The sequence below is a fragment of the Nocardioides panacihumi genome (assembly GCF_039530925.1).
GTDB classification, from domain to species: Bacteria; Actinomycetota; Actinomycetes; order Propionibacteriales; family Nocardioidaceae; genus Nocardioides; species Nocardioides panacihumi.
The window spans coordinates 1,769,354-1,823,506 of the sequence record NZ_BAAAPB010000001.1 but is presented as its reverse complement, the minus strand read 5'-3'; the positions used below and the strand labels follow the sequence as shown (position 1 = coordinate 1,823,506).

60 protein-coding genes and 2 tRNA genes (2 of these 62 only partly in view) are annotated in these 54,153 nt (G+C 71.6%); 30 read left to right on the top strand and 32 right to left on the bottom strand.

The window, feature by feature from the left end; all coding sequences use genetic code 11:
- Positions 1-528 carry the 5' portion of a TatD family hydrolase gene (locus ABD205_RS08615; protein WP_344044335.1) on the bottom strand. Its footprint begins 300 nt before the window's first position, so only the first 528 of its 828 coding nucleotides appear in the window; the start codon lies at positions 526-528; its stop codon lies off the left edge, out of view.
- Between the two features lie 22 nt (positions 529-550).
- Positions 551-1,381 carry a 16S rRNA (cytidine(1402)-2'-O)-methyltransferase gene (gene rsmI, locus ABD205_RS08610; protein ID WP_344044334.1) on the bottom strand — a complete coding sequence of 277 codons (831 nt, stop codon included), beginning with the start codon at positions 1,379-1,381 and terminating at the stop codon, positions 551-553.
- A 36-nt stretch (positions 1,382-1,417) separates the two neighbouring features.
- On the opposite strand from rsmI, the gene ABD205_RS08605 reads away from it, so the two are divergent.
- On the top strand, positions 1,418-3,127 hold the full coding sequence (locus ABD205_RS08605; RefSeq protein WP_344044333.1) for a dolichyl-phosphate-mannose--protein mannosyltransferase: 1,710 nt from the start codon (positions 1,418-1,420) through the stop codon (positions 3,125-3,127).
- 56 nt (positions 3,128-3,183) lie between these two features.
- On the opposite strand, the gene nicT is transcribed toward ABD205_RS08605, so the two are convergent.
- Positions 3,184-4,314: a Nickel transporter NicT gene (nicT, locus tag ABD205_RS08600; RefSeq protein ID WP_344044332.1), complete on the bottom strand. Its 1,131-nt coding sequence runs from the start codon at positions 4,312-4,314 to the stop codon at positions 3,184-3,186.
- A gap of 130 nt (positions 4,315-4,444) precedes the next feature.
- On the opposite strand from nicT, the gene ABD205_RS08595 reads away from it, so the two are divergent.
- The 3 genes from ABD205_RS08595 to ABD205_RS08585 are packed head-to-tail and all read left to right on the top strand — an operon-like array spanning position 4,445 to position 8,256.
- Complete coding sequence (locus ABD205_RS08595; RefSeq protein ID WP_425572783.1) at positions 4,445-5,374, top strand: cation diffusion facilitator family transporter; 930 nt, start codon at positions 4,445-4,447, stop codon at positions 5,372-5,374.
- Between the two features lie 57 nt (positions 5,375-5,431).
- On the top strand, positions 5,432-6,877 hold the full coding sequence (gene gndA, locus ABD205_RS08590) for an NADP-dependent phosphogluconate dehydrogenase (protein ID WP_344044330.1): 1,446 nt from the start codon (positions 5,432-5,434) through the stop codon (positions 6,875-6,877).
- Positions 6,878-6,906: 29 nt separating this feature from the next.
- Positions 6,907-8,256, top strand: coding sequence for a cryptochrome/photolyase family protein (locus ABD205_RS08585; protein ID WP_344044329.1), 1,350 nt, complete (start codon positions 6,907-6,909; stop codon positions 8,254-8,256).
- Positions 8,257-8,436: 180 nt separating this feature from the next.
- Here ABD205_RS08585 and ABD205_RS08580 read toward each other — a convergent pair whose 3' ends face one another.
- The 4 genes from ABD205_RS08580 to ABD205_RS08565 all read right to left on the bottom strand — a co-directional run bounded on the left by ABD205_RS08580 (position 8,437) and on the right by ABD205_RS08565 (position 13,905).
- Entirely contained in the window at positions 8,437-9,261 is an 825-nt protein-coding gene (locus ABD205_RS08580) for a DUF1295 domain-containing protein (RefSeq protein WP_344044328.1), read from the bottom strand.
- Entirely contained in the window at positions 9,261-10,598 is a 1,338-nt protein-coding gene (locus ABD205_RS08575; RefSeq protein WP_344044327.1) for a class I SAM-dependent methyltransferase, read from the bottom strand. Before ABD205_RS08575 ends, ABD205_RS08580 begins: the two co-directional genes overlap by 1 nt.
- An 83-nt stretch (positions 10,599-10,681) precedes the next feature.
- A complete protein-coding gene (locus tag ABD205_RS08570; RefSeq protein WP_344044326.1) occupies positions 10,682-11,938 on the bottom strand; it encodes a class I SAM-dependent methyltransferase in 1,257 nt (418 codons plus the stop codon).
- Entirely contained in the window at positions 11,935-13,905 is a 1,971-nt protein-coding gene (locus ABD205_RS08565; RefSeq protein ID WP_344044324.1) for an FAD-dependent oxidoreductase, read from the bottom strand. Before ABD205_RS08565 ends, ABD205_RS08570 begins: the two co-directional genes overlap by 4 nt.
- Positions 13,906-14,033: 128 nt before the next feature.
- Between ABD205_RS08565 and ABD205_RS08560 the strand changes: the two genes are divergently transcribed.
- From ABD205_RS08560 to ABD205_RS08545, 4 genes are all read left to right on the top strand, one after another.
- Positions 14,034-15,578, top strand: a complete 1,545-nt coding sequence (locus ABD205_RS08560; protein WP_344044323.1) for a molybdopterin-dependent oxidoreductase — start codon at positions 14,034-14,036, stop codon at positions 15,576-15,578.
- A 129-nt stretch (positions 15,579-15,707) separates the two neighbouring features.
- Positions 15,708-16,358: a fasciclin domain-containing protein gene (locus ABD205_RS08555; protein WP_344044322.1), complete on the top strand. Its 651-nt coding sequence runs from the start codon at positions 15,708-15,710 to the stop codon at positions 16,356-16,358.
- Between the two features lie 22 nt (positions 16,359-16,380).
- Positions 16,381-16,992, top strand: a complete 612-nt coding sequence (gene sigK / locus ABD205_RS08550; protein WP_344044321.1) for an ECF RNA polymerase sigma factor SigK — start codon at positions 16,381-16,383, stop codon at positions 16,990-16,992.
- Positions 16,982-17,689: an anti-sigma factor gene (locus ABD205_RS08545; protein ID WP_344044320.1), complete on the top strand. Its 708-nt coding sequence runs from the start codon at positions 16,982-16,984 to the stop codon at positions 17,687-17,689. The genes sigK and ABD205_RS08545 overlap by 11 nt, the downstream gene beginning before the upstream one ends.
- A 7-nt stretch (positions 17,690-17,696) precedes the next feature.
- On the opposite strand, the gene ABD205_RS08540 is transcribed toward ABD205_RS08545, so the two are convergent.
- Positions 17,697-18,299: a hypothetical protein gene (locus tag ABD205_RS08540; protein WP_344044319.1), complete on the bottom strand. Its 603-nt coding sequence runs from the start codon at positions 18,297-18,299 to the stop codon at positions 17,697-17,699.
- Positions 18,300-18,562: 263 nt separating this feature from the next.
- Between ABD205_RS08540 and ABD205_RS08535 the strand changes: the two genes are divergently transcribed.
- Both ABD205_RS08535 and ABD205_RS08530 read left to right on the top strand, forming a co-directional pair.
- A complete protein-coding gene (locus tag ABD205_RS08535; RefSeq protein ID WP_344044318.1) occupies positions 18,563-19,378 on the top strand; it encodes a maleylpyruvate isomerase family mycothiol-dependent enzyme in 816 nt (271 codons plus the stop codon).
- A 10-nt stretch (positions 19,379-19,388) separates the two neighbouring features.
- Positions 19,389-19,886 carry a VOC family protein gene (locus ABD205_RS08530; RefSeq protein ID WP_425572782.1) on the top strand — a complete coding sequence of 166 codons (498 nt, stop codon included), beginning with the start codon at positions 19,389-19,391 and terminating at the stop codon, positions 19,884-19,886.
- Positions 19,887-19,928: 42 nt separating this feature from the next.
- Here the strand turns inward: ABD205_RS08530 and ABD205_RS08525 are convergent, their stop codons facing one another.
- Positions 19,929-20,210, bottom strand: a complete 282-nt coding sequence (locus ABD205_RS08525; RefSeq protein ID WP_344044316.1) for a hypothetical protein — start codon at positions 20,208-20,210, stop codon at positions 19,929-19,931.
- 201 nt (positions 20,211-20,411) lie between these two features.
- Here ABD205_RS08525 and ABD205_RS08520 point away from each other — a divergent pair, with 201 nt between their 5' ends.
- On the top strand, positions 20,412-21,221 hold the full coding sequence (locus tag ABD205_RS08520; RefSeq protein ID WP_344044315.1) for a hypothetical protein: 810 nt from the start codon (positions 20,412-20,414) through the stop codon (positions 21,219-21,221).
- 16 nt (positions 21,222-21,237) lie between these two features.
- Here the strand turns inward: ABD205_RS08520 and ABD205_RS08515 are convergent, their stop codons facing one another.
- The 9 genes from ABD205_RS08515 to ABD205_RS08475 all read right to left on the bottom strand — a co-directional run bounded on the left by ABD205_RS08515 (position 21,238) and on the right by ABD205_RS08475 (position 27,673).
- Positions 21,238-21,663 carry a hypothetical protein gene (locus ABD205_RS08515; protein ID WP_344044314.1) on the bottom strand — a complete coding sequence of 142 codons (426 nt, stop codon included), beginning with the start codon at positions 21,661-21,663 and terminating at the stop codon, positions 21,238-21,240.
- Complete coding sequence (locus ABD205_RS08510; protein WP_344044313.1) at positions 21,660-22,094, bottom strand: hypothetical protein; 435 nt, start codon at positions 22,092-22,094, stop codon at positions 21,660-21,662. Before ABD205_RS08510 ends, ABD205_RS08515 begins: the two co-directional genes overlap by 4 nt.
- Before the next feature lie 304 nt (positions 22,095-22,398).
- Positions 22,399-22,471 (bottom strand) — tRNA-Ala (locus tag ABD205_RS08505).
- 43 nt (positions 22,472-22,514) lie between these two features.
- Positions 22,515-23,390, bottom strand: coding sequence for a divisome protein SepX/GlpR (gene sepX, locus ABD205_RS08500; RefSeq protein ID WP_344044312.1), 876 nt, complete (start codon positions 23,388-23,390; stop codon positions 22,515-22,517).
- 136 nt (positions 23,391-23,526) lie between these two features.
- Positions 23,527-24,126, bottom strand: coding sequence for a GNAT family N-acetyltransferase (locus ABD205_RS08495; RefSeq protein WP_344044311.1), 600 nt, complete (start codon positions 24,124-24,126; stop codon positions 23,527-23,529).
- Positions 24,116-24,595 carry a MogA/MoaB family molybdenum cofactor biosynthesis protein gene (locus ABD205_RS08490; RefSeq protein WP_344044310.1) on the bottom strand — a complete coding sequence of 160 codons (480 nt, stop codon included), beginning with the start codon at positions 24,593-24,595 and terminating at the stop codon, positions 24,116-24,118. Before ABD205_RS08490 ends, ABD205_RS08495 begins: the two co-directional genes overlap by 11 nt.
- Entirely contained in the window at positions 24,592-25,059 is a 468-nt protein-coding gene (moaC, locus tag ABD205_RS08485) for a cyclic pyranopterin monophosphate synthase MoaC (RefSeq protein WP_344044309.1), read from the bottom strand. Before moaC ends, ABD205_RS08490 begins: the two co-directional genes overlap by 4 nt.
- 3 nt (positions 25,060-25,062) lie before the next feature.
- Positions 25,063-26,298 (bottom strand): molybdotransferase-like divisome protein Glp, encoded by a 1,236-nt coding sequence (glp, locus tag ABD205_RS08480; RefSeq protein ID WP_344044307.1) that lies wholly within the window; start codon positions 26,296-26,298, stop codon positions 25,063-25,065.
- Entirely contained in the window at positions 26,288-27,673 is a 1,386-nt protein-coding gene (locus tag ABD205_RS08475) for a UTP--glucose-1-phosphate uridylyltransferase (protein ID WP_344044306.1), read from the bottom strand. Before ABD205_RS08475 ends, glp begins: the two co-directional genes overlap by 11 nt.
- Positions 27,674-27,750: 77 nt before the next feature.
- Between ABD205_RS08475 and ABD205_RS08470 the strand changes: the two genes are divergently transcribed.
- The 4 genes from ABD205_RS08470 to ABD205_RS08455 all read left to right on the top strand — a co-directional run bounded on the left by ABD205_RS08470 (position 27,751) and on the right by ABD205_RS08455 (position 29,843).
- Positions 27,751-28,326: a 5-formyltetrahydrofolate cyclo-ligase gene (locus ABD205_RS08470; protein ID WP_344044304.1), complete on the top strand. Its 576-nt coding sequence runs from the start codon at positions 27,751-27,753 to the stop codon at positions 28,324-28,326.
- A 63-nt stretch (positions 28,327-28,389) separates the two neighbouring features.
- Positions 28,390-28,692, top strand: coding sequence for an FmdB family zinc ribbon protein (locus ABD205_RS08465; RefSeq protein WP_344044303.1), 303 nt, complete (start codon positions 28,390-28,392; stop codon positions 28,690-28,692).
- A gap of 68 nt (positions 28,693-28,760) precedes the next feature.
- The gene (locus tag ABD205_RS08460; RefSeq protein WP_344044302.1) at positions 28,761-29,423 is read left to right on the top strand and encodes an SAF domain-containing protein; all 663 of its coding nucleotides are present in this window, start codon (positions 28,761-28,763) and stop codon (positions 29,421-29,423) included.
- 57 nt (positions 29,424-29,480) lie between these two features.
- The gene (locus ABD205_RS08455; protein WP_344044301.1) at positions 29,481-29,843 is read left to right on the top strand and encodes an MscL family protein; all 363 of its coding nucleotides are present in this window, start codon (positions 29,481-29,483) and stop codon (positions 29,841-29,843) included.
- Between the two features lie 110 nt (positions 29,844-29,953).
- Here ABD205_RS08455 and ABD205_RS08450 read toward each other — a convergent pair whose 3' ends face one another.
- From ABD205_RS08450 to ABD205_RS08440, 3 genes are all read right to left on the bottom strand, one after another.
- Positions 29,954-30,118 carry a hypothetical protein gene (locus tag ABD205_RS08450; protein ID WP_344044300.1) on the bottom strand — a complete coding sequence of 55 codons (165 nt, stop codon included), beginning with the start codon at positions 30,116-30,118 and terminating at the stop codon, positions 29,954-29,956.
- Positions 30,115-31,494, bottom strand: coding sequence for an LCP family protein (locus tag ABD205_RS08445; RefSeq protein ID WP_344044299.1), 1,380 nt, complete (start codon positions 31,492-31,494; stop codon positions 30,115-30,117). The genes ABD205_RS08450 and ABD205_RS08445 overlap by 4 nt, the downstream gene beginning before the upstream one ends.
- A gap of 129 nt (positions 31,495-31,623) precedes the next feature.
- The gene (locus ABD205_RS08440; RefSeq protein WP_344044298.1) at positions 31,624-33,087 is read right to left on the bottom strand and encodes an MFS transporter; all 1,464 of its coding nucleotides are present in this window, start codon (positions 33,085-33,087) and stop codon (positions 31,624-31,626) included.
- A gap of 90 nt (positions 33,088-33,177) precedes the next feature.
- Between ABD205_RS08440 and ABD205_RS08435 the strand changes: the two genes are divergently transcribed.
- Entirely contained in the window at positions 33,178-33,801 is a 624-nt protein-coding gene (locus tag ABD205_RS08435; protein ID WP_344044297.1) for a winged helix-turn-helix transcriptional regulator, read from the top strand.
- A gap of 63 nt (positions 33,802-33,864) precedes the next feature.
- Positions 33,865-33,940: transfer RNA gene (locus tag ABD205_RS08430), tRNA-Arg, on the top strand.
- A gap of 209 nt (positions 33,941-34,149) precedes the next feature.
- Here the strand turns inward: ABD205_RS08430 and ABD205_RS08425 are convergent.
- The 3 genes from ABD205_RS08425 to ABD205_RS08415 form a co-directional block, all read right to left on the bottom strand.
- Positions 34,150-34,953 carry a CheR family methyltransferase gene (locus tag ABD205_RS08425; RefSeq protein WP_344044296.1) on the bottom strand — a complete coding sequence of 268 codons (804 nt, stop codon included), beginning with the start codon at positions 34,951-34,953 and terminating at the stop codon, positions 34,150-34,152.
- A 16-nt stretch (positions 34,954-34,969) separates the two neighbouring features.
- Positions 34,970-36,625, bottom strand: a complete 1,656-nt coding sequence (locus ABD205_RS08420; protein ID WP_344044295.1) for a methyl-accepting chemotaxis protein — start codon at positions 36,623-36,625, stop codon at positions 34,970-34,972.
- Between the two features lie 114 nt (positions 36,626-36,739).
- Positions 36,740-37,915, bottom strand: a complete 1,176-nt coding sequence (locus tag ABD205_RS08415; protein WP_344044294.1) for a saccharopine dehydrogenase family protein — start codon at positions 37,913-37,915, stop codon at positions 36,740-36,742.
- A gap of 133 nt (positions 37,916-38,048) precedes the next feature.
- Here ABD205_RS08415 and ABD205_RS08410 point away from each other — a divergent pair, with 133 nt between their 5' ends.
- Together ABD205_RS08410 and ABD205_RS08405 are read left to right on the top strand one after the other, a co-directional pair.
- Complete coding sequence (locus ABD205_RS08410; protein ID WP_344044293.1) at positions 38,049-38,435, top strand: hypothetical protein; 387 nt, start codon at positions 38,049-38,051, stop codon at positions 38,433-38,435.
- A 96-nt stretch (positions 38,436-38,531) separates the two neighbouring features.
- Complete coding sequence (locus ABD205_RS08405) at positions 38,532-39,236, top strand: response regulator (RefSeq protein WP_344044292.1); 705 nt, start codon at positions 38,532-38,534, stop codon at positions 39,234-39,236.
- 105 nt (positions 39,237-39,341) lie between these two features.
- Here the strand turns inward: ABD205_RS08405 and ABD205_RS08400 are convergent, their stop codons facing one another.
- From ABD205_RS08400 to flgN, 7 genes are all read right to left on the bottom strand, one after another.
- Positions 39,342-39,785, bottom strand: coding sequence for a chemotaxis protein CheW (locus tag ABD205_RS08400; protein WP_344044291.1), 444 nt, complete (start codon positions 39,783-39,785; stop codon positions 39,342-39,344).
- Complete coding sequence (locus ABD205_RS08395) at positions 39,782-42,100, bottom strand: chemotaxis protein CheW (protein WP_344044290.1); 2,319 nt, start codon at positions 42,098-42,100, stop codon at positions 39,782-39,784. Before ABD205_RS08395 ends, ABD205_RS08400 begins: the two co-directional genes overlap by 4 nt.
- Positions 42,101-42,250: 150 nt before the next feature.
- Positions 42,251-42,496 (bottom strand): carbon storage regulator CsrA, encoded by a 246-nt coding sequence (csrA, locus tag ABD205_RS08390; RefSeq protein WP_344044289.1) that lies wholly within the window; start codon positions 42,494-42,496, stop codon positions 42,251-42,253.
- A 21-nt stretch (positions 42,497-42,517) separates the two neighbouring features.
- Positions 42,518-42,928 (bottom strand): flagellar assembly protein FliW, encoded by a 411-nt coding sequence (gene fliW / locus ABD205_RS08385; protein ID WP_344044288.1) that lies wholly within the window; start codon positions 42,926-42,928, stop codon positions 42,518-42,520.
- Positions 42,929-42,936: 8 nt separating this feature from the next.
- On the bottom strand, positions 42,937-43,827 hold the full coding sequence (gene flgL, locus ABD205_RS08380; RefSeq protein WP_344044287.1) for a flagellar hook-associated protein FlgL: 891 nt from the start codon (positions 43,825-43,827) through the stop codon (positions 42,937-42,939).
- On the bottom strand, positions 43,827-45,176 hold the full coding sequence (flgK, locus tag ABD205_RS08375; RefSeq protein WP_344044286.1) for a flagellar hook-associated protein FlgK: 1,350 nt from the start codon (positions 45,174-45,176) through the stop codon (positions 43,827-43,829). The genes flgL and flgK overlap by 1 nt, the downstream gene beginning before the upstream one ends.
- Before the next feature lie 2 nt (positions 45,177-45,178).
- Entirely contained in the window at positions 45,179-45,655 is a 477-nt protein-coding gene (gene flgN / locus ABD205_RS08370; protein WP_344044285.1) for a flagellar export chaperone FlgN, read from the bottom strand.
- Between the two features lie 257 nt (positions 45,656-45,912).
- On the opposite strand from flgN, the gene ABD205_RS08365 reads away from it, so the two are divergent.
- The 6 genes from ABD205_RS08365 (at position 45,913) to ABD205_RS08340 (ending at position 50,798) form a co-directional block, all read left to right on the top strand.
- Positions 45,913-46,761 (top strand): sigma-70 family RNA polymerase sigma factor, encoded by an 849-nt coding sequence (locus tag ABD205_RS08365; RefSeq protein WP_344044284.1) that lies wholly within the window; start codon positions 45,913-45,915, stop codon positions 46,759-46,761.
- A 202-nt stretch (positions 46,762-46,963) separates the two neighbouring features.
- Positions 46,964-48,103, top strand: coding sequence for a flagellin N-terminal helical domain-containing protein (locus ABD205_RS08360; protein WP_344044283.1), 1,140 nt, complete (start codon positions 46,964-46,966; stop codon positions 48,101-48,103).
- Positions 48,104-48,207: 104 nt separating this feature from the next.
- On the top strand, positions 48,208-49,572 hold the full coding sequence (gene fliD, locus ABD205_RS08355; protein WP_344044282.1) for a flagellar filament capping protein FliD: 1,365 nt from the start codon (positions 48,208-48,210) through the stop codon (positions 49,570-49,572).
- Between the two features lie 13 nt (positions 49,573-49,585).
- Entirely contained in the window at positions 49,586-49,978 is a 393-nt protein-coding gene (gene fliS / locus ABD205_RS08350) for a flagellar export chaperone FliS (RefSeq protein WP_344044281.1), read from the top strand.
- Positions 49,978-50,289: a hypothetical protein gene (locus tag ABD205_RS08345; RefSeq protein WP_344044280.1), complete on the top strand. Its 312-nt coding sequence runs from the start codon at positions 49,978-49,980 to the stop codon at positions 50,287-50,289. Before fliS ends, ABD205_RS08345 begins: the two co-directional genes overlap by 1 nt.
- 161 nt (positions 50,290-50,450) lie before the next feature.
- Positions 50,451-50,798 carry a hypothetical protein gene (locus ABD205_RS08340; protein ID WP_344044279.1) on the top strand — a complete coding sequence of 116 codons (348 nt, stop codon included), beginning with the start codon at positions 50,451-50,453 and terminating at the stop codon, positions 50,796-50,798.
- 19 nt (positions 50,799-50,817) lie between these two features.
- Here the strand turns inward: ABD205_RS08340 and ABD205_RS08335 are convergent, their stop codons facing one another.
- Positions 50,818-51,855: a protein-glutamate methylesterase/protein-glutamine glutaminase gene (locus tag ABD205_RS08335; protein WP_344044278.1), complete on the bottom strand. Its 1,038-nt coding sequence runs from the start codon at positions 51,853-51,855 to the stop codon at positions 50,818-50,820.
- 117 nt (positions 51,856-51,972) lie between these two features.
- Here ABD205_RS08335 and ABD205_RS08330 point away from each other — a divergent pair, with 117 nt between their 5' ends.
- From ABD205_RS08330 to ABD205_RS08310, 5 genes are all read left to right on the top strand, one after another.
- Positions 51,973-52,836, top strand: a complete 864-nt coding sequence (locus ABD205_RS08330) for a CheR family methyltransferase (protein WP_344044277.1) — start codon at positions 51,973-51,975, stop codon at positions 52,834-52,836.
- Positions 52,837-52,838: 2 nt separating this feature from the next.
- Positions 52,839-53,222 carry a response regulator gene (locus tag ABD205_RS08325; RefSeq protein WP_344044276.1) on the top strand — a complete coding sequence of 128 codons (384 nt, stop codon included), beginning with the start codon at positions 52,839-52,841 and terminating at the stop codon, positions 53,220-53,222.
- A complete protein-coding gene (locus tag ABD205_RS08320) occupies positions 53,219-53,683 on the top strand; it encodes a chemotaxis protein CheX (protein WP_344044274.1) in 465 nt (154 codons plus the stop codon). The genes ABD205_RS08325 and ABD205_RS08320 overlap by 4 nt, the downstream gene beginning before the upstream one ends.
- 78 nt (positions 53,684-53,761) lie before the next feature.
- Positions 53,762-54,124, top strand: coding sequence for a response regulator (locus ABD205_RS08315; protein ID WP_344044273.1), 363 nt, complete (start codon positions 53,762-53,764; stop codon positions 54,122-54,124).
- On the top strand, positions 54,124-54,153 hold the start of the coding sequence (locus ABD205_RS08310; RefSeq protein WP_344044272.1) for a hypothetical protein. It continues 453 nt past the right edge of the window; 30 of the gene's 483 nt are visible here — the first part of the coding sequence; the start codon lies at positions 54,124-54,126; its stop codon lies off the right edge, out of view. Before ABD205_RS08315 ends, ABD205_RS08310 begins: the two co-directional genes overlap by 1 nt.

Here is a 54,153-nt window from a genome sequence, read left to right as displayed (position 1 = left end):
GCCCGAGAAGCAGTGCATCACCCACCGATCGGGCACGCCCTCGGCGTCGAGCAGCTCGAGCACCGCGTCGTGCGCGTCGCGGTCGTGGATCTGCAGCGTCCTGTCGTGCCGCTTCGCGATGTCGACGTGGCGGCGGAACGAGTACTCCTGCGCTGCGATCCCCTCCGCCCCGGTCCGGAAGAAGTCCAGCCCGGTCTCGCCGACGGCCCGCACCCGGTCGTGGGCCGTGGCGAGCCGCTCGATCTCGTCGAGCGCCGCGTCGAGGTCATCGTGGAGGGGTGCGTCGTTGGGGTGCAGCGCGACTGCGGCGATCATCTCCGGGTGCCGGGCCGACGCCTCGACCGCCCAGCGTGCCGACAGCAGGTCGCAGCCGACCTGCACGACGCGCGTGACGCCGACCGACGCGGCCCGCGCGAGCGCGTCCTCGACGGGCAGCGACTCACCGTCGCGGCCGATGTCGAGGTGGCAGTGGTTGTCCACGACCGGATGCGGCAGCACCAGGTCGGGCACGGGCGGGAAGCTGCTCATGCCCGGTCGCTCGTGTCCGGCGTCACGACCGGTGCACCAGGTCGTAGACCTCGCGCTTGGGCACTCCGGCCCGGCGGGCGGCCTCCACGACGGCGTCCTTGCGCGACATGCCCTCCTCCTCGAGCGCCGCGACGGCGGCCAGCAGGTCCTCGGGGGCCGAGGACGCGGTGGTCGGCAGTGCCCCCGAGACGACGATCGTGACCTCTCCACGCACCCCCTCGGACGCCCAGGCGACGAGGGAGGCGAGCGGCCCTCGGCGTACCTCCTCGTGGGTCTTGGTGAGCTCGCGGCACACCGCCGCGGCCCGGTCGTCGCCGAACGCGGTCGCCATCGCCTCGAGCGCGGCCTGGGTGCGGTGCGGCGCCTCGAAGAACACCATCGTGCGCTCCTCGCCGGCCAGCCCGGCCAGCCGACGCGCGCGCTCACCCGCCTTGCGCGGCAGGAAGCCCTCGAAGCAGAAGCGGTCGACCGGCAGCCCCGAGACGGCGAGCGCGGTCAGCACGGCCGACGGGCCCGGCACCGCGGTGACGAGTACGTCGGCCTCGACCGCCGCCGCCACCAGCCGGTAGCCCGGGTCGGACACCGACGGCATCCCCGCGTCGGTGACCAGCAGCACGCGCTCCCCGGCCAGCAACGACTCCAGCAGCACCGGCGTCCGGGCCGACTCGTTGCCCTCGAAGTAGGAGACGACCCGGCCGGTGATGGTGACGCCCAGGTCACCGACCAGCCGTTTGAGCCGACGGGTGTCCTCGGCGGCGATGACGTCAGCGGAGGCGAGCTCGGACGCGAGCCGGGGCGGCGCGTCCTCCACCCGCCCGATCGGGGTCGCCGCAAGGACAAGCGTTCCGGTCACGGGTCGATCATGTCAGGCCCCGTAGGGTGACCCATCGTGACGGTGATCGACGACCCGGCCGAGCGCGAGGGCCAGACGGTCTCGCTGTCGCGCACAGCCTCCGGCGCGCCGGTGCCGACGGCGCGGGAGCGGGCGCGCTCGCTGCTGCACGGCCGCGACCCGGTGGTCGGCTGGTGCGCGACGGTGATCGTGACCGTCTTCGCTCTCGTCATGCGGCTGTGGCACCTCGGGACACCCCGGGAGTTCCAGTTCGACGAGACCTACTACGCCAAGGACGCGTGGTCGCTGCTCCACTTCGGCTACGCACGCAACTACGCCGAGGGCGCCAACGACAAGATCCTCGCCGGCCACACCATGGGGTCGTTCCAGAACAGCCCTGAGATGGTGGTCCACCCCGAGGTCGGGAAGTGGCTGATCGCGCTCGGCGAGAAGGCGTTCGGCATGGACCCGTTCGGCTGGCGGGTCTCGTCGGCCGTCGCGGGCGCGCTCATGATCCTCGTGATGATCCGGCTGGTCCGGCGGATGACCGGATCCACGCTGATCGGTGTCGTCGCGGGGCTGCTCCTCAGCTTCGACGGGCTGCAGTTCGTGCTGTCGCGGCTGGCGCTGCTCGACATCTTCCTCGCGCTGTTCACCCTCTGTGCGGTCTCGTGCGCGGTCGCGGACCGCGACTGGTTCCGCGAGCGGGTGGCCCGGACCATCGGGTCGCCGGCGACCGGCTGGGGTCCGCGCGTCCTGTGGCGGCCGTGGCTGCTGGCGAGCGGGTTGTTCTGGGGGCTCGCGATCGGCACGAAGTGGACGGCCCTGTATCCGCTGGCCGCCTTCGGTGTGCTGGTGTTCGTCTGGAGCGCGGGGGCGCGCCGCTCGTTCGGCGTACGGACGCCGCTGCTGCGGAGCGCGGTCATGGACGGCGTACCGGCCTTCGTGCACCTCGTCGTCGTCGCGGCACTCGTCTACACGGTGTCGTGGACGGGGTGGCTGATGCACGCGCACACCTACGAGCAGTCGCTGTCGTCGACGCAGTACACCCAGTACTCCGGCCAGGGGCACTGCGAGAAGCAGACCTACGTGAGCGACAACCCTGACTCGGGCAAGCACTGGCCGACGGCGAAGGAGCCCGACGCCCGCGGGCTCGGCGAGGTCACCCAGTCGCTCCGATCGCTGTGGTACTACCACGAGGACGTGTGGACCTTCCACACCCACTTCCTCAACTGCGCGACGCATCCCTACGCCTCCTCGCCCGCGGGCTGGCTGCTGCTCAACCGGCCGGTCGGGGTCGCGGCGACCAACGACATCAAGCCCGGCGACCAGGGCTGCACGGCACCGCAGGGCTCCACCTGCATCAGGCAGGTGCTGCTGCTCGGCACTCCCCTGCTGTGGTGGGGCGGCCTGGTCGCGCTGCTGTACGCCGTCGCGATGTGGCTCGGCGCGCGCGACTGGCGCTTCGGCGTGGCAGTGGTCGGCGTGGCCTCGACCTGGCTGCCCTGGTTCTCGTACGCCGACCGGCCGATCTTCAGCTACTACGCGATCGTCAGCCTGCCGTTCCTCGTGCTGGCCCTCGCGCTCGCCATCGGCAAGCTGATCGGCCAGCCCGACTCACGGCGACGCACCGCCGGTGTCGTGATCTCCGGCGCCTACCTGGTGCTCGTGATCCTCAACTTCGCGTGGTTCTGGCCCATCTACACCGACGCGCTGCTGACCCACGCCCAGTGGCTGGACCGGATCTGGTTCCAGCGCTGGATCTAGCGTCATACGACCAGGTCGCCAGAGCGACCACCCCGTATGACGTCCGCGACGAGGGCTCAGCCGGCCAGGTCGGCCGACCAGCGCTCCTCGATGCGGAAGCCCTTCCAGACCGCGATCGCGACGACCCAGGTCACGACGAAGAGCCCGACGATCCCGTAGCCGACGTAGTCGAGCGGGATGTCGGCGATCGCGGCGAGCGGGCCGCTGGTGATGTCCAGCCGGTTGGCGAGGACGCCGACGAGCTCGATGGTGCCGATGACCAGGGCGACGGCGACCGAGATCGACGTGATGGTGAGGTTGTAGAACACCTTGCGGACCGGCTTGGCGAACGCCCAGCCGTAGGCGAGGTTCATGAAGACGCCGTCGACGGTGTCCATCAGGCACATCGCGGCGGCGAAGAGCACCGGCAGCACGAGGATCGTGTAGAAGGGCAGGTCGAAGACGGCCGCGCCGCCGGCCAGCACGAGCAGGCCGACCTCGGTCGCGGTGTCGAAGCCGAGGCCGAAGAGCACGCCGATCGGGTAGATGTGCCACGGCTTGCGGACCGACTTCGTCAGGCCGCCGAGGATGCGGTTCATGAAGCCGCGCGAGTCGAGCTGGCGCTCGAGCTCCGCCTCGTCGTACTCACCCTGGCGCATGCGGCGGAACACCTTGAGGATGCCCATCAGCGCGACGAGGTTGAGCAGGCCGAGCACCCACAGGAAGATGCCCGAGACCGACGGGCCGATCAGGCTGGTGAGCGTGTGCAGCGTCGAGTCGTCGTCCTCGACCGACCCGACCAGGGCCTTCACGCCGAGCATGAGCAGGAACGACAGGCCGAAGACGATGCTGGAGTGGCCCAGCGAGAACCAGAAGCCGACGGAGAGCGGCTTGCGCTGCGGCTCCCCCGTCTCGGCCTCGGCGATCTGGACGTCGGTCAGGAGCTTGCGGGTCGTGTTGTCGACGGCCGCGATGTGGTCGGCGTCGAAGGCGTGGCGCAGACCGAAGGTGTAGGCGAGGAGGCCGACGCCGACGGTGAAGACCGGGTGGTCGCCGCCGAGCGCGAAGTGCTGCGGCGCGACCAGGCCGAGCAGGATGCCGAAGCCGAGCACGTGGAGCACGACGACCACGCCGCCCATCCACCACAGCGACCGCCTGTCTGCGGCGGTCAGCGTGGTGCGGATGCGGGTGGCGGCGGCGATGCTCACGACTGGATGGCTCCTCTCGAAGGCGTTATTGCGAACATATCGCAATAACAATCTCTGGGCATCAGTGGGTCCTCCCCGTCGAGACGCCGCCCCGCTCCCGCGCGCCGGGGTCGCCCCACGGTCTGGGAGGATGGCGAGCGTGGCCCACTCGCACGACCGCCACGGCCACGGGCCGACGTACGCCGCCGACCGGCGCTACCTCACTGCCGCGCTGGTCCTGCTGCTCGCGTTCCTCCTCGCCGAGGTCGTCGTCGCCGTGCTCTCCGGGTCCCTGGCACTCCTCTCCGACGCCGGGCACATGCTCGCCGACGTCGGCGCGATCGCCTTGGCGCTCGTCGCGGCGCGGCTGGCGCTGCGCCCGGCGACCGGCACGTGGACGTTCGGCATGCAGCGTGTGGAGATCCTCTCCGCCGCCGTCAACGGCGTCACGCTGCTGGTCGTGTCGGTCATCGTCGCGGTCGAGGCCGTACGACGCCTGGTGCATCCGCCTGACGTCGCCGGCTGGCCGATCGTGCTCACCGCGCTCGCCGGGTGCCTGGTCAACGTCGTGGTGGCCTGGATGCTCGCCCGCGCCGACCGGCGCTCGCTCAACGTGGAGGGCGCCTACCAGCACGTCCTGACCGACCTCTACGGGTTCATCGGCACCCTCGTCGCGGGCGTCGTGGTGATCGCGACCGGCTGGACCCGCGCCGACCCGATCGCCTCCCTGGTCGTCGTCGCCCTCATGCTGTACGCCGCCTGGGGTCTGCTCCGCGACTCCGGCCGCGTCCTCCTCGAGGCCGCTCCGGCCGACACCGACGTCGCCGCCATGCGCGCCCACCTGCTGGAGGTCGCGCACGTGCGCGAGGTCCACGACCTGCACGTGTGGACCGTGACGTCCTCGCTGCCGGCGCTGTCGGCCCACGTCGTGGTCGACGAGGGCTGCTTCGCCGACGGCCACGCGCCGCAGATCCTCGACGAGATCCAGCGGTGCCTGGCCGGGCACTTCGACGTCGAGCACAGCACCTTCCAGCTCGAGCCGCCCGGCCACGCGGACCACGAGGCCGGGGCGCACGTCTAGCTCCGGGTGCCGGGCCAGCCTGGCGGGGACGACCAGGACCGCGACAGACTGCCTGACATGACCACTGCGAACATCGGCGTCGTCGGCCTGGCCGTCATGGGCTCCAACCTGGCCCGCAACCTCGCGTCCCGGGAGGGGAACACGGTCGCGGTCTACAACCGCACCTACGCCCGCACCGAGCAGCTGCTGTCCGAGCACGACGACCTGGGCTTCGTCGGCGCCGAGACGATCGACGACTTCGTGGCGTCGCTGTCCACGCCGCGCACCGCGATCATCATGGTCCAGGCCGGCGCCGGGACGGATGCGGTCATCGGCCAGCTCGCCGACAGGTTCGAGCCGGGCGACATCGTCGTCGACGGCGGCAACGCCAACTTCCTCGACACGATCCGGCGCGAGCGGGAGCTGCGCGAGCGCGGCCTCAACTTCGTCGGGACCGGCATCTCCGGCGGCGAGGAGGGCGCGCTGAAGGGCCCGTCGATCATGCCCGGCGGCTCTGCGGAGGCGTGGGAGACGCTGGGCCCGATCCTGCGCTCGATCGCCGCCGTCGCGCCGGACGGGGAGCCGTGCGTCACCCACGTCGGCACCGACGGCGCGGGCCACTTCGTGAAGATGGTCCACAACGGCATCGAGTACGCCGACATGCAGCTCATCGCCGAGGCCTACGACCTGCTCCGCCGGGTCGGCGGCCGGTCGACCCCCGAGCTGGTCGAGGTGTTCCGGTCCTGGAACGAGGGCGACCTGCAGTCCTACCTCATCGAGATCACCGCCGAGGTGCTCTCCCAGACCGACGCCGCCACGGGCGAGCCGCTCGTCGACGTCATCCTCGACGAGGCCGGCTCGAAGGGCACCGGCGTGTGGACCGTCCAGAACGCGCTCGGCCTCGGCATCCCCGTCTCCGGGATCGGCGAGGCGGTCTTCGCCCGGGCGGTCTCGAGCAAGCCGGAGCAGCGGGCCGCCGTACGGGCGTCCGCGCGGGAGCGGCCGTCGTCGCCGCAGGTGCCCGAGACGTTCGCCGACGACGTCCGGGCGGCGCTCTACGCGTCGAAGGTGGTCGCCTACGCGCAGGGCTTCGACCTGATCGTGGCGGGCGCGAAGGAGTACGGCTGGGACATCGACCTCGGTGCGATCGCGAAGATCTGGCGGGCCGGCTGCATCATCCGGGCACGCTTCCTCGACCGGATCGTCGACGCGTACGCAGGAGAGCCCGGGCTGGCGACACTGCTCGCCGACCCCTACTTCGCCGACGCGGTCGCCGCCGGCCAGGAGGCGTGGCGGCGGGTCGTCGCCACGGCGGCCACGGCCGGGGTGCCCGCTCCCGGCTTCTCCTCCGCGCTGGCCTACTACGACTCACTCGCCTCCGAGCGGCTGCCCGCGTCGCTGATCCAGGGCCAGCGCGACTTCTTCGGTGCGCACACCTACAAGCGCGTCGACAGGGAGGGCGTCTTCCACACGCTGTGGTCCGACGACCGACGTGAGATCGAGACGGAGCCCTCGACACACTGAACGGGGGGCCGACGGGGAACCGGGCGCCCATGACGACGAACGTCCTCTGGTTGCGCCGCGACCTGCGCCTGCACGACCACCCAGCGCTGCTGGAGGCCGCGCGGGGTGCCGAGGTGCTGCCCCTCTTCGTCCTCGACCACGCCCTGCTGCGGCCGTCCGGTGCTGCCCGGACGACGTTCCTGCTCCGGTCGTTGCGCGCACTCGACGACGACCTGCGCCGGCACGGCGGCGCGCTCGTGGTGCGCCACGGCCGGCCCGAGGACGTCGTGCCCGAGGTGGCGCGCGAGGTCGACGCCTCCGCCGTCCACGTGAGCGCCGACTTCGGCCCCTACGGGCAGGCTCGCGACGCCCGGGTGGAGGCGGCGCTCCACGTCCCCCTGGTCGCGACGGGCTCGCCGTACGCCGTCGCTCCCGGCCGCGTCACCACCAAGGCGGGCGGCCACTTCCAGGTGTTCGGGCCGTTCTACCGGGCGTGGGCCGAGCATGGCTGGCGGGCGCCCGCGGACTCCGACCCGGCGCGGGTCGCCTGGCGCACGGCGCGGTCGGACGACCTGCCCGACGAGCCCGCGGCCGCGCACGACCTGCGACTGCCGACCGCCGGCGAGGAGGCCGCACACACCGCCTGGGACGACTTCCGCGACCGGCTGTCCGACTACGCCGAGGACCGCGAGCGGCCCGCCGTCGAAGGCACGTCGCGCATGTCGGCGTACCTCAAGCTCGGCACGCTGCATCCGCGCACCCTGCTCGCCGACCTCGGGCACGACGAGGGCAGCGACACCTACCGCCGCGAGCTGGCCTGGCGCGAGTTCTACGCCGCCGTCCTGCACGCGCGGCCCGAGAGCGCCCGCACGTACCTGCACCCGCAGCTCCAGGCGATGCCGTACGCGACGGGGCGGACGCTGGAGACGCGCCTGCAGGCGTGGGCGCGGGGCGAGACCGGCTACCCGATCGTCGACGCGGGGATGCGACAGCTGCTCGGCGAAGGCTGGATGCACAACCGTGTGCGGATGATCGTCGCGTCGTTCCTCGTCAAGGACCTGCACGTCGAGTGGACCCACGGCGCGCGGCACTTCATGCATCACCTCGTCGACGGCGACCTGGCCAGCAACCAGCACAACTGGCAGTGGGTGGCCGGCTGCGGCACAGACGCCGCGCCGTACTTCCGGATCTTCAACCCGGTCACCCAGGGCAGGAAGTTCGACCCCGCCGGCGACTACGTACGCCGCTGGGTCCCCGAGCTCGCAGACGTCGCAGCGCCGAAGGTGCACGAGCCGTGGACGCTGCCCGAGCCGCCGGCGGGCTACCCGGCGCCGATCGTCGACCACGCCACCGAGCGGGCGGCGTCGCTGGCGGCGTACGACGCTCTGCGGGGCCGGTGACTCGCCGGGGGTAACCGTCTGTTCGATACAGGGGTAACCGTCTGTTCGACACACCTCCTGACCGTTGCAAGGGTCAGGAGGCGTGTCGAACAGACGGTTACCCCACCGAACAGACGGTTACCCCGGGCGAACAGACGGTTACCCCACCGGGCCGGCTCCGCACCGCGACGACCGCAGCCGTCACGACCGCCGCGGCGGCCGCGGGAAGAACATCGGCGTCCGGGCCTCGTACGACGCCCAGCCGGTCCGGCCCCGCATGCGCCGGTCGGTCAGCCGGGCACCCGAGACCACCGTCAGGAACCACGTCATCACCAGCGGCGCGGGGAGCGTGACAAGCCCGGCGACCCACCCCGACGCGACTCCGCCGGCGAGCCAGAGGCCCCACCACACGCAGGCGTCGCCGAAGTAGTTCGGGTGGCGCGTCCAGGCCCACAGGCCCGTGTCGAGCACCGGCGGCCGGGACGATCTCGGCTGCCGGCGGTAGGCCGCGAGCTGCGCGTCGCCGACGGCCTCGAAGACGACGCCGACGATCCAGACCGCCACGCCGAGCCCGACGACCCACGCCCAGCGTGCCGAGGTCACGAGGCCCACGAGCACCGGCAGGCTCACGACGACGACGGCGACGCCCTGGAGCACGAAGACCTTCGTGACGATGGTCGAGAACGGCACCTCGTCGTAGGGGCCGCCGAGCAGCTCCTCGTAGCGCGGGTCGTCGTGCCCCGAGCCGAGCACGCGGGTGCGCAGGTGCCAGGCCAGCCGGACGCCCCACACGACGACAAGCGCGACCAGGAGCCAGCGTCGCCACGCGCTGCCGTCGCCCAGCAGTCCGGCCACGACACCTCCGACGACCGCGACGGCGGCGAATGTCGCCCCCCACGCGACATCGACCACCGCCACCCGTCGGAGCCGGCGGCTCCACGCGGCCGTGACCGCCATGGCGAGCGCGGCGACCACGAGCGCGGTGAGGACGAGCCAGCCGAGATGGCCCCATTCGACGCCCGACATCACCACGCACCCCGCTCGAGCGGGAGCGAGTGGTCGGAGCCCGGTCGCACCGCCAGGATCTGGTCGACGCCCATCCGGCCCTCGCGGAACGCCGCGGCGCCACCGACGAGGTAGAGCCGCCACACGCGCACCATCTCCTCCCCGACGAGCGCGGTCAGGCGGTCGGCCTCGGCCTCGAACCGGTCCAGCCAGCGCGCGACGGTGAGCACGTAGTGCTCGCGCAGCGCGTGCACGTCGCGCACCTCCAGCCCGGCACGCTCCAGGTGGGCCACCGTCTCGCCGACGGGCCGCATGTGCATGTCGGGGGCGATGAACGACTCGATGAATGGTCCCCCACCCGGATGCGGGCCCGACCGCGACATCTGCTGGACGAGCACGCGACCACCGGGGCGGACGCGGTCGCGCAGCACGCCGGCGTACGTCGGGTAGTTGCCCTCGCCGACGTGCTCGCCCATCTCGACCGAGGCCACCGCGTCGTAGGTCCCGTCCGCGTCGCGGTAGTCGCACAGCCGCACCTCGACCCGGCCGTCGAGGCCGAGCTCGCGCACCCGCTCGGTGACGAAGCGCTGTTGCTCGGCCGAGATCGTCACGCCGACGACCCGCGCGCCGAAGACCTGCGCCGCGTGCAGCGAGAGCGACCCCCAGCCGCAACCGACGTCGAGCAGCGTGCTCCCCTCGGTCAGCCCGAGCTTGGTGCAGATCAGCGAGAGCTTGTCGTGCTGGGCCTGCTCGAGGGTGTGCGAGGAGTCGGTGAAGTAGGCGCACGAGTAGGCCATCGACTCGTCGAGGATGGCCGAGTAGAAGGTGTTCGACAGGTCGTAGTGGTGCGCGATCGAGCTGCGGTCGCGCGCCCGTGTGTGCAGCCTGCCGCTCACCCGGGCCTGGGTCGCCGGAGGTGGCAGCGGCGACCCGACGACCCCGAGTCGCGCCGCCAGCCGGGTCGCCCGCGCGAGCGCAGCCGCCCGACGTCGTACGCCGTCCGGCCAGCTCGTCCACGTCGACCTCTCCGACCGCCCGGCCGCGAGGAGCCGGCGGAGGGTGCCGTCGAGGTCGCCGGGCAGGTCGGCCTCGCCGGTGACGTAGGCCTGGGCGGCGCCGAGCTCCCCCGGGTGCCACAGCAGCCGGCGCAGCGCCCGCGGCGAGCGGAGCTCGACCAGCGGCGCCCCGGACGGCCCGGCCTCCGAGCCGTCCCACGCCCGCAGCCGGACCGGCATCGGGTCGACCAGGGGCGCCAGGGCGTGCGCGATCTGCCCGGCGATCCCCGCCGAGGTGGCGGCGAGCCGGGGCGGAGTCCCCGGTTCACCGGGGACTCCGGAACTTCCGGGGCTGCACGACACCCCGGAAGTTCCGGAGTTCCCTGGGTGCGGTCCCGAGTTCCCTGGGTCGGTCCCGGGGTCGGTCCTTCCCGGATGTACGCCGCTCATGCCCGCTCCTCCCGCTCGAACAGCACCTGGTGGTCGTCGAGGTAGCCGGAGGCGAAGCCGGCCCGCGAGTACTCCAGGTAGAAGTGCCACATCCGGCGGAACGTCTCGTCGAACCCGAGGCGTGCCACCTCCTCGGCCCGGGCCGTGAACCGTTCGTCCCACTGCCGCAGCGTCTCGGCGTAGTGCTGCCCCATCGCGTCGGCCGACCGCAGGCGCAGCGTCGTGTGGTCGCGGGCCGCCTCCTCCAGCGCACGCAGCGACGGCAGGAAGCCTCCCGGGAAGATGTACTTGGTCATCCACGTGTAGGTGTCGCGCGTCGCCAGCATCCGGTCGTGCGGCATCGTGATCGCCTGGATCGCGGCCCGTCCGCCCGGCGCGAGCACCCGGTCGATCGTCTGCAGGTACGTCGGCCAGTGCCGCCAGCCGACCGCCTCCACCATCTCCACCGACACCACGGCGTCATAGGTCCCGGTGATGTCGCGGTAGTCGCACAGGTCGACCCGGACCCGGTCGGCGTACCCCGCGGCGGCGATCCGCTCCTTGGCGAGGCGGCGCTGCTCGACCGACAGGGTGACCGTCCTGACGACCGCTCCGCGCTCGGCCGCCCGGACGGCGAGCGCGCCCCAGCCGGTGCCGATCTCGAGCAACCGGGTGCCGGGCCCGACGCCGGCGAGGTCGAGCAGGTCGTCGATCTTGCGCAGCTGGGCGCTCTCGAGGTCGTCGCCAGGCAGCGGAGCGCCGGTGGCGTCGGTCCGGAAGCGGGCGCACGAGTAGGTCATCGTGGGGTCGAGGAAGAGCTCGAACAGCTCGTTCGACAGGTCGTAGTGGTGGGCGACGACGCGTCGGGTGTCGGTCTTGTCCCCGCGCTCGTCGCGCGGCGGCCGGGCGACGACGGCCGACCGCAGCAGCTGCAGCGGGCGCGGCACCAGGTCGGCGACGTTCGCGGCCAGCACGGTGAGGAAGCCGCCAAGGTCCTCGGCGTCCCAGGCGCCGGTCAGGTAGGCCTCGCCGAATCCGACCGTGTGGTCGGCGCCGAGCCGGGCGAAGAGCTCGTCGGGCCGGTGGACGGTCATCTCCGGGCCTCCGCGCCCGACGGTGCGGCCGTCGATCCGGACGGTCACGTCGAGCCTGCGGACCGCGGCGAGGAAGATCCGGCGCGCGACGGCGCTCGCCACCGCGCCGCGGGGCACGGTCGCGAGGTCGGCCCACCGCTCGGGGGCCACCGCTTGGGCAACGGATGTGGTCGTGGTCATCGAACACCTCTCTGGTGGTGGGGCGGGCGGGGACGGATCGGCAGGCGATGCGCCCACAGGGCGATCCCGTGGACGCGGATGCGGAGGGCGTCGAGCAGTCCCGACAGGGCGACGCGGACCGGGCCGGGATCGGCCCGCTCGCCGACGAGGGCGGCGGAGAAGGCGGCGCCGTCGTCGGTGTGCAGCTCGACGGCGATGTGCAGCCGCTCCCCGGGCGGTGGCACGCGCAGCTCGTAGGTGCCGTCGACGCCGTGGAAGGGCGAGACGTACATCCGCTTGTCGACGCGCGCCCGGCCGTCGGTGTCGGGGTGGACGACGTACGCGTGCCGGTCGCCGTAGGTGTTGTGCACCTCGACGACCGTCGCGAGCGGGGTGCCGTCGCGCCGGGTGCACCAGAAGACGCTGATCGGGTTGAAGCAGAAGCCGAAGGCCCGCGGGTGCGCCGCGAGCAGCACGCGGGCATCGCCGAGGTCGACGCCCTCGAGGGCGAGGAAGCGGGCGAGGTTCTCGCGGACCGTCAGCGCGGGGTCGCCGAGGTGGTCGCGACCCTCGATGCTCCCCCGCCACCAGCGTGACCACCGCGAGCCCCGGTCGGCGGAGTCGAGGTCGACCACCCACATGGTCGAGCGGTGCGTGAACGTACGCCGCCACGGGACCCTCCGCACGTGGCTGACCCGCGTCTCGTAGACCCGTCGGGGCGCCGGCTCCCCCGGCGTCCCCCACGAGAATCCGAGCCGGCCGGCCGCCGCCACACCCGCCCGCGCGCCGTCCTCGTGGAAACCCCACCCGTGATAGGCGCCCGCGAACGCGATCCGGGCGGTCTCGATCTCGCCGAGCCGGCTCTGCGCCGCCACCGAGGTGGGTGTGTAGAGCGGGTGCTCGTAGTCCCGCCGGGCGATCACCGTCGAGGGGTCGACGAGATCCTCGCCGCCGAGCGTGACGAGGTAGTGGACGTCGGTGTCGAGACGCTGCAGCCGGGTCAGGTCGTAGGTCACCGTGACCGGCGCGGCCTCCTGCGTCGTGCGCCGGAAGTTCCACGAGGCCCGCACCCGGTCGTCCGCCGGCAGCAGCGACGTGTCCGTGTGCAGCAGGGCCGTGTTCGCGGAGTAGGTGATGGCGCCGAGCACCTCGCGCTGCTCCGGCGTGGGCGCGGCCAGCATGGCTAGGGCCTGGTGCGGATGGGTGGCGATGACGACCTTGTCGTAGTGGCGCGGGTCGCCCCGGCCGTCGCGGACGCTCACCCGGTCGGCGTGCTCGGTCACCTCGACGACGCGGGCGCCGAGCCGGACCTCGTCGAGCCGCTCGGCGATGCGCGTGACGTACTCCCGCGAGCCGCCGGTGACCGTGCGCCAGGTCGGGCTGCCGCTGACCGCGAGCATCCCGTGGTGGTCGAGGAACTGGAACAGGTATCGCGCCGGGTAGTCCCGGGCGACCTGGGGGTCGCACGACCACACCGCGGCGACCAGCGGCTCGGCGAAGTGCCGCACGAAGTGCGCGGAGAAGCGTCCCTCCCGGAGGAACTCGCCCAGGGTCAGGTCGGAGCCGGTGGCCCGCAGCAGCCGGCGTGCGCGACGGTGGAAGCGGGGGATGTCGAGGAGCATCCGGAGGTGCTCGACGTCGCGCAGGTGGCGGGCGTCAGGGAGCAGCCCGCGCCACCCGCGAGCCCCCGCCCAGCCGATGCCCGACAGGTCGTCGACGATCGACATCGACATCTCGGATGCCTGCGTGGCGATCCCCAGCTCGTCGAAGACGCGGGTCAGCGTGGGGTACGTCCGGCCGTTGTGCACGATGAACCCGGTGTCGATCGCGAGCTTGCGGTCGCCCTCGACCACGTCGTGGGTGTCGGCGTGGCCGCCGAGCCGCTCGTCGGCCTCGTAGAGGGTGACGTGGGCGCGCGTCGCGCAGGCGTACGCGGCCACCAGTCCGGACACGCCCGACCCGATGACGGCGACACGTGGCTCCTGCATGTGCACTCCCTCCGGCGGTGTTCTCCTGCTGTTCGGTGCCGCTCGCAGGACGGATGGGTGTCACTTCAGATCCGGGTCGGACGAGCCGTCAGGCGATCCGAGTCGGGCCGCCGCTCCGAACCAGAGGCATGACCACATGGAGCGACCGCCTGACACTCGCGGCGATGGGGCCCGCCGCGGCCGCTGCCGGGCTGGCCGCGGGCCACCTGCTGGCGGCGGCGACCACGCCGTCGGCCTCGCCGGTGCTCGCCGTCGGGTCGACGGTCATCGACCGGACGCCGACTCCGGTCAAGGAGTGGGCGGTCGCGCACTTCGGGACCAACGACAAGACGATCCTGGTCGGCTCGGTCCTGGCCGTCGTCCTCCTCGTCGCGACGGCGGTCGGCTTCGTGGCGCGCCGCAGCCTCGTCCTCGGAGCAGGCATCCTGGTCCTCCTCTCCGCCGTCGCGGCGGTCTGCGCGGTGCTGCGCCCGGCGGCCGACGCGGGAGACGCCCTGCCGAGCGTGCTCACCGGCGTCGTCGCCGCCGGGGTCCTGCTGACCCTGTTCGCACTGTGGCCGGCCGCGCTGTGGTCGGCCGACCGTGCACCGGACGAGGGCACGGCCGGGAACGCCTCCCGGCGCGGGGTCCTCGTCGGGCTCGGCGTGACGGTGCTGGCGGCCGCGGCCGTCGGCGGGCTGGGTCGTCGGCTCACGTCGCTGCGCGGCCGCCCGGAGAACGTCACCCTGCCCGCCCCGGCCGAGCCCGCAGGGGCTTTCCCTGCGGGGCTCGACCGGACGGTCCCGGGCATCACCCCGTGGCGCACCCCGACCGGCGGTTTCTACCGGGTCGACACGCGGCTCGACGTGCCGGTGCTCAGCAGCGCCGACTGGTCTCTGCGGGTCGACGGCGACGTGCGCCACCCGTTCACGCTGACCTTCGACGAGCTGCTGGCGATGCCGATGATCGAGCGCGACATCACGCTGACCTGCGTCTCCAACAGCGTCGGCGGGCCGTACGCCGGCGGCGCCCGCTGGCTCGGCGTACGCCTCACGGACCTGCTCGACCGGGCCGGCGTCGGCGCGAAGGCGGACCAGATGCTCAGCACGGACTTCGCCGGCATGACCATCAGCACTCCGCTCGCGCTGGCGACCGACGGCCGCGACGCGATGCTCGCCGTCGGCATGAACGGCGCTCCCCTGCCCCGCGAGCACGGGTTCCCCGCGCGGCTGGTGATCCCGGGGCTCTACGGGTTCATCAGCGCCACCAAGTGGGTCAGCCGCCTGACCCTGACGACGTACGCCGACCACTCGGCGTACTGGACCGACCGGCACTGGGCGACCGACGCCCCGATCAAGATCTCGAGCCGGATCGACACCCCCCGACCGCTCGCCCAGCTCGACGTCGGCGAGGTCGTCGTCGGAGGCGTCGCCTGGGCGCAGGGCGGCGGCGGGGTCGACCGTGTGGAGGTCAGCATCGACGGCGGGGCCTGGCAGCAGGCCCAGCTCGGGCCGTCGGCCGGGGAGGTCTACTGGCGCCAGTGGTTCCACCGCTGGGACGCGAAGCCCGGCTCGCACACGGTGTCGTGCCGCGTGGTCGACGGCGACGGGCGCACACAGGCACCGGTGCGCGCGAACCCGTTCCCCGACGGAGCCAGCGGGCTCCACACGATCAACGTCACCGTCGGCTCGTGACCCGGACCCATCCCGACCGAATGGGACCCGTTCGTACCCATCCGGATCCGCCGCGGCTCCGAAGAACAGGTGCAAGACGTCATGACGGACAGCCACAGACACTCGATGCTCAACTGGAAGGCAACTGCCATGAACAACACGCTCCGCGCCACCGGCCTCGCGGCCGCCGCCGCGCTCTCGCTCAGCCTTGCCGCCTGCGGCGGGAGCGACTCGGGCAACGGCGCCGCCGCGGCGGACAGCACGCCCATGTCGTCGTCCCCGTCGTCGCCGATGAGCTCCTCGTCGAGCGGCATGAGCGGCGCCGCGTCGCAGACGTTCGGCCCCGGCTGCTCGGCGGTCCCGACCAGCGGCGCCGGCTCCTTCGACGGCATGGTCAAGGACCCGGTCGCGACCGCGGCGAGCAACAACCCGTTGCTGAGCACCCTGGTCACCGCCGTCACCAAGGCCGGCCTCGTCGACACGCTGAACGGCGCCGACGGCCTGACCGTCTTCGCGCCGACGAACGACGCGTTCTCCAAGATCCCGAAGGCGCAGCTCGACAAGGTGCTCGCCGACAAGGCCACGCTGACCGCGATCCTCACCCACCACGTGGTGGCCGGCAAGCTCGACCCGATGTCGGTCGCGGGCACGCAGACGACGCTCAACAAGGACCAGGTGACCGTCACCGGTGACACCTCGGGCATGAAGGTCGACGGCGCGAACGTCGTCTGTGGGAACATCCCCACGGCCAACGCCACCGTGTACGTCATCGACACCGTGCTCATGCCCCCGGCCAAGTGACCTCCGACGGAGAATAGGAACCGTGGAACATCTCCGACCCGTCCCCGACGGCGTCCCCGAGCAGGGGGCGTCGTCGGAGCCTGACCTCGGCGACCTCCTGCGGCGGTCGTCCCGCGGTGACCAGGCCGCCTTCGCGACGCTGTACGACACGGTGTCGGCCAAGGTCTACGGCCTGGCGCTGCGGGTGGTCCGGGACCCCGCCCAGGCGGAGGAGGTCGCTCAGGAGGTGTTCCTGGAGATCTGGCGTACGTCGTCGCGCTACGAGCGTGAGCGGGGCAGCGCCCTCGCCTGGATGCTGACGATCACGCACCGACGGGCCGTCGACCGGGTGCGCGCCGCCGAATCGGCGACGCGACGCGACGTCGTCTACGAGCAGAGGAACCAACCGGTGAGCCACGACTCGACAGCAGAGGCCGCCCAGGCCTCCCTCGAGGCCCACCGGGTGCGCAGCGCGCTCGTCACGCTGACACCGGTCCAGCGCCAGGCCGTGGAGCTGGCCTACCTCGGCGGCTACACCCACACCGAGGTGGCGAGCATGTTGGAGCTTCCGGTCGGCACGGCCAAGACCAGGATCAGGGACGGCCTGATCCGCCTTCGAGACACCTTGGGAGTGGGGGCCCGCGATGAGCAGTGACATCCACGCCCTGTCGGGCGCGTACGCCCTGGACGCTCTGGATTCCGACGAGCGCTCCGAGTTCGAGAAGCACCTGGCCGACTGCCCCATCTGCCGCGCCGAGGTGGACAGCCTCCGCGAGGCGGCCGCCGGGCTGGCGGACCTCACCGAGACGACGCCGCCGCCGGGCCTGCGCGAGCGGGTGCTCGCCGACGCCGCCGTCGTACGCCCGCTGCCTCCGCTCGTCGACCGCAACCGACGTCGTCGACGCTGGCGCGCGCTGCTCGCGGTCGCCGCGGCCGTCGTCCTCATCGCCGGTGGGGTCGCGTGGCACCCGTGGGACCGCCCGTCCTCACCTGCGAGCCTGTCCGCCGTCGGCAGGGTCCAGCACGCGCCGGACGCCCAGCGCACGACGCAGACCCTCCCCGACGGTGGCACCGTCACCGTCTACCGCTCGGCCAGCCTCGACAAGGCCGCCGTGGTGGTGAAGGACCTCGCGGCCCTGCCGGACGGCAAGGTCTACGAGATGTGGCTCCAGGACGCCAAGGGTTCGATGGCTCCCGCCGGGGTCGTGCCCGCCGGGGTCTCGTCGGCCGAGATGGTGCTCGACGGCCCGGCCGCTGCGGCGGTCGGCGCGGGGGTGACGGTCGAGCCCGCCGGTGGCTCGAGGACGCCGACGTCGGACCCCGTGGCGCTGCTCGCGTTCGGCTCGGCCTGACCCGCGGCTACCCGTGGGCCGCGGTGTCCTCGGCGATCTCGAGCAGCACCGCGCGCACCTCGGTGATCTCGACGTCCTCGACCCGCCGGCCCCATTGCTCGGGCGGCCGGGGGCGGACGCACCCGAACGGCGCCTGGCAGCCGATGGCCGCGAGCAGGGAGTAGAGCGCCTGGAGCTCCGCGGCGAGCCGCAGCGTCTGGCGGTAGGCCGGGTGGGCGCGCTGCTCCGCGACCGGCGTGGCGGCGAGGTCGCGGACCAGCTCCACGACGACGCGACCCATGGTCGCCGAGAGCTTGCGCTCCGCGGCGCAGCCGCCGATGGACTCGACACGGGCAGGCACGTCCCGGCCCGCCTCACCTGCCGCGGCGAGCGCACCCGTCACGGTGAGCGTCTCGACCTGGCCCGGCCCGGCGACCGAGCGGCGCAGCAGCCCCCGCCGGCTCGGCACCTTCGGCTCGGCGGCCAGCTCGAGCGAGACCTGGCCGGCCCACTGGTCGAGACGGGCGAGGTCCTGGAACGCCGCCTCCGCCACTGCGGCGAAGCGGTCCTGGGCCACCGGGTCGGAGAAGAGCACGTACCGCGCGACCGGCTTGCGGCGGTCGGTCGTCATCGGATCGTCACCGGCGGCTGAGCGCACATGGATGCCCTTCCCGGACCGCCTGTCGCAGCCCTCGCGCAAGAGGTTCAGCGTACTCATCGGCACGCTCGACCTGTGATCAAGCGATCGTCGGTGCTCCGCTGCGTGCGGCTCCTCGGAGGCCGCGCCGTGGACCGCCGATCGCTGTGGTTGACAACTCAACCGGAGCGAGGAACATGGCTTCCCAGGCCCCGACGCCGGTCGGGGGCGGTCCGGCTCTTCGGTCGGGAGGCGCAATGAGCGCGTGGAACTTCATGGACTACTCCAGCAAGGCGAACCTGCTGGATGCGGTCGAGCGCGAGTCGGCAGGGATGCTCGCCCTCACCGCCGATCCGTCGTCCTGGACTGCACCGACGGGCGCGGGCGACTGGGAGGTCCGCGACGTCGTCGGGCACCTGCTCGACACGACCGAGACGTACTTCGTCGGGTTCGACGCCGCCCGGGGGAAGGGCGATCCGCCTCCGTCGGTGCCGCTGCGGGAGATGGCCGTCCACGCGGACCGCGGCGCGCGGCAGTTCCGCGACCTGGCGCCCGGCGAGGCCCGCGAACGGCTGTCATCCGACCTCGCGAGGATGCTGGCGATCGAGGAGGCGCTCCTGGAGGACGACTGGGCCCAGCCGGTCCCGCACAAGTACATGGGATCGCTGCCCGCGTTCTTCTACCCCGCCTTCCAGCTCGTCGACTATGCCGTCCACAGCTGGGACATCCGCGAGGGCACAGGCTCGCCACACGGACTGGACGCCAGGTCGGCGGACCTGCTCGTACCTCTCTGCTTCGTGCTGTGGACGGCGACGGCCGTGGTCGCGCCGAAGGATCCGCCGCTCGAGGTCGGCGTCCGCATCGTCTCCGGGGAGAACGCCGGCGAGACCAGGATCGGCGTCGGACCCGACGGCCTCGTCTGCGCCGCGGGCCCCGTGGCGGACCTCCCGGTGGTCATCGACTTCGACCCGGGGAGCTTCGTCCTCACGGCCTACGGTCGAACCAACGCCGGCACGATCCACGGCGACCGCGACCTCGCGGACCGCTTCCTCGCCGGCTTCTTCCGCATCTGAGGTGATGACAGTGACGTCCATCGATCTCGCAGGGATCGCAGCCGAGCGGGAGCGGATCCGCCAGGACTGCCTCGTGCCTCCGAGCGAACGACCTGCCACCAGCGCTCGCGGACTGCACCACTTCGCGCTGCTGTGCTCCGACGTGCGGCGCACCATCGACTTCTACCAGGGCATCCTCGAGTTCCCGCTCACCGAGATCTTCGAGAACCGTGACTACGCCGGCTCGAACCACTTCTTCTTCGACATCGGCAACGGCAACCTGCTCGCGTTCTTCGACCTTCCCGGCCTCGATCTCGGCCCGTACGCCGAGGTGCTCGGCGGCCTGCACCACCTCGCGATCTCGGTGACCCCCGACCGCTGGCAGCACCTGCGCGAGAAGCTCGACGCTGCCGGGGTCGAGTACGTCGTCGAGAGCGTCACCTCGATCTACTTCCGCGACCCCGACGGCGCGCGCCTCGAGCTCCTGGCTGACCCGCTCGGAGAGATGTACGGGTCCCAGGTCCTCTGAGCCGGGCGCTCCGGCCCGACCCCATCGACTACGTGCGTCCGCCTACTTGGTCGTGGCGGCGGTCTTCTTCGCGGTGCCTGCCGTCTTCTTGGCGGCGCCGGTCTTCTTGGCCGCACTCGTCGACTTCCTGGCCGCCCCCGTCGACTTCTTGGCGGCCGTCTTCGTGGTCTTCTTCGCGGCCGCGGCCCCGGCCTTGCCGGTGTCCGCGGGGTCCGGCGGGAACCACACCATCTTGGTCGCCTTGAGCTTCGCCACGAATGACGCCCCGCGGGCGGACCACCTCCCTCGGTCCGTGAGTCCGTTCAGACCGCTCTTGAGCTCCATCGCCCACTCCTCCCAGATGTGGCGCCCGCGGCCGGCGTACCCCTGGGTCTGAAGCCGATCCAGGGCCGCCTGCCTTCGGGCCAGTACCCACCCCGTTCCCGCAGGACGGGCGCGTCATTCGGAGGGGGTGGGCGGTCGCGGTCTGTGGCAACCCGAAAAACATCCTCGCCATCCGAAGAATCCACGTGCCAGCATCCCGCCATGTCCACCGCCACACACGCCCCCATCACCGCCACTCCCGCCGATGTCAGCCGGTTCGACGACTGGCTCCAGTGGCTGGCCGCCCAGGGCGCGGACGACCCCGACGTGCTGGTCGTGTGGGTCGGCGGGTCAGCGGCCACGGGCGGCTACGACGACTGGTCCGACCTCGACGTCGAGCTCCTGTGCACGCCCGGGAAGCACGACGAGGTCTACGACCGCCTGCTCTCGCGCATCCGCGAGACGTTCGACATCGACCACGTCTGGGAGCTGCCGCAGACGGCGTGGCCCGACGGTCGGCAGTGCTTCGTGAACCACCAGCACCGCCCGGGCGCCCTGGAGGAGCCGACCCGGATCGTCGACCTCCACATCTCGAGCCTGTCCGACGCCCACCGGATCCTCGACGTACGCCGGCACGGCACGCCGCTCGTCGTGCACGACCCCGACGGGCTGGTCGAGCTGCGCCACGACGACGAGGCGGAGATCCGGCGGGCCTGCGAGGAGTGGACCGAGCAGATCCGGCAGCGCCGAGCCACCGCGGAGTGGCTGGTCAATCGCGCCGTACGACGCGGACAGCAGCCCGAGGCGCTCTCGTTCTACCTCTCCTTCGCCCTCGGCGGCCTGGTGCGGCTGCTTCGCATCGAGCACTGCCCGTGGCGCCACGACTTCGGGCTGCGCTACCTGCACACCGACCTTCCGGCCGACGTGGCCGCGCGAGTCGACGCGCTCGTGCCCGGCACCGGCGACGGCGACCTCGCCGAGATGTCGGCCGCCTGCTTCGCGTGGACCGACGAGCTGCTCGCGGCCCGCTGAGCACCACGCCGTGCCGCTAGCGGCGAAGCAGCAGGCGCTGCCTCGAGCTCGCGCTCAGGCAGACAGCGAGGCCGAGCACGCCGACGTCCCGCAGGACCAGATCGGACAGACCGTTCGACATCGTCAGCGAGATGACGATCTGGAGCAGGAGGAGCGCCGCGACGCCGGCGGCGGCCCTCACCATGATGCCGGCCACCAGGGCCACAGCGAGCAGGAGCAGGATCCAGCCGTGGGCCAGGACGAGCAGAACGGGCAGGGTCGCTCCCGACACCACCGGCACGTAACCGGTCCACAGGGTCGGGTGGACGAGCTCGTGGTAGCCGAACCAACCCAGCACGAGGCCCAGGAGGAGACGACTGACCGTGGGCGCCCATTCGTCGACCAGCTGCGCGGCCTGCTCCACCGCGAGCCGTGTCGAGGGCGATGTCTGGTGCGCGGTCACTGGACGACCCTGCCCTGCGCGTCCGTGACCACGACGCCGTCGTCTCCGAGGTTGTAGTCGGAGGTCCCCGACTCGTCGCCCATCGAGCCCTCCACGACGTAGACGCGCGCACCCCCGGCATAGGTGTGGGCGACGCCGGGCTGTCCACTCGGGCCCGCGCTCAGCGAGATCCCGGAGCCCGTCCGGTGAACCGAGATGGAGAGCCCCGTCATCGCGGATCTCGCCGCCGCACTCGGGGTGCCCGGCCAGACCTGATACGAGTACGACGCGAAGCTCTGCGATGACAGGAGCGGCGCGGTCGCCGGCGCCTGGTGCCGGACGTGGCCGCCGCCCCCGCCGCCGGCGAGCCCCCCGGGAAGTGCACTCGACGGGCGCGTGGACCACCCGTGCAACGCGAGGACGCTCGCCACGACCGCGGCGGCGAGGAGCACGGTGGCACCTCTGGGGCCGACCGGTCCATCGAATGCTCGCATGTCCTCACCAACCTCGGACGAGCATGCCGACGTCAATCATCGACGTCGCCTCCAGGCTAGTCGCGGAGCCGGGACGTTTCCTGAAGGAGGTCTGTGAATTCGCCGCACCGGCCCCCCGGTGCGCACTACTCGTCGTCCGGCCTGTCTGCCGTCACCACTGGCGGCACGAGGTCCTGACCGGAAGAGTCCGAGTAAATGCCGAAGGGCCATGTCCTTCCTCCCTGTCGGGATTCCGGACATGGCCCCTGGCCTGCTACATCGGTGGAGGTGAGGGGATTCGAACCCCTGGCCTTCTCATTGCGAACGAGACGCGCTACCAACTGCGCCACACCCCCAGTGCGTCGGAAAGGCTAGCAGCACCCGACGCGTGGGCCGAAATCAGGCCCCGCTGACGCGACGCGCCGATGCCGCCGCCGCGCTGGCCGCCTCGGCCCCGGCGACACGGGCGGCCTCGGCCTGCTGGACGAGCGCGCTGTCGGCGGCGGTGTGGCCGGAGGTCCACACGCCCGTGGAGTCGAGGTCGATGGTGCTGACGGGGCGGCGCGCCGGCGGCTTCGAGACGTACGTCGGGAGGGTCACCGGGACGAGCTCCCAGCCGTCACCGGAGGCGATCGGCGCGGCGACCTGGGCGCGCACGGCCGGCACTGCGGCGGTGTCGTCGAGCCGTACGGCGTCCTCGACGCCCGGGGTCTCCGGCTCGACCGGGTCGGTCACCCGCTGGACGACCGGACGGCGTACGGCGCGCTCGGCCGTCACCATCTTGCGGCAGGCGACCAGCCACGCGACGAGCAGGACGACGGGCGCGGCGACCCACCACCAGCCGATGACCCGACCGGCCGCCGCGGCGGCGACCATCGCGAGGAGGACGAGCAGGCCGCCGAGCACGCGGCGGCGCCGACGGGCCGCGCGGGAGCCGGCGCTGCGGCGTACGAACGTCTGGGCGGCGAAGAAGCCGGTGTGCTCCGCGTCGAGCTCCTGCACCGACTCGGCGACGGGCGCGGCGACGGGCGCCGCCTCGGGCTCCGCGACGGGCGCGGAAGCGGCGGGCTCGGCCGCGGACGGCTTGCGGTTCGTCACGAGCTGCGTCTTGCGGCGGTCGACCGCCTCACGACGAGCGAGCACCCGCATCGTGTCGGAGAACTTCTCGACCGAACGGCTTCGGGCGCCGGCATCGTGGTGCTCGAGCGCCTTGGGGATGAGGTAGGCAGCCCACGCAACAGCGAGGCCGACGAAGATGAAGGCGCTTGGATCCACGTACGAGAGGTTAGAAGCGCCAGCACACCAGGGGTCGGATGTCCACAGGTGTGTCGCAAATTGCTGGTGTGACAGATGTGATTTCGGACGTCATACGCCCTGGTTGTCGGGACAGCCACCCCGTATGACGTCCCTCTCAGGTGACGCGCGTGATCAGCCCGCCGTGCGGCACTTCCTCGGCGGTGATCCCGTAGAGCCGGTGGTCGCGCCACTCGCCGTCGATGTGCAGGTAGCGCGGGGCGTAGCCGATCTCGCGGATGCCGAGCTTCTCGACGACACGCAGCGAGTTGGAGTTCTCCGGCCGGATCGCCACCTCGATCCGGTGCAGGCCGGTCGCGAAGCAGTGGTCGATGACGAGGGCGACGGCGCGCGGCACGACTCCGCGGCCGGCGTACGAGACGTCGATCCAGTAGCCCACCGACGCGAACATCGCCGAGCCGCGCACGATGTTGGACACCGTCACCTGACCGGCGAAGTGGCCGTCGACCTCGATCGCGAAGGGGTACGCGGCCCCGTGCCGGGCCGCCCGGCGCAACCGCCGGACCAGTGACCGGAACGACGTCGGCCGGGCGTCGCCCCCCGGCGGGACCGTGGCGTCCCAGGGCCGCAGCCAGGCGGCGCTGCGCTGGCGGGCGGTGCGCCACTCGGCGGCGTCAGCGGGCGAGAGCGGACGGACCGTCACGTCACCGGAGCGCAGCGTGACCGGCCAGGCCCCCGCACCCGCCTCAGTGATCACTGCCCACCGACTGCTCGACGGCGTGCTGGAGCACCGGACGGAGGACCTCGATCGCGTCCTTCACGCCCCCGCGCGAGCCCGGCAGGTTGACGACGAGGCACTGCCCCGCGAGCCCGGCGAGGCCGCGGGAGAGCATGGCCGTCGGGATGCCCTTCGCGACGCCTGCGGCGCGGATCGCCTCCGCGATCCCGGGGATCTCGCGGTCGAGCAGCGGACGTGTCACCTCGGGGGTGAGGTCGGTGGGCGTGAGCCCGGTGCCGCCGGTCGTGAGCACCACCCGGGCACCTGCACGGACGAACCCGCGGATCGCGGCGCCGACCGCCTCGCCGTCCGGCACGACCGCGGGCTCGCCGACCAGGTATCCGAGGTCGGCGAGGAAGGCGGTGAGCAGCGGTCCGGTGGTGTCCTCGTAGACCCCCGCCGAGGCGCGGTTGGAGGCGACGACGATCCCGGCCGGCAGGTGTGTCATCGGTGCCAGTCCCCCGACTTGCCCCCGGTCTTCGACTCGACGCGGACGTCGGTGATGACGGCCCCCTTGTCGACGGCCTTGACCATGTCGACCACCGTCAGGGCGGCCACGGAGACCGCTGTGAGCGCCTCCATCTCGACGCCGGTGCGGTCGGCCGTGCGCACGGTCGCGGTGATCTCGACGGCGTCGTCGGCGACTGCCAGGTCGACCGTGACCCCGGAGATCGCGAGTGGGTGGCAGAGCGGGACCAGCGACGGCGTCTGCTTGGCGCCCATGATCCCGGCGATGCGGGCGACCGCGAGCGCGTCGCCCTTCGGCACACCCTCACCACGCAGCAGCCCGACGACCTCGGCCGAGACCAGGACGCGCCCGGTCGCCGTGGCGGTGCGGGCGGTCACGTCCTTGCCGGTGACGTCGACCATGCGGGCCGCACCGGTCTCGTCGAGGTGCGTGAGCTCGGACATTCCCTAGAACTCCTCGTCCATCAGCAGGACGTCCACTGTCGCACCGGCCTCGACCGAGGTGGTGTCCTCCGGGACGACGATCAGGCAGTTGGCGTTGGCCAGGTCGCCGATCAGGTGGGAGCCGGAGCCACCGACGGGGCTCACCGAGCTGCCGCCCGAGGCGGTGACGAGCTCCCCGCGCAGGAACTGGCGCAGCCCCGGCCGCGAGGTGAGCGGACCCGTCAGGCGTGCCCGCAGGACGGGCCTGACCTCGGGTCGCATGCCCATCATCCGGCGCAGCGCCGGGAGCACGAACACCTGGAAGGAGACGTACGACGACACCGGGTTGCCCGGCAGCGTGAAGATCGGGATCCGGTCCTCGCCGACGCGGCCGTAGCCCTGCGGCTTGCCCGGCTGCATCGCGACCCCGCCGAACCAGACGCCCTCCGGCCGAAGCGCCTCCTTCACCACGTCGTAGTCGCCCTGGGAGACGCCACCCGAGGTGATGACCACGTCGGCGCGGACGAGCTGGTCGCTGAGCGCCTCGAGGAACTTCGCCGGCTCATCGGGGACGATGCCGACCCGGTAGGCGATCGCGCCGGCACGGCGGGCGGCGGCCGCGAGCAGGTAGGAGTTGCCGTCGTAGATCGAGTCGTGACCGAGCGGCTGGCCGGGGTCGCGGAGCTCGCTGCCGGTGGAGAGGATGACGACCCGCGGACGGGGTCGGACGGCAACCGTCGCACGGCCGACGGCGGCGAGCAGCCCGAGGTGACGCGACCCGAGGACCGTCCCCTCGCTGACGACCAGGTCGCCGGAGCGCACGTCGTCGCCGACCGGACGGACGTGTTCGCCCTTCCTCGCCGGCGCCTGGCTGACGACCACGCGGACCACGCCGCGGTCGGTCCACTCGTAGGGCACGACCGTGTCGGCGCCGGTCGGCATCGGCGCGCCGGTCATGATCTTGGCCGCCGTACCGGGTGAGAGCGCGAGCAGGCCGGCCTGACCGGCGGCGATCTCGCCGACGACGGGCAGGTGCACCGGCGCGTCCTCGGTGGCCGAGGCCACGTCCTCAAAGCGGACGGCGTAGCCGTCGTGGGAGGAGTTGTCGAAGCTCGGCAGGGAGACGTCGGCGTGGACGTCCTCGGCGCTCGCGAGTCCGAAGGCGTCCATGAGGGCCTGCGGGTACGCCGGAAGCGGCTCGATGTCCGCGAGGATCCGCTCGCGGAGATCGTCGACGGAGGTCAGGTCGCTAGTGGGCACCCGATGACAGTACCGAGTCGGCGCCGACTCGCTGCGACCCCTTGTCCTCCAGCTCGACGGCGCCGATCACCTGGACGCCCTTGCCGAACGTCCAGTCACCGCCGACCTTGAACGAGGTGGCCTTGCGCAGCGAGGGGATGCCCTCGGGGAAGCGCTTCTCGAAGTCGGCCACGACCTTGTAGTACTGGTCGTCGAGCTCGATGTACGGGACCTCCTCGACCGTCGGGTCGAGCACGAACCCGTCCGCCAGGTCGTAGACGTCCGAGCGGAGCACGAGCAGGTCGTTGGTCGTCTTGACCGGGACGAAGCGGTCGCGGCCCACCTCGATGAGCGCCGAGCCCTCGAAGACCTCGATCGCAGCACCCATGGCGGTCTCGATCTGGACCACCTCGGGCGACTTCTTGTCCGCGGGGTCGACGTTCTTGACGTTGCGGATCAGCGGCAGCCCGAGGATGCCGTGGCGCAGGTCGAGCGCCTGCTTCATCGCGCGCAGGTCGAACCAGAGGTTGTTGGTCGAGCAGTAGCGGTGCCGTCCCAGGTCGCGCAGCGCCTCGATGTCCTCCGGCAGGGTCTGCGCCGTCTCGCGCAGGATGATCCGGCCGTCGGACTTGCGGATCGCGAAGTGACCGCCCTTGCGGTCGCTCGGCGTGCGCCGGACGGCCTCGATCGCGAACGGGGCACCGCTCGTCGCGAACCACCCGGCCACCAACGGGTCGGGCACCGCGCCGAGGTTGTCGGAGTTGGAGACGAAGACCCGCTCGAAGCCCTGCTCGAGGAGCCGGTCGAGGAGGCCGGAGCCGCGCAGGGCCGTGTAGAGGTCACCGTGGCCGGGCGGACACCACTCCTGCTCGGGGTCCTTCGGCCAGCTGACCGGGGAGAGGTCCTTGAGGAGGAGCTTGGGCTCCTTGTTCTGGAGGAAGTCCAGTGGCAGGCCGTCGACCGGCAGCGCGGTGTAGCGCGCGAGCGCGTCGAGCGTGTCCGCGCTCGTGCGGAACGAGTTCATGAAGAGCAGCGGCAGCGGGGCGTCGTACGTCGTGCGCAGGTGGAGGACCTGGCGCGCGATGACGTCGAGGAACGACAGCCCCTTGCGCACGCAGAGCAGGGACTTGGCGCGGTCCATGCCCATCGACGTGCCGAGGCCGCCGTTGAGCTTGATGACGGCCGTGGTGCGCAGTGCCGCGACCGCGTCCTCGTCCGAGACCTTCACGTCGGCCAGGGCCGGCATGTCGACCGGCTCGATGGTCGACTCGGGGATCATCCCGGTCTCGCCGTGCTCGAGGAGTCGGTAATAGTGCGCGAAGGTCTCGACTGCGACCTCGTCCACCCCGGCGTCCCGCATCTTCGCGACCGCCTTATGCAGCCCTGCACTACCCATGCCTTCGATCGTAGGCTGCCTATGTGGCCGACCCGCAATCGTTCTCCACATCTGGGGGATCCCCAGGCCCCGGCGGCATGTCCGGGAGCAAGGTGGGCACCCGCGACCAGCTGCTGGCCGGCCGGCGCCAGCGCTCGCTCAGCGAGGTGGGTCAGGCGTCCGAGGCGATCGCCGCGCACCTCCTCGCGAGCGACCAGGTGCGCCGGGCGGCGACCGTGGCGGCGTACGTCTCGATGGGGACCGAGCCCGGCACCGGTCTCCTGCTCGAGGCGCTGCTCGAGCGCGGCACCCGCGTCATCCTGCCGGTGCTGCGGCCCGACAACGACCTCGACTGGGCGGTCCACACGGGCACGCTCGTGCCGGCGCGACGCGGGCTGCTGGAGCCTGCCGGGCCCGACCTGGGCGCCGACGCGATCGCCACCGCCGACCTCGTGCTGGTGCCGGGGCTCGCCGTCTCCCCCACGGGGGCACGGCTCGGCCGCGGCGGCGGGTCCTACGACCGGGCCCTCGCCCGGGTGCCGGTCGGCACCCCGGTCTGGATCCTGCTGTACGACGACGAGGTCGGCCTCCCGGTCCCCGTGGAGCCTCACGACCGGCCGGTGACGGGTGCCGTGACACCGTCCGGAATCGTCCGGCTGCGCTCGACGTTCTAAACTGGCAGTCGTCGGCGACGAGTGCTAAGTGAGTCGTCGAGCGTGTCGAGACCAGGAGTGATCGTGCCCACCTACCAGTACGCCTGCACCGAGTGCGGCCACGCCTTCGAGCAGGTCCAGAGCTTCTCCGAGGACGCCCTCACCGTGTGCCCGACGTGCAGCGGCAAGCTGCGCAAGGTCTACAACGCGGTCGGCGTCGTCTTCAAGGGATCCGGCTTCTACCGCACCGACAGCCGCGGCTCGTCGTCGAGTGCGACGCCGGCGACGACCGGCTCCGCCAGCTCGTCGGACAGCTCGTCGTCGAGCTCGTCCGGCTCGTCCGGCGGGTCGACCACGACCACCGCGGCCGCCGCCAGCGCCGACTGACCGACCCTCGCGGTCGGTCCTGTGGAGAGCCGGACGCGCAGACCCGCGATCCGGCCTAGCGTCGTGGGGTGCTCCCGACCTCGCTGGCCCGACCCGTCACCCGCGTACGACGACGGCTGCTCGGCCACCGGCGGCTGCTCGCGGGCCTGCTGACCGCCGGCGCGGTGGCTGGCGGTCTGCGGGTCGTCGCGCCGGCCGCGCCCGAGACCGTCGCGATGACCGTCGCGGCGCACGACCTGGCGGCGGGCCAGACCCTGACCGCGGCCGACGTCACCACGGCGCACGTGCCGCCGGCGTCGGTGCCCGACGGAGCCGCCACGCCGGCCACCGGCGCGACGCTCGCCGGGCCGCTGCGCCGCGGAGAGCCGATCACCGACGCCCGCCTGGTCGGCCCGTCGCTCACCATCGCGCACCCGGGGCTGGTGGCACTGCCCGTCCGGCTGCCGGACGGCGCGATGGCGGGCCTGCTCGACGCCGGGGACAGGATCGACCTCTACGCGGTCGCATCGGCCGGGGGCGAGGTCGCGGACGCGCCGGGGACGGCCGGTGGAGCGTCGCGCGTCGCGGCCGGCGTACTCGTCCTGGCGGTGCCGCCGACGAAGGCAGCCGGAAACTCCGTCACGACCGGGCTCAGCGGCCGTCTGATCCTCATCGGGCTCCCCGATGACGCGGTCGCACGCGTGACGGATGCGTCAGTGCGCTCCTTCCTCACCTTCGCCTTCGTTCACTAGTGTCGTGACCGACTCGGGAGACTTCCTCCGCTTCGACGATGCCTGGAGATGCACACCATGACCGGATTCAAGAACTTCCTGCTGCGCGGCAATCTCGTGGAGCTCGCCGTGGCCTTCATCATGGCCCTCGCGTTCGCCTCCGTCGTGACCGCGACCGTGGCGCTGATCATGGACCTGATCGGCAAGGTCGGCGGCACCCCCAACTTCTCCACCTACGCGCCCCACGGGATCCACGTCGGCGCGTGGCTGACCGCGGTGATCTCGTTCATCATCATCGCCGCGGTCGTCTACTTCCTGATCGTGCTCCCCTACACGAAGGCGAAGGCGCGCTTCTTCCCGGCCGCCGACGAGCCCGGCATCCCCGAGGACATCGCGATCCTGACCGAGATCCGCGACCTGCTCGCCGCGCGCCAGGTCTGATCCCCCCACGCACCGCCGAGACGTCAATCCGTTCGGTCCGAGACGTCAATCCGTCTGTGGAATCCACAGACGGATTGACGTCTCGGACCGAACGGATTGACGTCTCGGGCTCAGGTGCCGTGGTGGGGAGGGACCTGGGCCTTGAGCCAGGCCTCGGAGCCCCGCTCGGCCGTGTCGGGGTCGTCGCGCTCGTCACGGGTCGTGTCGGGGAGCACGTCACCGAAGATCCGCGCGAGCCGGCGCTTGCGCTCCCAGTCCGACTCGGGGGTGGTCATGAGCAGAGCCCGACCGACTCCAGCGCCTTCTTCTGCTCCTCGGTCTGACCGGTGGCCGGCGACGACGGGCTCGACGAGGCGGAGCCGTTGGAGGAGGGCTGGCCCGACGGCGACGCGGAGGCCGAGGCGGAGGCGGACGACGACGGCGTACCCGACGGGTTGGAGCCGGTCGTGCGACCTGGGGCGTTGTCGACCCGGATCGAGTTGGCGGTGAGGACGTCACCCAGCGGGCGGTCGTTCTTGATCCGCTCCCACACCTTGTCGGCGTCGGAGGTCCAGAGCACCCGACCGCTCTCGCTGCCCGTGCCGTAGACGAACGGCACGGTGATGAACTCGACCTTGTCGAGGCCGATGTTCTTGAACTGCAGCGCGAGGCCGGCGAGCTCCTTGATGTTGCCGAGCCCGGTCGAGCCGACCTCGGAGAGCTCGAGCGACTTGGTCGCCGCCCGCAGGAACTTCACGACCTTCACCGGGTTGGCGAGGGTGTTGGCCGACATGACCTGGCTGACCATCGAGGCGATGAACGCCTGCTGGCGCCTCGTGCGGCCGATGTCGGAGCCGTCGCCGATGCCGTGCCGCACTCGCACGTACGCGAGCGCCTTCGTGCCGTCGAGCTTGTGGGTGCCGCCGTCGAACGTCGTGTTGGTGTAGCTGTCGTGGAACGTCTTGGGCACGCACACGTCCACGCCACCGACGGCGTCGACCATGCCCTTGAAGCCACCGAAGTTGACGACCACCGAGTAGTCGACCGGGATGCCGGTGTCGTGCTGGAACTGGCTGATCGTGCAGGCGGGACCGCCGTACGCGAACGCGCCGTTCCACATCGTCCGGGTCGAGCCCGGGATGATCTTGCCGTCCGCGGTCTTGCACTCGGGCCGCTCGACGAGGGAGTCGCGCGGGATCGAGATGCCGTAGGCGTGCTTCCGGTCCCGCGAGAGGTGCAGCAGGATCGTGGTGTCGGACAGGCCGGCGGTCTTCTCGTTGTCGACGGCGCATCCCGCACAGCTGCGGGAGTCCTCACCCATGATGAGGATGTTGATCGGGTCCGTCGGACCTGCGAACTGGACCTTCTTCGGCGCCTTCTCGACGAACTGACTCTGGTAGTTCGCGATGGTGAGGTTGCCGTTGAGGTCGCGGTAGAGGTACGCGACTCCGAGCCCCGTGATCATGCCGAGCACCACCAGGGTGGAGACGACGACCTTGAGGACGGTGTGATGCCGGCGGGTCTTGGCGCGGCGCCGGCCGGCGACACTGTCCGTCGTCCGGGACGTGGACCGGCGCGCGATCCGCGGGTCGACGGGGCGGATCGCGGTGTCCTCGACCCCGTCATGGGACGACTCATCGACGTGGGCAGGTCGCTGCTCGACGTCGCTCATCAGTCACCATCACTCGATCGTTCGCCAGGGTCATCCTCGGGGACGCGCCATCGCGCGCCCCCCAGAATGTACGTGGATCGATCAATTGTGACGGGCGCGGCAGACGAACCCCAAACGGGCGCGACCGGCTCAGGCCGCGTCGAGCTCGGGCAGCGCCTCTCCCTCGGCGACCACCTCCGCCTCCAGCTCGTCCCGACGGATGAGCGTCAGTGCCGCGACGAGACCGGCGGCGGCGAAGACCGCCCCGACCAGGAACGCCGACGAGAACCCGTGCACGAGCGCGTCCGGCAGGATCGACCCGCCGGCGACGGCGCTCTCGGTGCGCGACGTCGCGATCGAGGAGAGTGCGGCGATGCCCAGCGCCCCACCGATCTGCTGGGAGGTGTTGATCAGGCCCGAGGCGAGCCCCGCCTCCGCCGGACGTACGCCGGCCAGCGCCGCGATCGAGATCGGCACGAACGAGAAGCCGATGCCGACGCCGATCAGGAGGAAGCCGGGCAGGAGGTCGGCCACGTAGCTGCCGCCGACCGAGACCTGCGTGAAGTACACGAGTCCCCCGGTCAGCATCGCCATGCCGACGACCAGCACGGGCTTCACACCGACGCGCGTCACCAGCTGGCTCGCGACCGCCGACCACACGATGGCGGTGCCCGCGACGGCGAGGTACGCGACTCCCGTCTTCATGGGCGAGTAGCCGAGCACCTGCTGCATGTAGAGCGTCAGCATGAGGAACATCGAGAACATCGCGGTGCCCATGATGAAGCCGGCGACGTTCGCTCCGCTCACCGTGCGCGACTGCAGGATGCCGAACCGCATCAGCGGCTCGGGGTGGCGCAGCTCCCAGGCGACGAAGACGCCGAGCAGCACCAGGGCACCGCCGAGCACGCCGAGGGTCTGAGCCGAGAGCCAGCCCTTCTCGCCGGCCTGGGTGATCGCGTAGACCATCGACGAGAGCCCCCCGGTGACGAGCACGGCGCCGGGCAGGTCGAAGCTCGACACGCGGGCGTCCCGGCTCTCGTGCAGGAGCACCGGCGCGAGCGCCAGGCCCACGAGGCCGACGGGGACGTTGACGAAGAAGATCCACTCCCAGCTCAGGGCGCTGGTGAGCACGCCGCCGAGGAGAACGCCCGCCACGCCGCCGAAGCCGCCGACGGCGCCCCAGGCACCGAGCGCGATGTTGCGCTCCCGGCCTTCGGCGAACGTCGTCGAGAGGATCGACAGGGCGGCGGGGGTGATGATCGCGGCGCCGAGGCCCTGGAAGGCGCGCGCTGCGATCAGCGAGGGCTCGGACCAGGCGAGCCCGGCCATCAGGGAGGCGGACGTGAAGACCACGATGCCGACGAGGAAGACCCGGCGACGGCCGAGCATGTCCGCCGTACGACCGCCGAGCAGGAGGAAGCCGCCGAAGACGAGGGCGTAGGCGCTGATCACCCACTGCAGGTCACCCCGGGCGAACCCGAGGTCGACCTGGATGGACGGGAGCGCGACGTTCACGATCGCGATGTCGAGCACGACCATGAACTGCACGAGGCACAGGAGCGCGAGGGCGAGCCACCGACGACGGCTGGCTGCCCCCGCTCGCGTTGCTTGCATTTCTGAAGTCATGTTGTCGACCGTAGGAGCGGTCGCTTCAGATTTGCAAGTTATTTCTTGCAAATTTACCGCGAGTGCTATCATTCGGGCATGCCCAAGCGTTACGAGCAGTACTGTCCGATGGCGCACGCCCTGGACCTCGTGGGCGACCGATGGGCCCTGCTGGTGATCCGGGAGCTGATGCACGGGCCGAAGCGCTACACCGACCTGGTCGACCGGCTGCAGGGCATCGGCACCAACATCCTCGCCACCCGCTTGCGTGACCTCGAGAGCAACGGCGTCGTCAGCCGGCGGGTGCTGCCGCCTCCCGCGGCATCCAAGGTCTACGAGCTGACCGAGTACGGGCGCGGGCTGCGTCCCGCGATGCGCGAGCTGGCCCTGTGGGGCGCTCGCTCGCTCGGCCCGCCCGTCGCTGGCGACGAGCTCTTCGACGGCTGGCTCGCCAACGCGATGGACACCGTGATCGCGCGCCTCGCCCCGCCGGGCCGCTTCGAGTTCCGGGTCGGCACCGAGGTCGCGTCCCTGGTCGACGGCGAGGTCGTGGACGGGCCCATCGCCGACCCGCAGGTCGTGGTCGAGGGCGACCCCGAAGGGATCTACGGCCTGTTCGTCAACCGGTGCCTCGACCTCGTGACCGTCACCGGTGACCGGGTCCTGCTCGAGAGGCTGCTCGACGTGGCTCCGGAGCGGATCGAGCAGCCGGCTCGGGCCTGATCCCTGCTCGCGGCCTGGCGGTTTCACCCTCCACGGCGCCGGATGCCAAGATGTCACGCGTCTGCCCCGGTAGCTCAGTGGATAGAGCAGCCGCCTCCTAAGCGAAAGGTCGCGAGTTCGACTCTCGCCCGGGGCACCAACGAAACGCGGATCGAGCAGCCGACTGCCCCGAACGCGAAAGGCCCGCGAGTTCGACTCTCGCCCGGGGCACCAACGAAACGCGGATCGAGCAGCCGACTGCCCCGAACGCGAAAGGCCCGCGAGTTCGACTCTCGCCCGGGGCACCAGGATGCGAGGACGCGCCGACTCGGCACTCTCACGGTGCGAAGACGCGCCGACTCGGCACCCTCAGCGGGGCCGGTAGAGCGTGACCGCCCCGATGCGCTCCGGCACGAAGAGGTCGCTGTCGTTCGCTGACTCGGCGGTGCCGAGCAGGAGCCAGCCGCCGGGCGCCATCACCGAGCGGACGCGGCGCAGCACGTCCAGCCGCGTGGGGGCGTCGAAGTAGATGAGCACGTTGCGCAGCAGCACCAGGTCCATCCGCGGCAGGCCATCGAAGGGCCGGGCCAGGTTGAGCGTGCGGAACGAGACGTGGCGCTGCAGTGACGGGTCGATGCGCCAGCCCCGCGCAGACTCCTGGAAGTACGCCGCCCGCTGCTGCGCGGTCAGGCCGCGTGAGATCGCCAGCCGGTCGTAGCAGCCGCCCGCCGCCTGCCCGACCACCGCGGACGCCACGTCGGTCCCGATGATCTCGGCGCGGCGGTGGGGGTCGAGCTCGTGGCAGAGCATCGCCAGGCTGTAGGCCTCCTGGCCGGTCGACGCCGCCGCCGACCACAGCCGGACCGGGGCGGCACCCCGGGCCGACAGCAGGCCCGGCAGCACCGTGTCGCGAAGCACGTCGAACACCGGCCCGTCGCGGAACCACGACGTCTCGTTGGTGGTCAGCGCCTCGACGATCGCGCGGCGCTGGTGCGGCGTACCACCCGAGCGGACGCGACGCACCCACTCCTCGACGCACGGCTCGCCGGCGTCGTACGCGAGGGGGGTGAGCCGCGTCTCGACGAGGTACTCCTTGCCGGCTCCGAGGACGATCGCCGTCTCGCGTCGGACCAGGTCGGCGACCCAGTCGAACTCGATGGCGTCGATCGTCACGGCAGCGGTCGCCGGCTCAGTAGACGAACGAGGCGACCTGCGAGCGGAGCTCGGAGGCCATCCGCGCGAGCTCGTCGGTGGCGGTGCGCGCCTGGGCGACCGCGTGGGTCGTGCTCGCGGCCGCGCTGGCAACGCCCCCGATGTTCTGCGCGATCTCGCTCGTGCCGTTGGCGGCCTGGGCCACGTTGCGGCTCATGTCCATCGTGGTCGCGGTCTGCTCCTCGACGGCCGAGGCGATGGTCAGCTGCGACTCGTTGATCGTGCCGATCACCTCGGTGATCTGCCCGATCGCCTCGATCGCGCCGCTCGTGTCGGCCTGGATCGTCTGGACCTTGGCGATGATCTCCTCGGTCGCCTTCTGCGTCTCCTGGGCGAGGTCCTTGACCTCGTTCGCGACGACGGCGAAGCCCTTGCCCATCTCACCGGCGCGCGCCGCCTCGATGGTGGCGTTGAGGGCGAGCAGGTTGGTCTGTGCCGCGATCGAGGTGATCGCCTTGACGACGTTGCCGATCTCCTCCGAGGACGTGCCGAGGCGGCGGACGGTGTCGTTGGTGGTGTGCGCGGCGGTCACGGCGGTCGATGCGACGCGTGCGGCCTCGGTCGCGTTGCGCGCGATCTCGCGGATGGAGGCGTCCATCTGCTCCGAGCCGGCGGCGACGGTCTGCACGTTGCCGGAGACCCGGCCCGAGGCGTCGGCCACCACGCCGGCCTGGACGCTGGTCTCCTCGGCGGCGGCGGCGATCTGGACCGACGAGGCCGAGAGCTCCTCGGCGGAGGCCGCGACGGCGTCGGCCGAGCCGACGACCTGCGCCATCACCTCACGGATGTTGGTCTGCGCCTCGGCGAGGGCCTCGGCCATCTGACCGACCTCGTCGCGGCAGTCGACCACCGGCACGGCGGTCAGGTCGCGCCGGGCCATCGCCTCGATCGAGGTCTGCACGGCGCGGATCCGGCGCAGGGTGTTGCGAGCGATGAGGATGCTGAGCCCGAGGGCGAGCACCAGGCCGATGCCGACCACGAGGAACATGGTCCGGTAGCCCGCGTGGGCGTCCGCGACCGCGCTGTTCGCGGAGGTCTGGAAGAACGCGACGCCCGCCGCGTCGGCGGCATCCATCGAGTCGGCCAGCTGCGAGACGACCGGTGCCATCTTGGCGTCGTAGGCCTTGTTGAAGGCCTTGTCGTCGTTGCTGGCCATGGCGCCGGCGAGGTCGTGGTCGCGCACCTCCTTGAACGAGGCCCAGGCGTTCTTGAAGTCGGTCCACCAGGAGTACGACCTCAACGTCGGGTCGAGCTTGGCGACCGTGCTCTCGATCTCCGAGTCGGTCCCGGCGATGTCCGACCGCCACTTGTCACGGCCGGCCTTGGTGGTCTGCGCGGCGAGCATCGCGACCTGCATCCGGGCCTTGATCTCGTTGCCGTGGAGCTCGGCGACCGGGGCGGAGATGGTCTTCTGGGCGGTGGCCAGGTCCTCGATGCGGTTGCCCGCCTTGGTCAGCTCCGTGGCGCCGAGGAACCCGCTGATCAGGGCCACCACGCCGAGGACCCCGACAGCGGTCATGAGCTTGGTGCGGATGCCGCGGTCGGCGAACCATGCGACGAGACGACCGGCGCCGCCGGGGCGACGTACGTCGGGCAGGGCGGCGGCTCGGGGCGGGATGCTCACGGCAGTCATGGCGGACCTCGGGATGTAGCGGGCGGAGGGCGACCCGGCGGTCACCGGTGATCCCTTCGGCCGCCGTGGGCCCCACCTGAGCGCCCGTGCGTTCCCGCGCACGGGCGGCCCGTGTCAGACGACCGTCTCGAACCGTATCCCGGCGCGCTGGAGCCTGCTCAGCAGGTGGTCGCCCATCGCCTGCGCGGTGGTGACCTGGCCTGCCGAGGGCGGGTTGTCGTCGAGCACCAGCGACAGGGCCGACTCGGCCAGCATCTTGGCGGTCTCGGTGTAGCCGGGGTCGCCGCCCGAGACGCGGGTGTGGATCCGCCGGTCGCCGGTCTCGCCGACGAGGTCGACGGTGAACCACGACTTCTCCCGACGACGCTCCGACGGCCCCTCGCCCTGCGGCAGCCGCCGGCCGAGCGCCTCGCGCAGCGGACGGACCTGCGCCGCCGCGGCGAGGGCGCCGACGATGGCGGCGCCGCCGACGGCGTACCGCAGCGTCCGGGTGCCGGCGAAGTGGGAGTAGCTGAAGCGAGGTCCGTACGCCGGCAGGGCGGCCCCGCTGCGCGCCACGATGATGGGGTCGATCGTGGGCAGCGGCACCAGCCAGAAGCCGAGCTCCTTGTCGCGCCCCGGCCTGCCCTTGGCGGCGCGCGAGGACCGACCCTGGGGCCGTGGCTCCGCCGCGCGGCGGGCGCGCGCGGCCTCGGCGAGCTGCCGGGCCCGCGCGAACTGGCCGAGCGCCGAGTGGAACGTGCCGCCCGACAGCGTCCCTCCGGAGCGCACCACGCCGCGCACGCTCAGCGGCTCGGTGATCGGCCCCGTCCGCTCGAGCTCGCGGACCAGGTGGAGGACGCCGAGGTCGTGCGGCACCGAGTCGAACCCGGCGGCATGCACCAGCCGGGCGCCGGTGCGGACGGCGGTGGCGTGGTGGGCGACGTACATCCGGTCGACGAACTCGGGCTCGCCGGTCAGGTCGACGTAGTCGGTCCCCGCGTCGGCGCAGGCGGTGACCACCGGCTCGCCGTACTGCAGGAACGGTCCGACGGTCGTGACCACGACGCGGGTGCTCCCGGCCATCTCCGCCAGCGACGCGGGGTCGGAGACGTCGGCGCGGAGCAGGGGCAGGTCGGCGTACGCCGGGCCGAGGCCGGCGCGCACCTCGTCCAGCCGCTCGAGGTTGCGCCCGGCGAGCGCCCAGCGGACGCCGTCCGGCGCGTGCTCGGCGAGGTAGGCAGCGGTCAGCGCGCCGGTGAACCCGGTGGCGCCGAAGAGGACGATGTCGAAACGGCGGTCGCTGGTCACGGGCGCCAGCGTGCCATGCGCGGATGTCGCCAGGACATTGGTCCCCTCTTCGCGGCCGAGGCGTCACCCACGGACGGACGGATCGTTGACCCGTCGAGGTGGACGGCCCGAGCGTCGCCCGAGGAGGGGAAGCATGGAGGCCATCGACGTCGAGCTGGGCGACTTCACGCTCCGCCGCCGCTCGCTGCTCGTCTCGCACGCCCGCGCCACGCTGGCGCGTGGCCTCGAGCCCGGCGAGCAGGTCGTGCTGCACGACCGCGTACGCGGGTGCTGGACCGCCCGCGTCGCCGAGCTCGACTTCAGGCCGGTGGACACGGTCTACCGGCTCGACATCGGTGCGCCGCTCTCCGCGCAGGAGGCCCACGAGCGCGTCCTCGGCAGGACCGCGCCGATCCACGGTCGCCTGACGAAGCAGGATCTGATCGACCTGCTGGGCCAGCTCCGAGCCGCCTCCCGGGCGGTTCCGGCCGACCAACGCCGGGACGAGATCCGGGCAGACACGGCACTGTGCGCCGAGTAGCCCGTTCGGGCTACTCGGGCAGCCGTTCGAACGATCCTGGGACTGTCCACGGCATTCGCCTGCGGACGTCGTCCTCGGGCAGCCACAATCTGCCGCATGGGAGGCCTGATCCGCGTATTCCTCGTCGACGACCACGAGATCGTCCGGCGAGGTGTGAAGAACCTGCTCGAGTCCGAAGGTGACATCGAGGTCGTCGGCGAGGCCGCGACCGCGGCCGCGGCGAAGGAGGCGATCCTGGCCCTGCGTCCCGACGTGTGCGTCCTGGACGCCAACCTCCCCGACGGGTCGGGCATCGACGTGTGCCGTGAGGTGCGCGCGGTCGACCCCTCGATCAAGGGACTCATCCTCACGTCGTACGACGACGACAGCGCGATCTCGGCCGCCATCCTGGCCGGCGCGGCCGGCTACGTCCTCAAGCAGATCGAGGGCAGCTCGCTGGTCAGCGGCGTCCGGCTCGTCGCGAGCGGCCACAGCCTGATCGACCCCGCGGTCGCCGCGCGCGTCGTGGAGCAGGTGCAGTTCCACCGCCGCTCCCTCGACCTGCTGACCGACCTCACGCCGCAGCAGAGCAAGATCCTCTTCCTCATCGCCGAGGGCCTCACGAACCGCCAGATCGCGGAGCGCCTGTTCCTCGCCGAGAAGACGGTCAAGAACCACGTGACCGGCCTGCTCGCCCGCCTCGGCGTGCAGCACCGCACCCAGGCCGCCGTGCTCGCCCTCAAGCTGCGCGGCGAGGGCCAGAGCCACGTCGGCGTCCCGGCCCAGCGCACGATGTCGCCGATCGCCGAACCCGCCTACTGATACGCGCCGAGATCGGGCTTCTGGCCCAATGAGATCCGGGTTCGAGCCTTCGCTGAAGGCCCGAACCCGGATCTCATTGGGCCAGAAGCCCGATCTCGGCGCGTATCAGTGGTGGGAGACCTCGACGGCGCGGTCGGCGTCGAGGACGAGCAGGAGCTTGTCGGGCAGCGGCCGTACGGCGCGCACGACCTGCTGCACGTCGCCCGGCATGTTGGACGGGACCTGCTCGACGGTGAGCCCGTCGGTGTCGACCACGTCGCCGATGTCGTCGACGAGCAGGCTGATGACCTCGCCGCGGCTGCGGACGATGACGTTCATCGGCAGCCGGTCGCCGTCGCGGGTCGGCAGGCCCAGACGGACGCGGAGGTCGACGGCGGTCACGATCTGCCCGCGCAGGTTGATCAGGCCCTGGACGCCTTCGCTCGCGCGTGGCACCGGGGTCATCGGCTGGTGGCGCAGCACCTCCTGCACGTCGTCGACGTCGACCCCGAAGAAGAGGTCGTCGATCCAGAACGTGCAGTACTGCGCGACGTCGGTCAGAGCCTTCACGCGGACACCCCTGACATGGCCACCACGGCCTCGAGGTCGACCAGGTCGGTGACCCGGTCCTGGACGACGGCGGTGCCGGTCACGCCGGGCCGGTTGCCCACCTGGGACGACGACACGGCGATCTCGACGACGTCGAGGACCCGGTCGATGACGATGCCGACGGCACGGTCCCCGAGCTCGTGCACGACGACGGAGAGCTGGTCGCGCCCGTCGGAGGTGTCGAGCAGGCCGATGGCCGGCGCGAGCCGGACCAGCGGCAGGAGGCCGCCGCGGTACTGCACCACCTCGGCGTTGCCGGAGCGCTCGACGCGGTCGCGGCCGAACTCCTCCAGCCGCGCGACGGCGGCGAGCGGAAGGGCGGCCTGGCGACCCCCTGCCACCTCGAGCACCAGCAGGGCGGTGCGGTCGTCGTCGGCGGTGCGCGCCTCGGTCGTGTCGGCCAGGCTCGCGTCGATGCCCTGCTCGCGGGCGAGACCCGCCACGTCGAGGATCAGCGCGACCCGGCCGTCGCCCATGATCGTGGCGCCGGCGTACATCGCGAGGCTCTTGAGCTGGCGACCGATCGGCTTGACCACGATCTCCTGGGTGTCGTAGACCGCGGAGACGCAGAGGCCGAACCGCACGTCGTCGGACTGCAGCACCACCACGGTGAGCGCCCGGCCGTCGCCGCGACGGCCGGCCGAAGGCTGACCCAGGGCCTCGCCGAGGGAGACCAGCGGCAGGAGGCGGCCGCGCAGACGGAGCACGGGGGCGCCGTCGAGGCGCTCGACGTTCGGGTCGTCGGCCTCGAGCCGGACCAGCTCGACGAGGTTGGCCTGCGGGATCGCGTAGCGCTCCTCGGCCTCCCCCACGACCAGCGCCGGGATGATCGCGAGCGTGAGCGGGATCCGGACCCGGACGGTGGTGCCGCGGCCGGCCTCGCTCTGCAGGTCGACCGACCCGCCGATGCGCTCGATGTTGGTGCGTACGACGTCCATGCCGACGCCGCGCCCGGAGACGTTCGTGACCTCGCTGGCGGTCGAGAAGCCTGGCCGGAAGATCAGGTTGACGATCTCCCGGGTGTCCATCCGCGCGATCTGCTCGCGCGAGACGACGCCACGCTCGATCGCGACGGCGGCGATCTTGTCCGGGTTGATGCCGGCGCCGTCGTCGGTGATCTCGACGACGACCTGGCCCGACTCGTGGAACGCGCGCAGGTGCAGCCGACCGGTGCGCGACTTGCCGGCGGCGACCCGGTCCTCGGGCCGCTCGATGCCGTGGTCCATCGAGTTGCGGACCAGGTGCGTCAGCGGGCCCTTCAGCGCCTCGAGGAGGCTGCGGTCGAGCTCGGTCTCGTGACCCTCCATCGACAGCTCGACCTCGCGGCCGAGCTGGTGCGAGAGGTCGCGCACCATGCGGGGCATCTTCGCCCAGACCTGGCCGATCGGCTGCATGCGGGTCTTCATGACCGACTCCTGCAGCTCGCTCGCGACGAGGTCGAGCCGCTGGCTGGCGCGGACCAGCTCGACGTCGTCGGCCTTGAGCGTGCGCTGCAGGAGCTGGTTGCGGGTGAGCACGAGCTCGCCCACGAGGTCGACGAGGGCGTCGAGCAGGTCGACGTCGACTCGCACGGAGGCGTCGACGAGGGCACGCCGCTCGGCGGGGTCCTCCTCGATCTCGTCCGCCACGAGGGGCTGGTCGACGACGTGCTCGGGGGCGAGCGCGACGGTCGGCGGCTCCGGAGTGCGGGCCTCGGGCTCGCGGGCGGCCGGGACGATCAGGTCCGTGACCTCCGGGCGCTCGAGCACGGTCACGCCGGTCGCTGCCCCGTTCGCGGCACCGTTCGCGGCACCGTTGACCGCGGCGTACGTCGTGGCGGCGGGCGCCGCGACAGCGACGACCTCCTCCTCGGCGACCTCGGCGACCTCGGCGACCTCGGCGACCTCGGCGACCAGGAGGGTCTCGATCAGCGCGGACACCGATGCGACGTCCACGGAGGCGTCGTCGTCCTTGCCGGTCCGCTCGATCGCGTCGAGCAGCGCGCGGACGGTGTCGACCATCCGCAGCAGCGCCTCGGTGATCGGCGGCGTCATTGTCTTCTCGCCGTCGCGCAGCTGCGACAGCATCGTCTCCCCGACGTGGGTCAGCCTCTCGAGCCGGCCCAGTGCGAGGAAGCCGCTCGTGCCCTTGATGGTGTGGATCGTCCTGAAGATGCTCGACAGCAGCTCCCGTGATCCCGGGTGCTGCTCCAGCTCCACCAGGTCACGATCGAGCTGGTCGAGATTCTCGTGGCTCTCCACGAGGAACTCAGCGATGATCTCTGCGTCGTCGTCCATGCTTATCGGCCTCCTCCGCCGACCTATCGGCGGAGGTCAGGGGGGTCTGAGCAGCCTCACGGTGCGAAGATGCGCCGACTCGGCCCTCTCACGGTGCGAAGATGCGCCGACTCGGCCCTCTCACGGTGCGAAGATGCGCCGACTCGGCCCTCAGGACCGCTTGCGCAGGGCGCGGGTGAGCTCCTCGTTGAGGGACGCGACGGCGTCCTCGCTCGGCGAGGCGGACTCGGTGTTGCTGGCGGCCAGCTCCGCGAGCAGCTCGGCGCGGTGCACGCGCACGGACCGGGGGGCGTCGATGCCGACCCGGACGACGTCGCCGCGGACCTCGAGGACCGTGATCGTCACGTCGTCGCCGACGACGACGCTCTCGCCGACACGGCGGCTCAGGACCAGCATGTGCTCACGCTATCGCGGGGCTCAGCCGAGCAACGGTGTGGCCACCGAGTGGGCGACCTCGTCGAGGATGACCTGGGCCGCGCGGCTGGTCTCGATGTTGACGACGATCGGGGCGCGCAGGTTGACGGTGGTGGACGCGAGGTCGCGGCCGGCGTGGACGACGAGCAGGACGAGCGCCTGCTCGGAGGACGTCAGCCCGAGGGCGGCGGCGGTCTCGTCGTCGATCTCCGGCGCGTACGTCGGGTGGAACGTGCCCGGCGACACGACCAGGAACTTGAGGTCGGCGTGGTCGAGCGACCGGAGCGCGCTCAGCACCCCCGTGTCGTCGAGCGGCTCGAGGGTGAAGCGGTGCGTGTCGGGGAAGCCCGGCATCGGTCGGACCAGCTCGATCACGGGGAGCTGCTGCTGCACGCCGGCCGGGGTCTCGGTCATGGTGGCGATCATCGCAGGAAGTCCAAGAGGCTCGGCTGGACCGTGCGGCCGGTCGCGGCGAGTGCGGCCTGGTAGGCCACCTGCTGGGTCTGCAGGTCGACCGTCGCGGCGGCGAGGTCGACGTCCTCCACGTCGGAGAGCGAGGACTTCAGCTGGAGCACCGACTGGCTCGCCAGGTCGCTGGCGTGGGTGATCCGGTTGTAGGACGCACCCTCTCCCGCCTGCGCGGCGCTCAGCTTGGTGAGGTCGCCTCCCAGCGCGTCGATGCCCGTGCTGATCGCGGCCTGGTCGCCGTTGTGGAGGGCGGTCGCGAGGTCGGCGAGGTGGCTGAAGAGGTTGTCGCCGTCCGGGCCGAAGGTGTCGATCCCGTCGGCGTCCACCCGCACGGTGACGTCCGACCCGATGCGGCGGGTGACCTCGCCGTTGTCGCCGGCGTACGTGCCGTCGGGGTTGAAGGCGATCTCCTGGGCCGTCGTGCCGCCGAAGACCGGCCGACCGAGGTACTGCGTGTTGGCCTGCTGCAGCACGCTCTCGCGGATCTGGCTCACCTCGGTGGCCAGCGCGTCGAGCGCGGTCTGCGACATCGCGCCGGTGTTGGCGCCCTGGAGCGCGAGCGTGCGCGCCCGGGTCGTCTGGTCGACGATGCCGCTCAGGGCGCTGTCGACCGTGCCCAGCCAGGCGGTGCCGTCCTGGGCGTTGCGGACGTACTGCTTCTGGGCCGCGAGCGAGGTCCGCACCCGCAGCGCGGTGTTGGTGTCGGCCGGGGAGTCGGACGGCCGGTTCAGCTTCTTGCCGGTCTCGAGCTGCTCCTGGACCTTGGCCATGCGGTTCAGTCCGCCCTGCACAGCGCTGAGCGAGCGCTGCGAGAGCATCCTCTGGGTCACGCGCGTGATCGCCATCAGTGGGTCACCCCTGTCCGGTTGATGAGCGTGTCGAGGATCGAGTCCATGACGGTGAGCATCTTGCTGGCGGCCTCGTACGCGTGCTGCGCCGCGACCATGTTGACCGTCTCCTCGTCGAGGTTGACGCCCGCCATCTGCTCGCGCTCGTCGTCGACCTGGTTGGTCAGCGTCTGCTGGTTGGTGGTCTGCCGGTTGACGCTGGCGACGGCGCTGCCGAAGCTCGTGACGAGGGCGGCGTAGTCGGACCCGACCGTCGTGGCGCGGCTCAGCGCGTCGGCGTTGCCGCCGTCCTTGGCACCACCGGCCGAGGCAGCGAGCAGGTCGGTGTTCGTGAACGCGACCGCCAGGGAGCCGGCGGGGTCCGCCGGGTCGATCGTGAACAGGTCCTGCCCGGGGTTGCCGTTGAGGTCCGTGCCCGCCCGGTGCTGGGCGTTCATCTGGGCCGCGAACTTCGTCGCGATGTCGTCGAGCGACTTCTTGTACGCCGGCAGCGTCGTGTTGAGCACGTCGACGACGCCGCCCAGCTCGCCGCCGACGCCCGCGGGCACGGCGGTGCCACCGACGGACAGCGCCACGGGCGTGCCGGAGGTCGCGGTCATCGTGGCGGCAGTGTCGCCGGTGACGAGCGCGACGCCGTTGACCGCGACGTTGAACTGACCGTCGGGCTGCACGCTGACCTCGGCGCCGGTGAGCTTGGCGAGGCTCAGCGCGAGCAGGTCGCGTTGGTCGGAGAGCGTGCCGACGTCGGTGTTGTTGACCTGGGCGACCTTGATGGTCTTGTTCAGGCGCGCGAGCTCCGTGGCGGCGTCGTTGACCTCCTGGACCACGGTCGATGCGTGCGACTGCTGGTCGGCGATCTCGCCCGCGATGCTGTCCGACTGGGTCTTGAAGGCGGAGGTGACCGCGTCGGCCTTGGCCAGGACGGTCTTGCGGGCCGCGGCACCCGCGGGGTCGCCGACGAGGTCCTGGAACGCCGCGCCGAGCTCCTGGAGCGCGGCCGACAGCCCGTTGTCGCCGGGCTCGCCGATCGACGTCTCGACCCGGTTGAGGATCGTCTGCTGGGTGGAGAGGTAGGACAGGGTGCCGTTCTCGCGACGCGACCGCGCGTCGAGGAGCGGGTCGGCCAGCCGGTCGACCGACGCCACGCGTACGCCGTCACCGTGACCGTCGTACTGCGACCACATCGTGGGCTGGCCGGTCGCGCCGACGGACGCGGCCTCGGCCCGGCGCCGGACGTAGCCGGCGGTGTTGACGTTGGCGATGTTGTTGTTGGCGACGTCGAGCGCCACCTGCTGGTAGCGCAGGGCGCTCAGCGCGGTGTTGAGGCTGCCGAAGGTGCCGGTCATCGTCACAGGCTCCGATCCACGAGGCGTCGGGCGGGCGCGGCCGTCACCGCGACGCCGTCGGGCGTGTAGCCCTCGGCCGTGCCGCGGATGGCGAGCAGCGTCTCGTGCGCCGACCGGTAGCCGGCGGTGATGAGGCCCTTGTTGGTGTCGGAAAGCTCCGCGATCTCGCGGGTGACGACGAGGAACGCGTCGCGGTGGTCGAGCAGGATCGTGCGCCACGGCTCGGCCGCGGCCTCGGCCAGCGCGGACAGGCTCGGGTTGGCGTCCAGGCCGACGGCCTGGGCGGCCTCGTCCGCGGCCATCGCACGCAGGACCTCGGTCTCGCGCAGCGTCACGAGGATGTCCTCGACCTCGCGGTTGGCCTGGCTGAGCCACCGGGCGTGTCCGCTGGCCAGCACGAGCCTCTCCAGCTCCAGCTTGTAGGCGAGCAGCTCGAGCAGCTCACGCTCACGCCAGAGGATGAGCGACAGCTTCTCCACGTCGGCACCTTTCCCGCGTCAACGACGCTCCGTTCGGGGTCTCGGATGTCTGATCGCCCGGGAAGTGCCGAAGTTGAGCCCAAGTTGCCGATGTGTTGCCGTTCCGTGGATTTCGGTGCACGTAGTCCGCGTATAGCCCGTTCGGGGGGCCTCAATGATCAGATGACTAGGACCTGAGACCCCGATTCATGGTTCGAACGACGGATACTGCTCAGTTTTCCTACATTTTGGGCAACAGGGTTGCCACAGTCCTCCACGTGAACGATCGCAACGGTGACCCCCGCGCCGAGGATCTCATCACCAGCAACATGCCGCTGGTAGGACACATCGTCCGCGAGACCATGGGACGGGTTCCCTCACACGTCAACCGAGATGACCTGACCTCCGCAGGTCTCACTGCGCTGGTGCAGGCCGCGCAGGCCTTCGACCCCGAGCGGGGCGTCCCCTTCGAGCGCTACGCGGCGACCCGCGTCCGCGGCGCGATCCTGGACGAGCTGCGCAGCGTCGACTGGGCCTCGCGGTCCGTACGGCGCCGGGCACGCGACCTGGAGGAGACCCGGACCCGGCTGGCGAGCACCCTCGGCCGCACCCCCACGGTCGCCGAGGTCGCCAGCACCCTCGGGATGTCGGTCGACGAGGTCGTCGCCAACGACGACGACGTCAACCGCGCCCAGGTCCTCTCGCTGCAGGGCACGACGGCGTCGTCCCTCGACGAGCTGCTCCCGACCCGTGCCCCCAGCCCGGAGCAGCTGATCGAGCACCAGGAGAAGCTCACCTACCTGGTCGAGGCGATCGCCGAGCTGCCCGAGCGGCTGCGCGTCGTGGTGCAGGACTACTTCTTCTCCGAGCGCCCGATGGCCGACATCGCCGCCGACCTGGGCGTGACCGACTCCCGCATCTCGCAGATGCGCGCCGAGGCGCTGGTGCTCCTGCGCGACGCGCTCAACAACGCGCTCGAGCCGAGCCTGGTGCCGTCGGTCGGCAAGCCCGGTGGCTGTGCCAGCCGCCGGCGCGAGGCGTACTTCGCCGCCGTCGCGGCCCGGCACGCGGAGTCCTCCCGGCGCCCCCTGCGCCAGCTGCCGGGACGGCTCGACGAAGCGGGGTGACCCCGGAACGACCCCTCGTGGACGCACGTCGGCCTGCTGCCTCGCAGCAGGCCGACTGCTCATTTCCGGCCGCCGCAAAATTCTTCGAGATTCTCCTTCTTCCGGCTCAGGCGACCGGCGGGACCGCCGATCAACCATCCGGAAGGAGCCCACGGACGGGCTCCTGCAACACCGGGCTTGGACCATCCAGGAAGGAACCATCATGAGCCTCCGTATCAACACCAACGTCGACGCACTGACCGCGTACAACAACCTCAACAAGACGCAGCAGTCGCAGTCGACCTCCAACGAGCGCCTCTCCTCCGGCCTGCGCATCAACAAGGCCGCGGACGACGCCGCTGGCCTGGCCATCAGCCAGGGCCTCACCAAGCAGATCAACGGCCTCGGCCAGGCGATCCGCAACGCCCAGGACGGCATCAACATGGTGCAGACCGCGGACGGTGCGCTCACCGAGACCCACTCGATCCTGCAGCGCATGAACACGCTCGCCGTGCAGTCCGCCAACGCCTCCAACGACGACGCCTCGCGCGGCGACATCCAGAAGGAGGTCGACGCCCTCAACAGCGAGCTCGACCGCATCGCGAGCTCGACGAGCTTCAACGGCGTCAGCCTGCTCGACGGCAGCTTCACCAGCAAGAAGTTCCAGGTCGGTGCCACGTCCAACGCGGCCGACCAGATCTCGGTGGACATCACCTCCGGCGGCGGCGCCGGCGCCAAGGCGTCGTGGGCCAACGGTGCGGCCACCCTGGCGGCCGGTCCGGCTTCGTTCACCTACGGCAGCACGACGGTCACCACCGGCGCGCTCACCGCGTCGACCGACGCCAACGACATCGCCACCCAGCTCAACGGCGACGCCGGCTTCAAGCAGTCCTTCACCGCGTCGGTGGACAGCAAGGGCGGCCTCGTCGTCACGGCCAAGTCGTACGACGGCGCCGACGCCGACCAGAAGCTGGCCATGACGGGCCTCGGCGGCACCTACGCCGACACCGTCGGCTCGACCTCCACGGGTGGCTTCTCGTCCACCAACCTGGGCGTCAACGCCGTCGACCTGACCGGTGCGGCCACCTCGGTGACCGCGCTCGACACCATCAAGGACGCCATCCAGTCCGTCTCGACGGCTCGCGCGAGCCTGGGTGCGCTGCAGAACCGCTTCCAGCACACCATCAACAACCTGACGGTCACCCAGCAGAACCTGCAGGCGTCGAACAGCTCCATCCAGGACACCGACATGGCTTCCGAGATGAGCAACTTCACCCGCACGCAGGTCCTGCAGTCGGCCGGCATCTCGATGCTCGCCCAGGCGAACCAGTCCTCGCAGGGCATCCTCAAGCTCCTCGGCTGAGCCTGAGTCCGCATCGCGGAGCAGCAGCAACATCCCGACGGGTGCTGCCGGGACTTCCCCGGCAGCACCCGTCACCTTTCTAGAGCCACTTCGAGGAGCAAGCGATGGCGAGTTCGATCACCTTCACGGGTCTGGGCAGCGGCCTGGACACGGCCAGCATCGTCAGCCAGCTCATGGCCATCGAGCGGGCACCGCAGGACCGGCTCAAGACCGCGCTCGCCAAGGAGCAGTCCACGCTCACGGCCCTCCAGCAGCTCAACACCTCGCTGGCCGCGCTGCAGAAGAGCGCCGACAGCTTCTCCAGCGGGTCCACCTGGACCAAGCTCAACGCCACCTCGTCGAGCTCCGCGGTCACGATCTCCGCGTCGAGCTCCGCCACCCCGTCGAGCCTGTCGGTCACGGTCGGCCACGTCGCCACCGCCGCCGGGAACACCTACACCACCGCCGCGGCGCTCTCCGACACCGTCACCACGGCCACGAAGCTCGCGGTCACCCTCTCGGACGGCACCAGCACGTCGGTCGACCTGGCCGACGGCAAGCTGTCCACGGTGATCAGCTCGCTCAACGGCCTCAAGGACGCCAGCGGGACGCCACTCCTCTCCGCGACGGCTGTCAGCACCGGCAACGGCAGCTACCGCCTCGTCGTCAACCAGGTCGCCACGGGTCAAGGCGCCCTGACGATCACCGAGGCCGGCGGCACTCCCCTGATGGGCGGTCCTGACGCGGCGATCAGCCGGTCCGGCTCCGACGCGTCGATCACGGCCGGCGGCGTCGCGCTCACCCAGCGCTCGAACAGCTTCACCTCGCTCATGCCCGGCGTGGACGTGACGATCTCACCGGCCGCGCAGGGCACCACGGCGACGCTGAGCGTCAGCGACGACGGCTCCAGCCGCGCCAACGCCCTGAACGCGTTCGTCAGCCAGATCAACCAGGTGATCGACCAGATCGCCGACACGACGTCGTACGGCACGATCACGCCCGGCAAGGCCGCCACCGGTGGTGGCGCCCTCCCCGGCGACGGCACCCTGCGGGCCATCACCGACCAGCTCCTCAACACGATCTTCCCGGGCGGCGGCGCCACGATGGCCACGATGGGCCTCGACCTCGACCGGGACGGCCACCTCACCTTCGACCAGTCGAAGTTCCAGACCGCGTACAAGGCCGACCCGTCGGGCGTGCAGAACGCCTTCATCGGCGCCAACGGCTTCACCTCGCGGGTCTCGAAGATCGCCAAGCTGCAGAGCGACTCGAGCACCGGGTCGCTCACGATGACGATCAAGAGCGAGAACACCGAGATCGCCCGCTACAACGACGAGATCACCGCCTGGGACGACCGGCTCGCCATGAAGCAGACGGCGCTGACCCAGCAGTTCACCGCACTCGAGACCCAGCTCAGCCGGCTCCAGAGCCAGTCGAGCTGGCTGACGGCACAGCTCAACAGTCTCAGCAGCAGCTCGAAGAACAACTAGCCTCGGAGGAACGATGAACTACGCCCGGCAGAGCGCACGTACGGCGTACCAGGGCAACGCGATCGCGACCGCGAGCCCCGCACGTCTTCTCGTCATGCTGTTCGAGCGGCTCGTGCTCGACGCCGAGCGCGGTCAGGTGGCCCTGCTCTCCGGCGCGCGCGAGGAGGCCAACCAGCAGCTCGTGCACGCCCAGGCGATCGTCACCGAGCTGCAGAGCACGCTCGACGCGGACGCCATGCCGGCCGGCCAGGAGCTGCTGGCGCTCTACGACTACCTGCAGCGCCAGCTCATCAAGGCCAACGTCTCGCAGGACCAGATCGCCGCCGCCGAGGCCGTCAGGCTCAGCCGCGACCTGTGCGACACCTGGCGTCAGGCCGCCCTGCTCGCCGCCGCCGCCAGCGCCTGATGTCGATTACCTGGGAGCCAGTGCTCGACGACCTCGAGCGTGAGGTCGAGCGCGCGGAGCGCATCGTCGCCTCGGCGCAGACCCGGTCGGCGGCAGAGGGTCTGTCCGACTGGGAGCCGCCGGCCGATCTCGGTCCCCTCCCCCACCACCTGGTGGCCCGCGCCCAGGACCTGCTGGAACGCCAGCAGGCGGTGACCGACCGCATCCGACCGCTGCTCCTCGCCACCCGCCAGCAGCTCCAGATCGGCCAGCGCTTCGGCCGCCCGACCGCCCGTCCGGCCACGCCGGTCTACCTCGACGTCACCGCGTAGGAAGCCCGCACCCATCCTCCGAACGGCGGAGCGTTCCGGGACCCCTGGTCCGGGACCTGGGGGTCCGAACGGGCGCTCCCCGGCGACTGCGCGGGCGCACTAGGCTCGGTCCACCGTTTCGTCGCGCCCGGGGCGACGCCGAAAACAGGAGACCCGCGCGAATGTCTGAGCACGACACCCCGTCGGCGCACGAGTGGGAAGCCGCGCTGGAGCGGCTGGAGGTCCAGCTCAACCGCGCCGAGCGGATGGGCACGGCGGTCGACGCCAAGGACATCGAGCTCGGCCTTCCGGCCTCGCTCAGCACGATCCCCCGCTACCTGCTCGACCGGGCCCAGGTGCTCGTGGAGCGCCAGCAGAAGCTGGCCAGCATGCTGCCCGAGCGCGGCACCCGACCGACCGACGCCTTCACGCTGCACGACCGTGTCGGGCACCTGGTCACGGGTCCTCGTGAGCCGGTTTCGTTCGACCTCTTCGGCGCATCCGCCAAGGGCGAGCGCACGGCGGACTGACCCGCCGCCGCGCCGCCCGTCAGCGCACCGCCGCGACCAGGCGGCGCGGCATCTCACCCAGCGACACCGTCTCGTCGGCCAGCCCGGCGAGCGCGACGGCCCCCGGCATGCCCCACACCACGGAGGTCGCCTCGTCCTGGACCAGGACGCGTGCGCCGCGCTCGGCCAGCACGCGGACGCCCTCGAGGCCGTCGTGGCCCATGCCGGTGAGGACGGTGGCGACCGCGCGGCCGCCGTACACCTCGGCCGCGGTGCGGAAGAGCACGTCCACCGCGGGGCGGCAGAAGTTCTCCTGCGGACCCTGGTCGAGGCGCACCCGGACGCCGCCGGCGCCGGACACGAGCCTGACGTGGAAGTCGCCCGGCGCGAGGAGGACCTCGCCGGCCCGGGGCACGTCGCCGTCGACGGCCTCGCGGACGGTGAGCGCGGAGATCCGGTCGAGCCGCTGCGCGAGCATCGTGGTGAACACCGGCGGCATGTGCTGGACGACCAGCACCGGCACGCCGAGGTCGGCCGGCAGCTGGCCGAGCACCGTCGCCAGCGCGTCGGGGCCGCCGGTCGAGGATCCCACCAGCAGCACCTGGGGGCTGCCTGCGGCAGGCTTCGCCACCGGCGGCGTACGCCGGGCTGCCGGCGTCCGCGGTGCCAGCGTGCGCACGCCGGCGAGCGCGCGGATGCGCGGCACGAGCTGGTCACGGACGCTGGCGAGCCCCTCGGCGACCGAGCCGGTGTTGGACGGCTTCGTGACGTAGTCGGACGCGCCGCGGGAGAGCGCCTCCAGGGTGGCGGCCGCGCCGCGCTCTGTCAGCGTCGAGAACATGATGATCGGCAGCCGCCGGTGCCGCTCGCGGATCCGCCGCAGGGCGCCGAGCCCATCCAGTCGCGGCATCTCGATGTCGAGCGTGACCACGTCGGGTCGCAGCTCCTCGACGCGGTCGACGGCCTCCAGACCGTCGCGAGCCGTGCCGACGATCTCGATGTCCTCAGCCTCCGACAACGCGGTGGAGATGAGACGACGGATGAGGGCGGAGTCATCCACCACCAGGACACGGATCACGCGACGACCATCGGCCTGCCCGCACGGGTCCTGAGGCGACCGCGCGGCCGACCGCACGAGTGCAGCCGCACGACGAAATTGCCTCAGGACCCAGGACCGTCATCCGATGAGCACGCCGTGACCATCTCCTCCTCGAGCTTCCACCTGATCGCCGCCCTCGTCCGGCGCGAGACGGCGATGGTCTACGAGGCAGGCAAGGAGTACCTCGTCGAGGCGCGCCTGACACCGCTGGCGACCGCCGCGGGCTGCCCGGACGTCGAGGCCTACATCGCGCGCGTCAGCACCGACCTCGTCGAGCGCCGCAAGGCCCTGGACGCCCTCACCATCAACGAGACCAGCTGGTTCCGCGACCAGACGCCCTACCAGGCGTTCACGGACTCGATCCTGCCCCGGCTCCTGGAGAGCCGCGCCGCGACCCGCCGGCTGCGGATCTGGTCGGCCGCGTGCTCGAGCGGCCAGGAGGCGTACTCGATCGCCATGCTGCTCGACCAGCACCTGCCGGCCGGCTGGACGGCCGAGATCCTCGCGACCGACGTGTCGACCGCGATGCTCGATCGGGTGCGCGCAGGCCGCTACAGCCAGGTCGAGATGAACCGCGGCCTGCCCGCGACCACGCTGGTCAGGTACTTCACGCGCGCCGGCACCGAGTGGGAGGTCAGCCCGGAGCTGCGGCGCACGGTCCGCACCCAGCACCTCAACCTCGCCGACGCGTACGCGTTCACCGCCGTCGGCACCTACGACGTGGTGCTGCTGCGCAACGTCCTCATCTACTTCGACCACGCGACCAAGTACGACATCCTCCGCCGGATGCGTCCCCACGTCGCACCGGACGGCTTCCTGCTGCTCGGCTCGTCGGAGACCACGCTCGACATGCCGGCCGACGTCGCCGCGCTGTGGAGCCGCGAGCAGCTCGGCCGCGTGCAGGCGCACCGGCCGGCCGTCGCCGTACCCCTCGCCTCTTCCACGCGTATCGGAGCCTGACCATGCGAGCGATGATCATCGACGACTCCCGGGCGATGCGCAGCATCCTGCGCCGCATCGTCGCCGGCCTGCACTTCGAGACCCTCGAGGCCGGCAACGGCCAGGAGGCGCTCGACCTCTTCGAGGCCGGCGACGTGCCCGACCTGTGCCTGGTCGACTGGAACATGCCGGTGATGGACGGCTACACGTTCATCACCCGGGTCCGGGCCAACCGCGACTGGCGTGGCGTGACGCTGATGATGGTCACCACCGAGAGCGAGCAGGGCCAGATCGTCAAGGCGCTCGCCGCGGGCGCCCACGAGTACGTCATCAAGCCGTTCACCCCCGACGCGATCGTCGAGAAGCTCGAGCTGCTCGGGCTCATCCCCCAGGAGGACGTGGCATGACGCTCGCACCCGAGGTGACCGACGTCCAGGCGATCGTCGAGCAGGTCTGGTCCAGCTTCCTGGGCGAGGAGGAGCCGCTGCTCCCCCGCCCGGCTGCGGGCGGCCAGTTCGCGGCCGACGAGGCCTGGTCGGCGGCGGTGTCGATCTCCGGCGGCTGGGACGCGACGGTCACCGTCGAGCTGTCCGGGCCGGTCGCGCTCTCGCTCACCCGCACGATGCTCGGCCTCGACGACGCCGACGCCACCGAGGACGGCGACGTGGCCGACGCGGTGGGCGAGCTCGTCAACATGGTCGGCGGCAACGTCAAGAGCCTCATGCCCGGTCCGAGCGTGCTGTCGCTGCCCGCGGTCGCCGCCGGTCGGGCCGCGCATCCGTCGGGCGCCGCCGAGATCGCGCGCTTCGACGGGGTCTGGGCCGGCGAGCCGGTCCGGGTCGCCGTGCACGCCATCCCCCAGCCCTGAGCACGCAGCCCTGAGCACCCAGCCCTGAGCACCCTCTGAACCCCCCCAGCACCAAACGGAACAGGCGGAACAACCCCGATGAAGATCCTCGTCGCCGACGACAGCAAGGTCATGCGCCAGATCGTGATCCGCACGCTGCGGCAGGCGGGCCACGGCGGCCACGACATCGTGGAGGCCGAGAACGGCCGCGACTGCCTCGAGAAGGTCTCGAGCGAGCAGCCGGACCTGGTCCTCTCGGACTGGAACATGCCCGAGATGAACGGCATCGACTGCCTCGGCGCCCTGCGTGCGCAGGGCTCGCAGGTGAAGTTCGGCTTCGTCACCTCGGAGGGCTCCGACGAGATGCGCTCGCGTGCCGCCGCCGCGGGCGCGCTGTTCCTGATCGCCAAGCCGTTCACCGCCGAGACCTTCACCGAGGCGCTCGACGGGGTCCTGGGCTGATGGCCTCGCACCTGCCTCTCCCGAAGCAG

What these genes read in the sequence shown, in the direction of transcription:
- ABD205_RS08360 (WP_344044283.1), top strand. Translation starts at nt 46,964, where the DNA reads ATGAGCCTCCGTATCAACACCAACGTCGACGCACTGACCGCGTACAAC.
- ABD205_RS08340 (WP_344044279.1), top strand. Translation starts at nt 50,451, where the DNA reads ATGTCTGAGCACGACACCCCGTCGGCGCACGAGTGGGAAGCCGCGCTG.
- ABD205_RS08345 (WP_344044280.1), top strand. Translation starts at nt 49,978, where the DNA reads ATGTCGATTACCTGGGAGCCAGTGCTCGACGACCTCGAGCGTGAGGTC.
- ABD205_RS08560 (WP_344044323.1), top strand. Translation starts at nt 14,034, where the DNA reads ATGACCACATGGAGCGACCGCCTGACACTCGCGGCGATGGGGCCCGCC.
- ABD205_RS08405 (WP_344044292.1), top strand. Translation starts at nt 38,532, where the DNA reads ATGGGAGGCCTGATCCGCGTATTCCTCGTCGACGACCACGAGATCGTC.
- ABD205_RS08320 (WP_344044274.1), top strand. Translation starts at nt 53,219, where the DNA reads ATGACGCTCGCACCCGAGGTGACCGACGTCCAGGCGATCGTCGAGCAG.
- ABD205_RS08455 (WP_344044301.1), top strand. Translation starts at nt 29,481, where the DNA reads ATGACCGGATTCAAGAACTTCCTGCTGCGCGGCAATCTCGTGGAGCTC.
- ABD205_RS08395 (WP_344044290.1), bottom strand. Translation starts at nt 42,100, where the DNA reads ATGGACGACGACGCAGAGATCATCGCTGAGTTCCTCGTGGAGAGCCAC.
- fliW (WP_344044288.1), bottom strand. Translation starts at nt 42,928, where the DNA reads ATGACCGAGACCCCGGCCGGCGTGCAGCAGCAGCTCCCCGTGATCGAG.
- flgL (WP_344044287.1), bottom strand. Translation starts at nt 43,827, where the DNA reads ATGGCGATCACGCGCGTGACCCAGAGGATGCTCTCGCAGCGCTCGCTC.
- ABD205_RS08325 (WP_344044276.1), top strand. Translation starts at nt 52,839, where the DNA reads ATGCGAGCGATGATCATCGACGACTCCCGGGCGATGCGCAGCATCCTG.
- ABD205_RS08580 (WP_344044328.1), bottom strand. Translation starts at nt 9,261, where the DNA reads ATGTCGGGCGTCGAATGGGGCCATCTCGGCTGGCTCGTCCTCACCGCG.
- ABD205_RS08525 (WP_344044316.1), bottom strand. Translation starts at nt 20,210, where the DNA reads ATGGAGCTCAAGAGCGGTCTGAACGGACTCACGGACCGAGGGAGGTGG.
- ABD205_RS08585 (WP_344044329.1), top strand. Translation starts at nt 6,907, where the DNA reads ATGACGACGAACGTCCTCTGGTTGCGCCGCGACCTGCGCCTGCACGAC.
- fliS (WP_344044281.1), top strand. Translation starts at nt 49,586, where the DNA reads ATGAACTACGCCCGGCAGAGCGCACGTACGGCGTACCAGGGCAACGCG.
- ABD205_RS08520 (WP_344044315.1), top strand. Translation starts at nt 20,412, where the DNA reads ATGTCCACCGCCACACACGCCCCCATCACCGCCACTCCCGCCGATGTC.
- gndA (WP_344044330.1), top strand. Translation starts at nt 5,432, where the DNA reads ATGACCACTGCGAACATCGGCGTCGTCGGCCTGGCCGTCATGGGCTCC.
- ABD205_RS08535 (WP_344044318.1), top strand. Translation starts at nt 18,563, where the DNA reads ATGAGCGCGTGGAACTTCATGGACTACTCCAGCAAGGCGAACCTGCTG.
- ABD205_RS08440 (WP_344044298.1), bottom strand. Translation starts at nt 33,087, where the DNA reads ATGCAAGCAACGCGAGCGGGGGCAGCCAGCCGTCGTCGGTGGCTCGCC.
- ABD205_RS08555 (WP_344044322.1), top strand. Translation starts at nt 15,708, where the DNA reads ATGAACAACACGCTCCGCGCCACCGGCCTCGCGGCCGCCGCCGCGCTC.
- ABD205_RS08410 (WP_344044293.1), top strand. Translation starts at nt 38,049, where the DNA reads ATGGAGGCCATCGACGTCGAGCTGGGCGACTTCACGCTCCGCCGCCGC.
- ABD205_RS08595 (WP_425572783.1), top strand. Translation starts at nt 4,445, where the DNA reads ATGGCGAGCGTGGCCCACTCGCACGACCGCCACGGCCACGGGCCGACG.
- csrA (WP_344044289.1), bottom strand. Translation starts at nt 42,496, where the DNA reads ATGCTGGTCCTGAGCCGCCGTGTCGGCGAGAGCGTCGTCGTCGGCGAC.
- ABD205_RS08470 (WP_344044304.1), top strand. Translation starts at nt 27,751, where the DNA reads ATGTCCGGGAGCAAGGTGGGCACCCGCGACCAGCTGCTGGCCGGCCGG.
- ABD205_RS08450 (WP_344044300.1), bottom strand. Translation starts at nt 30,118, where the DNA reads ATGACCACCCCCGAGTCGGACTGGGAGCGCAAGCGCCGGCTCGCGCGG.
- ABD205_RS08445 (WP_344044299.1), bottom strand. Translation starts at nt 31,494, where the DNA reads ATGAGCGACGTCGAGCAGCGACCTGCCCACGTCGATGAGTCGTCCCAT.
- ABD205_RS08565 (WP_344044324.1), bottom strand. Translation starts at nt 13,905, where the DNA reads ATGCAGGAGCCACGTGTCGCCGTCATCGGGTCGGGCGTGTCCGGACTG.
- ABD205_RS08490 (WP_344044310.1), bottom strand. Translation starts at nt 24,595, where the DNA reads ATGACACACCTGCCGGCCGGGATCGTCGTCGCCTCCAACCGCGCCTCG.
- ABD205_RS08545 (WP_344044320.1), top strand. Translation starts at nt 16,982, where the DNA reads ATGAGCAGTGACATCCACGCCCTGTCGGGCGCGTACGCCCTGGACGCT.
- ABD205_RS08540 (WP_344044319.1), bottom strand. Translation starts at nt 18,299, where the DNA reads ATGACGACCGACCGCCGCAAGCCGGTCGCGCGGTACGTGCTCTTCTCC.
- ABD205_RS08315 (WP_344044273.1), top strand. Translation starts at nt 53,762, where the DNA reads ATGAAGATCCTCGTCGCCGACGACAGCAAGGTCATGCGCCAGATCGTG.
- ABD205_RS08420 (WP_344044295.1), bottom strand. Translation starts at nt 36,625, where the DNA reads ATGACTGCCGTGAGCATCCCGCCCCGAGCCGCCGCCCTGCCCGACGTA.
- fliD (WP_344044282.1), top strand. Translation starts at nt 48,208, where the DNA reads ATGGCGAGTTCGATCACCTTCACGGGTCTGGGCAGCGGCCTGGACACG.
- ABD205_RS08435 (WP_344044297.1), top strand. Translation starts at nt 33,178, where the DNA reads ATGCCCAAGCGTTACGAGCAGTACTGTCCGATGGCGCACGCCCTGGAC.
- moaC (WP_344044309.1), bottom strand. Translation starts at nt 25,059, where the DNA reads ATGTCCGAGCTCACGCACCTCGACGAGACCGGTGCGGCCCGCATGGTC.
- flgK (WP_344044286.1), bottom strand. Translation starts at nt 45,176, where the DNA reads ATGACCGGCACCTTCGGCAGCCTCAACACCGCGCTGAGCGCCCTGCGC.
- ABD205_RS08475 (WP_344044306.1), bottom strand. Translation starts at nt 27,673, where the DNA reads ATGGGTAGTGCAGGGCTGCATAAGGCGGTCGCGAAGATGCGGGACGCC.
- ABD205_RS08570 (WP_344044326.1), bottom strand. Translation starts at nt 11,938, where the DNA reads ATGACCACGACCACATCCGTTGCCCAAGCGGTGGCCCCCGAGCGGTGG.